Source organism: Bradyrhizobium manausense, from assembly GCF_001440035.1.
Taxonomy (GTDB): Bacteria; Pseudomonadota; Alphaproteobacteria; order Rhizobiales; family Xanthobacteraceae; genus Bradyrhizobium; species Bradyrhizobium manausense.
The window spans coordinates 55469-112346 of record NZ_LJYG01000090.1 but is presented as its reverse complement, the minus strand read 5'-3'; the positions used below and the strand labels follow the sequence as shown (position 1 = coordinate 112346).

Genomic DNA, 56878 nt, shown 5'->3' with positions numbered 1-56878 from the left:
ATCGAGATCGCTTCGCTCGACGCGAATTTCAGTGGTCTCGTCGAGGCGATCGATTACCACGAACAGAGTCTGGTCGGCGCCATAGGGCACGATCGGGGAGGGTACGCCCGCTTCAAGCATTGGATTGCTCACGTCTCGGCTTATCCGATCCCCGTTAACGGGAAAAACCGGAAGAAGGTTCCTGCAGAGTCCGGGATGCGGATAAGACGTTCGTTGCAGGCAGGCAGCGGTGTTCACCTGCGGTTCAGAGAAATTCTCTCAAGCGCGACAGCTCGATGACGTGCTCGGGTGAGAGAATATCGGTCACCAGCGGCGGCTGTGCCGCCGTGCGGATTTCATAGAGATGCCTTGATAGTGCTGGCTTCTGCATGAATGCCGTGATGCAGGCATCGAGCGTGCCCTCGCTGACCTGATAGGGCTCGCGGTCCGGCCGGCGCTGATTTCCGAGGGACGGCCATTTCTGCAGCACGGCGAGCGCGCTGAAATCGACCTTTGTCGCCGAAGATGATGCGTCCCCCATAGCCCCGCCTCACGCAAAAAGAACCCTGACACGCGAGCCTTGCGTGCCAGGGCCCATTACCCATCGCTGCATCTCAATGCCACGCACCGACAACACGGCGGCCGGGAAAAGGTTCCCGGCCGATGGCGGCTCAACTCGCGGCCGCTGCAATTTTGTCCCCTGGGCTCACATGGCCGTGGGTTCTCTCGTCGCTTCTGACCTCCGGCGCAAGCCCTGCAAAGCGCCGCAGGGCTTGCGCCATCTGGACGCGGCCCTGGACGCCTGTGATCACCACGTCCACCATCACAAAGGACGAGTGGAAATGGCCGTGCGCCTTGAGCTGCTCGACCGGGACGCCGGCGGCGGCCATCGCCTCGGCATAGGCGATGCCCTCGTCACGGAGCGGATCGAACTCGCAGGTGACGATGAAGGCCGGCGGCAGGCCTGAAACCCTGCCGCGCAGCGGCGAGACCCGCGGATCGGTGCGATCATCAGGTGAGCAGTACAGGTCCCAGAACCAGTACATCAGCGACCGCGTCAGGAAGTAGCCGGTCGCATTGTCGTTGTAGGAGGGCCGGTCGAAGCTGCTGTCCGTCACCGGACACACCAGCAGCTGACCCGCAATCTGCGGCCCGCCGCGGTCGCGCGCGAGCTGGCAGGTGACGGCGGCGATGTTGCCGCCGGCGCTCCAGCCGGCGACCAGCACCGGGCTCTGGATGCCGCCGAGCTCGGCCAGATGCTCCGAGATCCAGCGCGTCGCGGCATAGCCGTCCTCGGCCGCGGCCGGGAAGCGATGCTCCGGGGCGTGGCGATAGCCGACGCTGACGAACATCATGCCGGTCCGCCGCACCATGTCGCGGCAGAACGGCTCATCCGACTGCTGATCGCCGAGCACCCAGCCGCCGCCGTGGAAATAGACCACGACCTGATGCGGGCCCGGCGTTGCCGGCTTGTAGACGCGATAGGGCAGCGGGCCGTCGGCGGCGGGGAGCGTGCCGTCGACGATGTCGCCGATCGGCCGTCCCGCAGGCCGACCCTTGTTGAATTCGTTGACGAAGGCGCGGGCGCCGGCCGCCCCCATCGACTCGATCGGCGGCAGGTTCAGCGAGGCCAGCAGGTTCAGCACCAGCCGCACGTCCGGCTGCAGCCGCACCACCTCGCCGTCATTGCATTGTGCTGGGACGTTGGGGCCGGTCAGCCTGAAGCCGAGCATGCCGCGGCTGACGACTTCGTCGCAGATGCTGCGATAGGGACCGACGCCGCCGGTATAGGGCATCAGGCCCTGCACCTTGCCGGGCACGTTGGCGCCCGTGTACCAGGTGTTGGCGAGCCGGTGCAGCGTCAGCATCGAGCAGTCGGCCATATGCCTGTTCCAGCCGGCCTGCGCCGTCTCGGTCGGCTCGATCGTGGTGAAGCCGGCTTCGTGCAGCGCCTTGAGCCGATCCACGACCCAGTCGACATGTTGCTCGATCGAAACAGCCATGTTCGACAGCACCGACGGACTGCCGGGCCCGGTGATCATGAAGAAGTTCGGGAAGCCCGCGACCGTGAGCCCCAGATAGCTCTGCGGCCCCTGCGCCCAGACATCGGTCAGCGACTTGCCGTCGCGTCCGGTGATCGGATGCACGGCGCGGATCGCGCCGGTCATGGCGTCGAAGCCGGTCGCGAACACGATGACGTCGACGTCGACATTGCGCTTGGCCGTCGTGATGCCGCCTGCGGTGATCGCCTTGATCGGCTCCTGGCGCAGATTGACCAGCGTGACGTTGGGCCGGTTGTAGGTCGCGTAATAATTGGTCTCGAGGCAGGGGCGTTTGGCGCCAAACGGATGATCGTCCGGCATCAGCGCCGCCGCCGTCTCGGGATCCCTGACGGCGGCGCGGATCTTTTCGCGGATCAGGTCCTGGACGATCTTGTTGCCGTCGACATCGACCGCCTGGTCGGCCCAGAGCTGCGTCAGGATGTGGACGAGGTCGCCGGCGGCCCAGGCCCGCTCGAACCGCTCGCGACGCTCGGCATCGCTGAGCTGCCAGCTGACGACGGTCTGCTGCGGATAGGGCACCCCGGACATCGACTGGCGTGCCTGCGCGCGATAGGCCGCGCGGTCGCTCTGGAACAGGTCCCTGCGATCTGCCGGCGAGGGGCCGTTATGGGCGGGCAGCGCGAAATTCGGCGTGCGCTGGAATACGGTCAGATGTGCGGCCTGCTCGGCGATCACCGGGATCGATTGAATGCCGGACGAGCCGGTGCCGATCACGGCGACGCGCTTTCCCGCGAGGTTGACGCCGTCATGCGGCCAGCGTCCGGTGAAATAGACCTCGCCCCTGAAATCCCTGACGCCGTCGATCTCCGGCGGTTTCGGCGCGGAGAGACAGCCTGTCGCCATGATGTAGAAGCGGCAGGAGACCGCGGCGCCGTTGTTCGTGGTGAGTTGCCAGCGCTCGGCCTTCTCGTCCCATTTGGCTGCGGTGACCTTGGTCCCGAAGCGAATGTCGCGCCTGAGATCGTAGCGATCGGCGACGAAGCCGAGATAGCGCAGGATCTCGGGCTGGGTCGCGTATTTCTCCGACCAGGTCCATGCCTTGTCGAGTTCCGGGTCGAACGTGTAGCCGTAGTCGATGGTCTGGATATCGCAGCGCGCGCCGGGATAACGGTTCCAATACCAGGTGCCGCCGACATCGCCGGCTTCCTCGAGCCCGACGGCCGACAGGCCGGCCTTGCGCAGGCGATGGAGCAGATAGAGGCCGGCAAATCCGGCGCCGACCACGGCAACATCGACTTGCTGGACGGTTCCATCAGCCGCTTCGGACGGACGTGCGGCGACCATTGCTTCCGGCATGGTTATTCCTCCCGTGTCTTTTGTTTGCCCGCAGGCTAGTCCGGCAGGCTCGGCTTGTCACCAGAACAAGTGCAATCTTCGGTAGTCCCATTTGCGGCATCATGGCGGCGCGAACGTTGCCTCGATGCACGCATGCGCTGCACGATGGCCGTGATTGCCCGGGCTAATCATGGACGATCCGCCTGTGTATGCTTGCGGCTACTAGCCACGCGTAGCAGCCGGGCGTCATGACAGATTTGAGTGAGCGAACCAAAGCCAACATGGACGTCGTCCTGGAGCAGACGTGCCGGCAATTGCCGCATGGCGGCAATCACGACAGTCGCAGGTTCATCGCCGAGCGCCTGATCCAGGCTGCACAATCCGGCCATTCCACCCTTGGCGAACTCGGCATCATCGCGCGGCGCGCGCTCGCGGAGATCATCGCCAAGGGCGGTTAGGGCGTGGACTCAGCCTGTCATCGATTTCAGCGGCGGTCCAGCGTCGCTCGCGCGGCTAAGCTCCTCCACTATGGCGGGGAGCCTCTGTTTGAAGCTGTCGAAACTCGGGAAGATGCTCTCCTCGGACAAGAGGTCCGGAATAATGTGCATCGCCTCGAGCTGGTCGATCTGGTCTCGAGCAAGCCCGACGACAAACACCTTCAATCCAGCGGCTTCCAGGTCGACCAGCACGTCCCCGAGTGCATAGATTCCGGATTGGTCCATGTAGGTTACGCGCTCCATGCGCAGCACCAGCATCTTGCCGTCCGTCGCCCGCTCGGCAATGCGCCGAAACGCATAGACAAAACCAAAGAACAACGGCCCGTTGACGTGCTTGATCAGCAGCCGTTGCTTCAGGCCGTCCGGAATCTCGACTTCATCCTGCCACAGCTCGTCCTCGATCAGCGTCAGGGTCGTGCCCTGTTCCATTGCGCGCGCAATCTTAGTCATGAAGATCAGCGAAGCGAGCACGGCGCCGGTGCCGATCGCGGTGATCAGATCGGTGAATACCGTCAGCACAACCACGATCAGCATGATCCAGGTGTCACCGCGCGGGGCGCGGAACAGATGACCGAGGCTGCGATAATCGATGATGCCTAGCCCGGCACTGACCAGAATTCCCGACAGGACGGCATGAGGAATGTACCGCACCACGCTCGACAGACCGAGGAGAACGGCCAGCAGAAAAAGACCATGAATCACGCCCGAGGAGCGATGCCGTCCGCCGGCGCGAACATTGATGGCGGTTCGCATGAAGGCACCGGCGCCTGGAATGCCGCCAAACAGCGCCGCCCCTATGTTGCCGGCGCCTTGCCCGATGAGCTCTCGATTGCTGTCGTGATGCGTCCTCGTCATGTTGTCGGCTGCGAGCGACGTTGTCAGAGCGTCGATCGCGCCCAGGAATGCCAATTGAAAGGCGGTGACAACAGCAAATTTGAGATCGGCTAAGTTGAGCTGGGGCAGGACGAAGTCCGGCAGCCCCTTGGGAATATCTCCGATCGTCGGTGCAGAAAGGCCGAAAGCCACCGCCAGGCTCGTCAGCAAGATCAATGCGACGAGAGACGGTGGCACTGCCGAGAAAAACCTCGGAAGAACGAATGATATCGCAATGGTCGCCGCCGCGAGCAGAAATGCATCGAGACGAGCACCTTGCGTGAGAGCGCCCAGGGATTTCAGGATTTCGGCCGGACTGGACGACGGCGACTGCAGACCCGCGATCGGGAAGATCTGCTGAATGATGATGATGATCCCGATGCCGGTCATCAGGCCGGAGATCGCCGGGTAGGGGAGGAAGCGAATGTAATTGCCGAGCCTTGCGACCCCGAACAGCACCTGCAACGCACCTGCGAGGCAGAACACGCCGACAATCGGCCCAAGCTGCATCTGCCCATTCGATGGCGTGTTTGCCGCGACAATGCTCGCTGCAATGAGCGTCATGGGGGCCGTCGGGCCGGAGATCTGGACGGGCGTGCCGCCCACCACCGCGGCAACGATGCCCAGGATAATTCCGCCGTATAATCCGGCGGCGGGCCCCAAGCCCGAGGCAACGCCGAACGCGAGGCAAAGCGGCAGGGCGACGATGCCGGCAGTGAGGCCGCCGAAAATATCGCCACGCGTGACCGCGAACGCTGACAACATCCCCCCTTTCCAACTCCCCGGACAGAGCCGGCGAGTTCACTCTGGCAGCGGCGTGGGCTCAATCAGGCATCCGGAACGTAGGGCAGCGCGGACTTGTGGGCGCAAAGCCGGAGCTTACCGTCCCGACAGAGGCGAAACACGAATGTCTTGTCGACCATGATCTCGTTGCCCTGATAGTCGACTGCATAGACATTGCCCATCGTGATGGCGATCGTTCCGTGGATCTGAATGCCATTTTCGGCAGCGTTGTTGTCGTACCAGGCGCGTGCCCAGGGCTTTAAGGCAAAACCCTTGTCGTTGGGAAAGTCGGGATCGCCGCCGATGAAGTATGACAGCGCGCCCTTCGCCGTGTTGCGAAAGGTGTGCTTGCCGTGTGCCAATGTCGGTTTGAAGAACACCACACCGTCCCGATAGTCGTAAAGGCCTTCGACCAACGCTGTGGCCGTCGCCCGAACATCTCCCGATGCTCTGTGGACTCTTCCGATCTCGACCAGGCCATCGCACCATGCCTGTTGAGCCGCATTGACGTCAGCCTCCGTGATAGCCATGGATCTCTCCACTGGGGGGCGGTCGATGGGATTGCGCGCGTCATGCTCTCGCGTCCGCCGGACTTTTTCAAGTTTGGATTGCGCCCGATGGGGCGGAAGCCGGCGGGCGCTGGTCACCACGCCCAAGCTGGTTGATGATCCCGCCAAGGTGGCATGCAGCGGACCAGTCGCCCTTGGCAGGCGACTTCCTTTGGGGAAGAATGCAACCTGCCGAAGTTAACTCCCCGCACGGAGCCGGCCATGCTTCGATCGCCCCTGCGATTCCTGATTTGCGCGGCGCTCATGCCAGGCTTGCCGGGCTGCGGTCAGAAAGAGCCGCAGGCCTCCGACCAGCCGGTCCGCGGCCTTCGCGCCTATAAGGTCTCCGCGGCGGCCGAAAGCCGGGTTCGCCGCTTTCCCACCGTCCTGCAGCCAGCAGACGTGAGCAGCCTCTCATTCGAAATCGCGGGCCAATTGAAAGCTCTGACCCTCGCCGTCGGCCAGAAAGTGCAGTTGGGCGAGGTGCTTGCGGAAATCGATCCGCGCTCGCTGCAGACGCAGGTTGAACAGGCCAGCGCCGGCGTGCAACAGGCGCAGGCGCAGGCCGACAATGCGGAGGCGGATTTCCAGCGCAAGGACGAACTGCTCAAGAAAGGCGTCACGACGCAGGCGATCTACGATCAATCCAAGGCCGCCCTGTTGACCTCCAAAGCACAACTCGACCAGGCCAAGCGCCAACTTGAGCTGGCAGACCACAATCTCGATCGAAGCAAGCTCGTGGCGCCGTTCTCAGGCACGGTGGCGCGCGTCGACGTCAAGTCGTTCGCACAGGTCACAGCCGGACAGCCGATCCTGACGCTGTACAGCGACGACCGGTTCGAGATGTCCTTTCTGGCGCCATCGCCGACGTTCCAGAGCCTGAAAGTCGGCCAGCCGGTCTCGGTCAAGGTCGCCGATATGCCCGACGTTTCGCTCAAGGGCGAGATCGAGGAACTTGGTTCGAAAGCGGAGCAGGTCTCGGCATTTCCGGTCGTCGTTCATCTCGATAACAACGCCCCCGGATTGAACGCGGGCATGTCGGTCGAAGTCACTCTCGAAGAGCCGGTCGCCGGTGGATCAAGTGGATTCCTGCTGCCGCTCAGCGTTCTTGCGCCCGAGGGCGGAAAGGAGCTGCAGGGCAAGGCGACCATCTTCCTCTATGACGGCCAGAGTTCGACCGTCAAAAGGCACGATATCACAGTAGGTGGAGTTCGCGACAATCGCCTGATCGTGACCGGGGGTCTTGGCGCGGGCGACATCGTCGCGTCCGCAGGCGTTTCCTATCTGGCTGACGGACAAAAAGTGAAGCTTCTCCCCGTGCAGGAGTAGGCACCGTGAATCTCCTCACGCTATTTGGCCTTGCGCGGTCGCGATTCACCATCGCGGTCATGATCTGCCTTCTGCTTGCCGGCGTTGTTCTCTATCCGAATTTCCCAAAGCGCGAGGACCCCGTCATCGTCATCCGCACCGCCGTGGTGTCGGCGCTGTTTCCGGGCATGGCGCCGGACCGGTTGGAAAACCTCGTTGCAATCCCGATCGAGCGCAAAATCCGCGAGCTTGCCGAGGTCAAGGACATCAGGACGCTCGCAACCGGAGGAGCCCTCACGATTTACGTGGACCTGAAGGATGAGGTTGGCAACGTCAACGCGGCCTGGCAGCGTCTCCGCGACAAGATGGGCGACGTCAAGGTCGAATTGCCGGAGGGCGTTATTGGTCCTTTCGTCAACAGCGACTTTGGCGATGTTTCGATTGCCACGATCGCCATCACCGGCGAGGGCTTCTCCCAGCGCGAAATGAAGGATGTCGCGGAGGAGTTTCGCAAGAAGCTGTATTTGCTCTCCGGAATCTCAAAGATCGACCTGTTGGGCGTTCAGGACGAACGGGTCTGGCTTGAGCTTGACACGCGCAAGCTTGCCGCGGTCGGGGTTCAGGTGAATGCCCTGATCAAGGACCTTCAGGGCCAGAACGTCGTTCTGCCATCCGGCGCCATCAATGCGGATGGTACGCGCCTGCTGCTTGAGACGTCGGGCGACTTTCCGAATGTGCGCGCCATAGAGACAATGCTGACGAAGGTCGGAGCGGGCGACAATCTGGTGCGGCTCGCTGACCTCGTGACCGTTCACCGCGGCTATGCGTCCCCCAAAATCAAGCCGGTTTACTTTGATGAACGGCCCGCCGTCGTCCTGAGTGTGGTCATGCAGCCCGATCAGGACGTCACCCAGCTCGGCCGGAGACTGCGCGCAGCCGCACACGACTACGAGCAGCAGCTTCCGATCGGCTACGCGATCGATTTTGCGACCTATCAGGCCGAGCAGGTCCGTGCATCCGTCAACTCGGCGCTTTCGAACGTGGGGCAGACCTTCATCGTCGTTGCCGCGCTGGTGGTTTTGTTTCTGGGCCTGCGCGCCGGGATCATCGCGGCGATGATCGTCCCGTTCGCCGTGATGTTCTCGCTCATCGGTATGCGCGTCTTCGGGATCGCGCTCGAGCAGGTCTCGATCGCCGCCATCATCATCGCGCTTGGGCTTCTGGTCGACAATGGCGTGGTCATGGTCGAGGACATCGTCAGCCGGATTGATCGGGGAGTGCCGGCTCAAGCCGCGGGTCTCGCGGCCGGCGAGCAGTATGCCCTTCCACTGCTGATATCGTCGATCACGACGATTGCGGCCTTTCTGCCGCTGTTCCTGCTGCCGGGATCTTCCGGCGAATATGCGTTCTCGCTGGCCGCGGTCGTCGCCTTGACACTGGCCGGCTCCTGGATTTCCGCGCTCTACATCCTGCCTGCGCTCACGGCCTGGTTCATCGGCCGCGGGCACGCTCCCCGCAAAGGGGAAACTTCGCCGTCCCGTCTGCAGCGCCTCTATGGTTCGGCACTGCAGATCGCGCTCCGCAATGCGCCTATCGTGTTGATCGGATGCATTGCCTTGGTCGCGCTGTCGTTGACGCAGTTCGGCCGTCTGCCGAAGCAGATGTTTCCGCTGAGCGAGCGCAGTCAGTTCCTCATCTATATGAACATGCCCGATGGAACGGACATTTCGCAAACCGAAGCGCGTGCGCTGGACATTTCGAAATGGCTTGGCGACAAGGCGCAGAATCCCGAGATCGCAAGCCATATCCTCTACGTCGGAGACGGCGGCCCCAGATTCTATCTGACGCTCACGCCGGTCGCGCCTGATCCCGCGTCAGCCTTCTTCCTGATCAACACGGGCGATTATCGGAGCGCCGTCAAAGCAGCGGATCGCGCCTGGAGCCATCTTTATGCCAACCATCCGGAGGCGCGTTTCAAGATCAAGCGGCTGGCGATGGGCTCGGTGGAATCTGGCATTGTCGAAGTAGAGATTTCGGGACCCGACGGCGACCGGCTGCTGGCGCTCAGCCAGAAGGTGAGATCGCTGTTTCAAGCCGCTCCCGGGATTCGCGACAACGAAGACGATTGGGGCAACAAGCTGATCAAGGTGGTGATCGATATCGACCAGGAGCGCGCGCGCCAGCTCGGAATAACCTCGGAGGAAATCACCCAGCTGCTCAATACCTATTTCAGCGGAGCCGCGGTGTCGATCTATCGCGAAGGCGATAACCTCATTCCGATCGTGCTCCGGGCCACCGCCCATACCTCCGAGAGTCTGGAAGGTCTTACCAGCGCAACCTTTGCGAAAAATGGGACCCTCATTCCACTTGCGCAAATCGCGAGGCTGAAACCCGGCTTCGATGTGGCGCGGATCCGCCGCAAGAATCAGGAACGGACGATTACGGTGACGGCGCGGAGCGCGTCATTGACCGCCGGGCAACTGCTGGATTCCATTCGCCCCGCCCTGCAGTCGCTCGACCTCAGCGGCGGATATCACATCGATATCGCCGGCGAGATCCAGAAGAGCGCTGAAACCAACCAGAAGCTCGTTGCGGGATTTCCCGCAGCCCTCGGCGTGATGATTCTTGCGATCATCCTGCAATTCAACTCTTTCCGCCGCACGCTACTGACGTTCATCACCATACCGCTGATCCTGATCGGCATCCCCTTCGGCCTGCTGGCCGCCGGACAGCCGCTCTCGTTCTTCGGCACGCTCGGCATCATCAGCCTTTCCGGCATCATCATCAACAACGCGATCGTGCTCATCGATCAGATCGACATCGAGCGCGAGAAGCTGGATTTGCGCACTGCCATTGTCGCGGCGTCGGAGAAGCGCCTGCGTCCGATCCTGCTGACCTCGGCGACCACGGTCCTGGGGTTGGCGCCAATGGCGATCGCGGGCGGCGCTTTGTGGCAGCCGATGGCGGTGCTCATGATGTCCGGGCTTGCCGTCGCCTCGTTGTTGACTTTGTTTTTCGTGCCAACAGGGTATTTCCTGCTGTTCCGGTTCGACAAGAAGGTCATGGCCAGCGAGCAGCCGTGACCCGCTTGGTGCGGGCCGTCCTTGTCGAAGGTGTGGCCGGTCTGGCAGACCCTTGCCCGAAATTTACGAGTATGCGCTCTGGCTGACACTTCGACGCTTGCCTGACCGCGCCCTGCGGACGTAACCTGCCGGGACCATTTCCGCGCATCGAGATCCCCTGAAGATGCGATCCCTGCTTGCGCTCATTGCAGCCCTTGGATTGCTCTGCGCCGGTCCCGCCGTCGCCCAGCCGGTCGGCCAGTATCCATTTGCGCTGACGCGCGCAGGCCAGATGCTCGGCGCGGTCGAAGGCGAAGTGGCCTCCTTCAAGGGGCTTGCCTATGCGGCGCCGCCGGTCGGCAGCCTGCGCTGGCGGCCGCCGCAGGACCTGCCGGAGAGCTCGGAGATGAGCACGGCCTACGATTATGGCGCGCCCTGTCTGCAGCCGTCGCTGCCGGCCGCGCGCGAGGATTGCCTCACCCTCAACGTATTCAGGCCCTTCGGCGTCGACGGGCCGCTGCCGGTGATGGTGTTCATCCATGGCGGCGGTTTTGTCAGCGGCACCGCCAACGATCCGCTGTTCGACGGTGCAAGATTCGCCCAGGCCGGCCTCATCGTCGTCACCGTGAATTATCGGCTCGGCGCGCTCGGCTGGCTCGAGCCTCCCGCGCTGACGGAGAACGGCTCCGGCAATTTCGGCTTGATGGATCAGATCGCAGCGCTGCGCTGGGTTCACGACAACATCGCGGCCTTCGGCGGCGATGCGAACAACGTCACGCTGTTCGGCAACGGTGCGGGCGCGACGTCGATCGCGCTCTTGATGCTGTGCGCGCAATCCCGCGATCTCTTCCAGAAAGCGATCCTGCAATCGGTGCCCGGCCGCGCGCGTCTGCCATCGTCACAGGAGGCCGAGGCTGCCGGGCGTCAGTTCGTCGCCGCGCTCGGGAAGCCGGCGGATTTGCGCGCCGTCGAACCGGCGCGGCTGCTGGCCGCCGAGAGAAAACTGCTGGAGAAATCGCCGCGCAGATTTGCGCCGGCGATGGACGGAAACCTGGTGACCGAAGATATCGCCGCGGGATTTGCGGCAGGACACGAGAGCCGCATTCCCCTCATCATCGGTTCGAACGATGACGAGACCCGTTTCGACAGCGAGCTGGAAGTCAAGGAGGCGTTGTCATCCTCCATCGCGAGCCTCGATGAGTTGCGCAGGCTCTATCCTGACGCCAGGACGCCGTCTGAAATTGCCGCCAGCTTCTACACCGACAAGGTCTTCTCCGAGCCGGTGCGAATGCTCGCCCGGCTTCATGCCGCAACCGGCGCGCCCACCTTCCGCTATCGCTTCACCTACGTGCCGGAAGCCCGCCGCGCCAATCCCGACGAAGGCCATGGGCGCGAGTTGCAGTTCATCTTCGGCGTCGAGGGCGTGCCAGGCGCGGGCATCTTCTCGCGACGGGATCGCGAGGTCGCAAGCCGCATGCGATCTTACTGGATCAACTTTGCGAAGAACGGCGATCCCAACGGGCCCGAGCTGCCGCGTTGGGATGCGGCCGCCGACCGCGACCGTCTGCTGCTGATCGCAAACGATCGCATTGCGAGCGGCGACGATCCCTCATCGGAGCGTCTGGACCGGCTTGCACGCGAAAGCGAGAAGTGAGTTGATGCTAGGCCGCGAGCTCGACGCGCGGCGCCGGCGTGAGGCGGTCCTCTTCGAGATAGTCCATCGTGCCGTCCTTCTCGACGGCATAGAACTGCTGGCCGTCCTTGGACCGGTAGGCGGCGCGAACGACGCCGCGGCGGCCCTTGTCAGAGTTGACGACGTCCCCCAGCGCAAACTTCTTCATCGTAAACGTCTCGCATGTCTTCTGGCCGATTCCTGCGGCCACATCAGGATTGTGAGCGGCAAATCGTTAACGGCTTGCTAACCATGCCGGTTTGCCTATGCTCGCCCGCGGAGCGCGCGGAGGTCTCATCCGCGCAAGATGTCTTTGAGGCGAGCCTGAAAACATGACGCGATTTCCGACCCTGTTTCTGTCGCATGGCGGCGGCCCCTGGCCTTTCATGGAGGACCGGCGGGTGCAATATGCCAAGACTGCCGCGGAGTTCGGCCGGCTGCCGCAGCTGCTCCCCGAAAGACCGAAGGCGGTGCTGGTCATCACCGGCCATTGGGAGGCCGACGCCTTCACCGTGTCGACCTCGGCACATCCGCCGATGGTGTATGACTACTATGGTTTCCCCGAGCATACCTACCACATCACATATCCGGCGCCGGGCCGGCCCGAGCTCGCAGCAGAGGTGAAGGCGCTGCTTGCGCGCGCCGGTTTCGATTGCCGGGAAGATCCCAGGCAGGGCTTTGATCACGGCACCTTCGTGCCGCTCGGGCTGATGTATCCAAATGCCGACATGCCGATCGTGCTGCTGTCGCTGAAGTCGAGCTATGATGCGGCCGAGCACATCAAGGTCGGGCAGGCGATCACCTCGCTGCGCGACGAGGGCATCCTGATTGTCGGCAGCGGGCTCACCTATCACAACATGCGCGGCTTTGGCCGCGCCGAGTCCAAACCAGTGTCGTATGATTTCGAGGCCTATCTGAACGAGGCGATCAGCAATCCGGACGCGGCGCGCCGCAACGCCATGCTGGTCGATTGGGAGAATGCGCCGAGCGCGCGTCTGGCGCATCCGCGCGAGGATCATCTCTTGCCGCTGATGGTCGCGGCCGGTGCCGCCGGCAGCGACGTCGGCAAGCGGGTTTTCGTCGACGAGGTCGCCAACGTCGCGATGGCGTCGTATGTGTTCGGATAAATACGTAGGGCGGATTAGCGAAGCGTAATCCGCCCTTGAGCCGCGGCAAAGGGGGCGGATTACGCCAGCGGACTGCGCTACGCGCAGCCGCGGGCTAATCCGCCCTACGCATTGCGCGACGCCACCAGGCCCCGATACAGCGCCGCATACTCGCCGGCGCGGTTGCGCCAGGACACGTCGGTGGCAAGGCCGCTCAATTGCAGCCGCCGCCAGCTTGCCTTGTCGTGGAAGGCGGCGTTGGCTTTCCGCAAGCTGCCGGTGAGGGCGTCGGCCGTCACCGGAGCGAACTTGAAGCCTGTGGCGTCGCGGCCGGTCTCGCTGATGTCGACGATGGTGTCCTCCAGACCGCCGACACGGGAGACGATCGGGACCGCGCCATAGCGCAGCGCGCAGAGCTGGGTCAGCCCGCACGGCTCGAACCGCGAGGGCACGAGCAGCGCGTCGGAGCCGGCCTGGATCAGGTGGGCGAGGATCTCGTCATAGCCGATCATCACGCCGATCCGGCCGGGATTGGCGCGCGCTGCGGCCTGATAGCGATCCTGGAGATCGCGGTCGCCGCTGCCGAGCAGTGCAAGCTGCATGCCCTGCTCCAGGATTGTCGGGATCGCCTCGAGCAGCAGGTCCAGGCCCTTCTGCCAGGACAGCCGGCTGATGACGCCGAGCAGCGGCGCCTCGTCGGAGGAATCGAGGTTGAACTGTTGCTGCAGCACCGCCTTGTTCGCGGCCCGGAACGTGAGATCCTCCGCACCGAAACGATAGGCGATATGCGGATCGGTTTGCGGATTCCACACGGCGACGTCGATGCCGTTGAGGATGCCGCTGAGCACGCCGGCGCGTTCGCGCAGCAGGCCGCCCAGTCCCATGCCGCCTTCGTCGCTCTGGATCTCGCGTGCGTAGGTCGGCGACACCGTGGTGATGCGATCGGCCAGTTGCAGCCCGGCTTTCAGGAAGCTGATGCCGCCGAAATATTCGAGGCCATGGATGTCGAGCGAGGCGTCCCAGGGCAGGCCGATCGCACCGGCCACCGCGCGGTCGAACTTGCCCTGATAGGCCATGTTGTGAATCGTCATCACGGTGCCGGGCCGCGCCCCGCCATCGTAGTGCAGATAGGCCGGCGCCAGCCCGGCCTGCCAGTCATGGGCATGGACCACATCGGGGACGAAGCTTGCGACGAGACCGCGGCCGATATCGGCCGCGACGCGCGCCAGTGCCGCGAAGCGCACACCATTGTCCGGCCAGTCGACACCCTCGGCGGTGACGTAGGGGTTGCCCGGCCGCGCATAGAGATGTGGCACGTCGAGCACGAACAGGTCGAGCCCGTCGTGCGAACCGGCAAGCAGGCGTCCCGGCCCGCCGAAATAATCCGGCCAAAGCCGGATCTCATCCGCGCCCGCGAGCCGCCGCATCACCTCAGGATAGCCCGGCATCAAGGTGCGCATCTCGACGCCATGCGCTTTCAGCGCAAGCGGCAGTGCGCCGGCGACATCGGCGAGGCCGCCGGTCTTGACGATGGGATAGACTTCGGAAGCAACCGCCAGGACGCGAACAGGCGTCATGTATTGAGCCTGTCGATCATCGGCTGGGTGATCAGCGAGATGCCCTGCTCGGTGGTGCGGAAGCGCTTGGCGTCGAACTCGGGATCCTCGCCGACCACGAGGCCTTCGGGGATCTCGACGCCGCGGTCAATCACGACATTTTTCAAACGCGCGCCGCGCCCGACATGCACGTAAGGCATGATCACGGCGTTCTCGACATTGGCATAGGAGTTGATGCGCACGCCGGTGAACAGCAGCGAGCGACGCAGCGAGGCGCCGGAAATGATGCAGCCACCCGAGACCAGCGAGCTCACCGCCTGGCCGCGCCGGCTCTCCTCGTCATGGACGAACTTGGCGGGCGGCGTGATCTCCGCATAGGACCAGATCGGCCAGGCACGGTCGAACAGATCGAGCTCCGGCACCACGTCGGTCAAGTCGATATTGGCGGCCCAATAGGCATCTACCGTGCCGGCATCCCGCCAATAGGAGCGGGGGTCGCTGCCCGAGCGAACGCAGGAGGTCGAGAATTGATGCGCGATGGCGCGGCCGTTCTTGACGACATAGGGGATGATATCCTTGCCGAAATCGTGACTGGAGCTCGTATCCTCGGCGTCGCGCTTGAGCTGGTCGAACAGGAATTTCGTGTCGAAGACGTAGATGCCCATGCTGGCGAGCGAGACGTCGGGCTTGCCCGGCATCGGCGGGGGATCCTTGGGCTTTTCCAGGAATTGCTGGATCCAGCCGTTCTCGTCGACATGCATGATGCCGAAGCCGGAGGATTCTGCGCGCGGCATTTCGAGGCAGCCGACCGTGACGTCGGCGCCGCTGTCGACGTGCTGACGCAGCATCACCTCATAGTCCATCTTGTAGATGTGGTCGCCGGCCAGCACCACGATAAAGCGGGCATTGTGCGACTCGATGATGTCGATGTTCTGGTAGATGGCATCCGCCGTGCCGACATACCACATGCTCTCCGAGACGCGCTGGCTCGCGGGCAGGATGTCGAAGCTTTCGTTGCGTTCGGGACGGAAGAAGTTCCAGCCCATCTGGAGATGCCGGATCAGGCTATGCGCCTTGTATTGGGTGGCGACGGCGATGCGGCGGATGCCGGAGTTCACCGCGTTCGAGAGCGCGAAATCGATGATGCGGGATTTGCCGCCGAAATAGACCGCGGGCTTGGCGCGCCGGTCGGTCAATTCCAGCAGCCGGCTGCCGCGGCCGCCCGCCAGGACAAATGCCAAAGCCTGGCGGGCAAGCGGCTCATTTCCGGCAGCACTCATGTCTTCCTCCCACTCATCTGGCGCTGGCCAAATTCTGGCGTAAACCGAAGGCTTCGCGAAGTACCTTGCGGCCGCGCATCATTGGAACCGATAGTAACGGTACGAATAGGTAATCGTGAAGATGCTTGTTGGTTGCGAACGCACGGGAAGCTTAACGCTTTGGCCGCGGCGGCAGCCCTTCGGCGCCCTCGCCCGGCGGTCATAAATCAGGCATGCCGAGCCGTCTTGTGCGCTGCACGCAAATTCGAGGCTTTGACTTCGCGCAAGGATGCAAGATCATGGCATGCGATGCTGTTTCAAACGAAACGTCAGACAGGGAGTAAGACGATGAGTATCTGGAAGATGGCAATCGCCTGCTCGTTGACAGCAGGCGTCATGGCCGGCCAAATCGGGCAGGCATCAGCGGCGCCGATGCCGACCAATGTCGCGACCATGAAGGCCGCGGCCGGCGATGATGTCACCCAGGTTCATTGGCGTGGTGGCGGCTGGGGCTGGGGCCTCGGCGGCTTTGCGGCAGGTGCGCTCATCGGCAGCGCCATCGCCGGCGCGCCCTACGGCTATTATGGCGGGGGACCGTATTACGGCTACGGCTACGGCTATCCGGCTTACGGCTATGGCTATGCGCCGGCCTATTATGGCTACGGCTACGGGCCGGCCTATCCTCGCTACTACCGCCCCTACCGTCCGTATTACGGCTATCGCTACGGCTACTACCGGCCGTACTACCGTCACTACTACCGCCGCTATTGGTGAGCGCGCAGGCGGACGAGATCGTCGATCGCTCGTCCGCATGATTGCAACACCGCGTCTCGCTCGAGATTGGCCCCGGCTCAGCAGCGCACACATCGTGCGTCGAAGATGCGCGGAAACGCGCCTATGGTGATGCGCCGCGTCCCGGGACGAGGCCTCACGAAGCTCTCGAGCTTGTGAAGTCCACGCAGCCTATTCCAACTCAATCGGCTTCCTCGACACTTTCATTCTGCATTTCACACCGGCAACGACATCCGCATTGCTATTCGCGCAGCCTCCCTTGCCTCGGGCTCCACGTCGTCAAAAATCATCCAGACGACCACATCGGGAGACCGGCCATGGGCCTGCAAGAAACAAAAATCGAATCGCTTCCCTTCGTCACCGCTGAACTCAATTACCTCGCGCCTGTGTCAGGCAAGCCGCGCACCTATGCTTTCGATCCACCTCCGGGGGAGCCGAAGAGCACCTCGCTGCCGGAGCCGCATCTGGTGCCGGTCTTCGATGCGCGGCTGATCGCAGAAAATTTCTCGCTCGATCGCGAAGGCTTTGCGCTGGTGCGCCATCCGCATCGAGTGAAGGATTTTTACAACGACGAGGAAATCCGCAGCGTCTATTATCCTGCCGTCGAGGCTTTCCTGCGCGCGACATTGAAGGCCGACCGTGTCTTCATCTTCGACCATACCGTCCGCAAGCGCGTCGAAGGTGCTCCCGACATTCGCGACGGCGGGCCACGCCAGCCTGCGACGCGCGTACATGTCGACCAGACCGTCGTCTCCGGCGCCAATCGCGTGCGCGAGCATCTGCCTGACGAGGCGGAGGAGCTGCTCAAGGGTCGCGTGCAGGTGATCAATCTGTGGCGGCCGATCCGCGGTCCCTTGCGCGATTCACCGCTCGCCATGGCCGATGGCACGACGGTGGCTTCAGAAGATCTCGTCGCTTCGGACCTGATCTATCCCAATCGGCGCGGTGAAACCTATTCGGTGAAATACAATCCTGATCATCGCTGGTTCTATTTTCCCGAGATGACACCGGACGAGGCGCTGCTGCTCAAATGCTATGATTCCGCAACTGACGACCGTACCCGCTTCGCGCCGCACACCGCCTTCGTCGATCCGACCACGCCACCGGATGCTTCGCCGCGCGAAAGCATCGAGGTGCGCACCCTCGTCTTTCACAAACAGTAACAATGTGTGATGGACCCGCCGGGCATGGCCCGGCGGAGTTCCCGGAACCATCTGGAACCGGACAACGTTGCAGCGCCGGGCAGGGCCAACCGTGGAGCGGTGCCGTGCGAGCGCAGCCGACGTTATTGTATTGCCTGACGATTTTCTCGCTTTCTGCATTTTCTGTCGCCCACGCCGAAAGCGGACTTGCCTCATACTATGGATACGGAAAAGCCGCGAGGAGCGGCGAGCTGACTTGCGCGCACCGAACGCGTCCGTTCGGCAGCGTGCTGAAAGTGTCCTATAGCGGACGGACGATTCAGTGCCGCGTCAATGATCGCGGCCCTTTCATCCGCGGCCGTATCGTCGATCTCTCGGTGCCCGCCGCCCGTGCGCTCGGCATGATGAGTGCAGGCGTGGTGCGGGTCTCGGTGGAATAGCTCTGCCTTCGCGCTATAGTGCCGCCCGAGGCAAGGGGGGCGTTATGGCTCGCATCAGGGTGGGACTCGTCGGCTGCGGCTTCGTGTCGGAGCTGCATATGTATGCATTCCGGCGCGTCTATGGCGTGGATGTCGAGGTGGCCGCGGTCGCCGCGCGCGGCGATCATGTCGTCGCATTCGCGGGCCGCCACAACATCCCGCGCGTCTATCGCAGCTTTGCGGAGCTGATCGCGGACCGCGAGCTCGATGTGATCGACATCTGCACGCCGCCCAGTCTCCATGCCGAGATGATCGTCGCCAGCATGCAGGCCGGCAAGCACGTCATCTGCGAAAAGCCGTTTGCCGGCTATTTCGGCCGCGATGGCGACCAGCAGCCGATCGGCAGGCACGTGCCAAAGGCCCTGATGTATGAGCGCCTGATCGAGGAGATGGACGCCACCCGCGCCGCGATCGAGCGCACCGGAAAACTCTTCATGTATGCCGAGGATTGGATCTACGCGCCTGCAGTGACCAAGACCGCCGAGATCCTCAAGGCCACCAAAGACAAGATCCTGTTCATGAAGGGCGAGGAGAGCCATTCCGGCTCGCACGCCGCGCATGCCGCACAATGGGCGATGACCGGCGGCGGCTCGCTGATCCGGATGGGCTGCCATCCGCTCTCGGCGGTGCTCTATCTCAAGCAGGTCGAAGCGCGCACCCGAGCGGAGAAAATCCATGTCGTCAGCGTCACCGGCGATATCGGCAATGTCACCGCCGTCCTCAGGCCGGACGAACGCACCTACATCAAGGCCAAGCCCGTCGACGTCGAGGATTGGGGCACGCTGACCGCGACCTTCTCCGACGGCACCAAGGCCACGATATTCTCCGGTGACATGATCATGGGCGGCGTGCGCAATTTGATCGAGACCTACACGTCGGGCGGATCGCTGTTCGCCAACATCACGCCGAACAATCATCTGATGAGCTACCAGACCTCCGAGGAGAAGCTCGCGAGCGTCTACATCACCGAGAAAGTCGACCGCAAAACCGGCTGGCAATATGTGTGCATTGAGGAGGAATGGACGCGAGGCTATCTCCAGGAGATCCAGGATTTCATGGAATGCGCCGCCACGGGACGACAGCCTTTGTCGGACCTGGCGCTGGCCTACGAGACGATCAAGGTCAACTATGCCGGCTATTGGGCCGCGGAGGAGGGGCGGCGGGTGGTGCTGTAGCTGTCGCCAAGCGACTATTCCCTCGAGCGCTTCAATTCGGCGTCGTGTTGCTCGTCCATCCCATCAGGGTCGGAAGGAGCGTCATCCGGGAGAAACTGCGCTGGATGCTTGCGGGTGAGCAGAAGCTGCTTGCGCATCTCGGCAAGGCGGGCACGGCAGAATTCCTTGTAGAGCAATTCGAATAGGGCGGGCATTGTCACCCCCATCGCTGCAATTCAAGCTCTGAAATATCTGATCCCGCTGCACGGCTTCTGCGAAAATGCGAGCCGGTTGCCTGAGAGGCCAACCCGAGCTGAAATGCCGTTGGCTGTCCCGTTTGTACGTACGAAAATCGAGCGCCGCCAGTCACCCAGTTCACACTCTAGAAGGCTTTTGTTTCAAGGAGACTTCGTCTCACAACCAGCGCGAGTTGCCGGGCGGCCCAAAATCCAACCATAGCGCGCAAACAATGATCGGTGGGTGTAAGTGTTCCTGCTTGCACGCGGTCGGCGCCGACGTGTTGTCGACGCCGCTTTCTTCCCCCTCCGGGCAGGGCAATCACCATTGGAATAGACGACGACCCGCGGGCTTGCTCCGCCTCTCCCGCTTGCCAAGCGGGAGAGGGAGCCCAGTGCCGATGCCGTCGCATCGTGCATCCATCTGCGATAGATCCGCGGAGGGCAAGTCGCCTCTTTCACGCCCCGTAGGTCGATCCCTTCGGCAGCGGAAACACCGGGTCTTGTGTCCTGATGTTGGTCGGCCACACCACGGAAATGTGCTCGCCGGCGTTCTGCATCACCACCGGCGTGGAGCGTTCGTTCTGGCCGGACAACGGCGTGCCCGGCGGGAAGAACTTCACGCCGTAGCCTTGGATGGTGCCGCCGGGCGGGATGTCGACGTCGAGCGCGGCTTTGCGAATGGCTTCCGGCTCGAAGCTGCCGTATTTCTCTTTCGCCACCGGCAGCACGTTGTTGAGCAAAACCCAGGTCTGATTAAAACCCATCGAGCAGTGCGGCGGCACATCAGTGGCATTGGTCTTGGCCTGGTAGCGCGTGACCATGGTCTTGATCAGCTCGCCCATGCCAGGCGCCAGCTTCGACGGATCGAGCAGCTGCGCTGGCACCGGATCGATGTTGCAGAAATTGTCGATGTCGGCGCCGAAGGTTGCGCGCAGCTTGTCGAGCTGGCTGTAGCCGGCGCCGGCGCCGAACAGCATCTTGAACCGAAGTCCGCTCTCGCGCGCCTGGCGCAGGAACAGGGTGATGTCGGGGTTATAGCCGGCATGCGAGATCACATCGACCTTGGCGCGCTTCAGCTTGGTCACGAGCACCGAGAGATCGGGTGCCGAGGCCGAATAGCCTTCGCGCAGCACCACCTGGATGCCGGCCTCCTTGGCATAGGCTTCGTCAGCGGCGGCGACGCCGACGCCATAGGGACCGTCCTCATGGATCAGCGCGACCTTGACGTCCTTGGGCTCTATGCCGAGCTTGCCCTTGGCGTGTTCGGCGAGGAAGCCGGCAAACGCCTGGCCGTATTGATCCGAATGGATCTGCGCGCGAAACACATATTGCAGGTTCTTGTCCTTGAACACGGCGGTCGACACCGCGGTCGTGATCCAGAGGATCTTCTTCTGCTGTTCGACCTTGGCTGCGAGCGGCACGGCATGCGCGCTGGCATAGACGCCGTTGAGGATGTCGATCTTCTCCTGGCTGATCAGGCGCTCGGCCTCGTTGATCGCCACGTCGGGCTTGCTCTGGGAATCCGCGGCGACCGGAACAATCTTGGTCTTGCCGCCAATGCCGCCCTTCTCGTTGACGAGATCGATCGCGATCTGCGCGCCGACCGAGGAGGCGACCGAGCCGCCCGCGGCGAATGGTCCGGTGAGATCGTAGATCAGGCCGATGCGCAGAGTCTCGGCTTGCGCCTGGGCCCGGGTCCAATCGAGGCTGAGCGTGGCGGNCCGCCGTACCCTTCAGCAGCTGCCTGCGTGAAGTCGGCATCCTATCCTCCCTCGGATCAGTCATTTGCGACTGGTCTTATGTTTTCCGGCAAGTATTTGGAGGGCGATTCCGAAAGTCAACATGCGCCGCACTAGGCAATTCGGATGCATGCAGCCGAGCGTGATCGCGTCGGAATTTTTCCCTGAGTCTCATTCTTTTGCGCCGGGCCGTGCTTTGGTTCGCAATCATTCCTCGGCATTGCATCGGGGTGGAGGCGAACATCCGCCTGTCGCGCGTGGGTTTTCAGCTTCGCCGCGACGCGATATCGCTTTCCGCAGATGCGATGGCATCGCTTCACGCGTTGCAGCAGGGCAGGGCCCATGACCGGCATTCGGCTTGTGCGCCTCGGAGGTTGCGTGGCATCCTAGCGCGGTAAATTGCACGGGAAGCCCAATTCCCGGCTTGGCCATTGCGCCGCATTATGGGTGGAAACAAAAGCTCAGGAGAAGAGATATGGTTTGGACGCTTCGTTTTACGGGGCTCGCCTGCGTTGGCCTGTTGCTGTCCTCCGTCAGCGCCCTCGCAGGGCCCAAGGTTGTGTCCGGTCCGGGCGCCGATCCCGGATGTTTCAAGCCCTGGTCATCCGAGACCAAGTTCTTCCAGTGGGACAAGAAGCCCGGTCCCTACAAGATCGCCCTCGTCAACGGCTTCGTCGGCAACACCTGGCGCATCCAGATGGTGAAGACCGCGAAGGCCTTCGCCGCGCAGCCGGGCATCAAGGAGAACATCAAGGAGTTCAAGGTCGTCTCCACCGGCACCGATGTTGCAGCGCAACTCGGCGCGATGGAGGACTTCATCAATCAGGGCTTTGACGCCATCGTCACCATCGCGGTCGCCCCTGACGGCTTCGACCGCATCATCCGTCTCGCCGACAAGAACAACGTGGTCGTGGTGCCCTTCGACAACGTCCTCGACACCGACAAGGTGATGATGGTCAACGAGGACCAGAAGGAAATGGGCCGCATGTCGGCGAAATGGCTGATCGATGAGAGCGGTAAGAAGAGCGGCGACATTCTCGAGGTGCGCGGCCTGCCGGGCAATTCCGTCGACCGCGACCGCCATCTCGGCTTCCGCGAGGTGATGGAAGCGCCGGGCAACAGCTTCAAGATCACTGAAGTGGTCGGCAATTGGGACACCGGCACCTCGCAGAAGGTGACGGCGGATGCGCTCGCGGTGCACGGCCATTTCGACGGCGTGTTCACGCAAGGCGGCTCCGACGGCACCGTGCAGGCGATGATGGCGGCCAAGCACCCCTTCGTGCCGATGTCGGGCGAGGGTGAGAACGAGTTCCGCAAGCAGATCGCCGATCACGCCAAGGACGGGCTCAAGGGCATGTCCTACGGCCAGTCGCCGGCGCTGGTCGCGATCGCCACCAAGGCGGCGATCTCGGCACTGCAGGGCAATGTCATGCCGCAGCTGATCTCGATCCCGATTCCAGTCGCGACCTACAAGGACCTCAAGCCCGGCGAGAACTACTGGCCGGAGCTGAATGCAAACTTCTTCGCGCCGAACCAGTTCACGCCCTGCGGCGTCAACTTCACGGCGCCGGAGATCATGTCGCAGAGCGAAAAGAATACCCAGTGAGCCTGCTGGAGACGTCACGGTTGCGGCCCGGCCTTTGCCGGGCCGCCGCTGCGTGAGCCCGCCATGTCCGATGCCGTTCTGACCCGTCATGCCTTCCTCACGCTGTCCGGAATCTCCAAGCGGTACGCCGGCGTGCGCGCGCTCGAAGGCGTTGATTTCGCCTGCGAGCGCGGCAAGATCCATGCGGTGCTGGGCGAGAACGGCGCCGGCAAGTCGACGCTGATCAAGATCATCTCGGGTGTGGTGCAGCCCGATTCCGGCAGCATGCGGCTTGCCGGCCAGGACGTCAGCTTTGCGACGCCCTCCGCCGCCAATGCCGCCGGCGTCGTCTGCATCTTCCAGGAGCTGTCGCTGATGCCCGACCTCTCGGTCGCGGACAACATCTCGATCTCCTCGCCGCCGCGCCGCTTCGGCCTGATCGACGCGCGGGCGCAGCGCCGCCGGGCCGAACAGCTGCTGGCCGAGATCGGCTGCGAGGACGTCAATCCCCTGATGCGCGTGCGCGACCTGCCGCTGTCGCGCCGCCAGGTGGTGGAGATCGCCAAGGCGCTCGGCAAGAAGCCGCAGCTCCTGATCCTGGATGAGGCCACCTCGGCCCTCACCAGCGCCGACGTCGAGAAGGTGTACGCCATGCTGGCGCGGCTCAAGGCCGAGGGCGTTGCCATTCTCTACATCTCGCACCGCATGCACGAGGTCGAGGCGCTGGCCGACCGCGCCTCCGTGTTCCGCAACGGCCGCCATATCGAGACCTTCGACAAGGGCAAGCGTTCGACCGCTGATATCGTTCAGCTCATGATCGGGCGCGATATCGCGACCCAATATCCGCCGAAGCCGCCGCGCGGATCGCCGCCGCCGGTGCTTGATATCGAGAATTTGAGCTGGGACCGGCGCCTCGATCGCATCTCGCTCCGCGTCGGCGCCGGCGAGATCGTCGGGCTCGGCGGGCTCGATGGCCAGGGCCAGAAATCCCTGCTGCTGGCGCTGTTCGGCGTGCTGCGCGGCGTCACCGGGCAGATCATCGTCGAAGGCCGCGAGGTGCGGCCGGGGTCTCCGGCGGCGGCGAAGTCGGTCGGCATCGCGCTGGTACCGGAGGATCGCAAGACCGAGGGCCTGATGCTGCCGATGTCGATCGCGGACAATCTGGTGATCGCCTCGCTCGATGCGATCTCGACCGGCCCTCTGGTCGACCGCGCGCGCGAGAGCGACATGATCAAGCGCGCCATCGCGCGGCTGCAGATCAAGATCGGCGCGCCGGGCGATGCGGTCTCGACGCTGTCCGGCGGCAACCAGCAGAAGGTCGTTCTCGCCAAATGGCTGATGACCGAGCCAAAGCTCATCCTGCTCAACGATCCCACGCGCGGCATCGACGTCGGCACCAAGCAGGAGCTTTACCGGCTGATGCGCGAGCTCGCCGACCAGGGCGCCGCCATCCTGTTCTACTCGACCGACTATGACGAACTCATCGGCTGCTGCGACCGGGTGGCGATCATGTATGACGGGCGCATCGTGCGCGAGCTCGAAGGTGACGAGCTCACCGAGACCAACATTATCGCAAGCGCGCTGAATATCGACGCGGCGACGCCGGACGCTGCCGGAGCCACCCATGCTTGACGATATCGCCATCCGGGTTCGCCAGAACATCGGCATCGTCACCGCCGTCCTGTTGTTCACCATCCTCTATCTGCTCTACAATCTTGCGCACCCCAAGGGCTTCTCGTCGGCGGTTCTGGTGCAGAACGGCGACGAGATCTTTGCGCTCGCCATGCTGGCGATGGCCCAGACCGTGCCGGTGTTGGCGTCGGGGCTGGATCTCTCCGTGGGCGCCGTCATGACCATGGTGGGGTGTTTTGCGAGCTACCTGCTCACGGGGGCGGGCGGCACGCCGCTGCATCTCGACATTTTCGGCCTGCATCTCGGCCTCGGCACCTTTCCCGGCGGGGTGAGCGGCATCCTGCTCGGGATCGTCGTGTGCCTTGCGATCGGCGCGCTGGCCGGCTTCATCAACGGCTGCATCGTCGTCTATGGACGCATCCAGCCGATCATCGCGACGCTTGCGACCGGCGCTGTTTATATCGGCATCGCGCTGTTCCTGCGGCCGACGCCGGGCGGCAAGATCGACGAGGATCTCAACTGGGCGCTGACCAACTCGCTCGGCGATTTCGCCGCGACGGTCCATATTTTTGGCGATGGCGCAGCGGCCTGGTTTGCGCCGATCGCCTGGATCCCGGTGCCGTTCGTGCTGCTGATCCTGATTGCGCTCCTGGTCTGGGTGCCGTTCCGCCGCTCCGTGCTCGGCCGCGCCGTCTATGCGGTCGGCTCGGCCGAGGGCGCCGCCTACATGTCCGGCCTGCCGATCGACCGCGCCAAGATCGCGGCCTTCACGCTCGCCGGCTTCTTTGCCGGCTGCGGCGGCCTGTTCCTCGCCATCCAGACCTCTTCCGGCAATGCCGACATCCCGCAGGCCGGCGCCTATACGCTCAACTCGATCGCCTCCGTCGTCATTGGCGGCACCTCGCTGTTAGGGGGCACCGGCAGCGCCATCGGCTCGATCTTCGGCGCCATGGTGCTGCGCGTCATCTCGTTCTTCTTCCGCATCTTCGACATCGCGCCGCTGTTGCAGCCGCTGTTCGAGGGCCTGATCCTGCTGGGGGCGGTCTGCATCGGCGCGCTCGGCGTGTTGCGTGTCAAGAATACGCTGGAGCTGTTTCGATGACGACCGCGTCCCTCGGACTCTCCCGCGACGACCGCCCGATCCTGATCGCGGCGCTGTTCATCCTCGTCATCCTGGTGGCGGGCACGGTCTATACCTTTGCCCGTTTCGGCAGCGCGCCGCTGTTGTCGCCGACCTATTTGTTGCAGCAGCTCCAGATCGGCGCCTTCCTCGGCATTGTCGCCGCCGGCATGATGATGGTGATCCTGATCGCGCAGATCGACCTGTCGGTGCCGTGGACGCTCGCCGCGGCCGCGATGATGGCAACATCGATCGGCGGGCCGCTCGCCATTCCGGTCGGGCTCGGCGTCGGCCTCGTGGTCGGTCTCATCAACGGCATCGGGGTCGCTTACTTGCGCGTGCCCTCGATGATCTTCACCCTCGGCGTCAACGCTGTCATGCGCGGCCTGATGGTCGCGCATACCGGCGGCTATGCTCCGCAGACGGCTGCGACAGACCTGATGCGGATGCTGGCCGGCGACCGCACGCTCGGCATTCCCAACGCCCTGTTCGTCTGGGCCGCAGTATCTGTGATCGTCACGATCATCCTCCAGCGCACGGCGCTCGGACGCTACGTCTACGCCATCGGCAACAAGGAGGCGGCCGCGTATCTCGCCGGCGTCGACACCCGACGCGTCACCGTGATCTGCTTCGTCCTTTGCGGCCTTGCCGCCGCGCTCGCCGGTGTTCTGCTGGCCGGCTACTCCACCAAGGCCTATCAGGGTATGGGAGATGCCTATCTGCTGCCGTCGATCGCGGCGGTGGTGATCGGGGGCACCAACATCCTGGGCGGCCGCGGCCGCTATCTCGGCACGCTGATCGGCGTCGTGCTGATCGTGCTGCTCAACAGCGTGCTCTCGATCATGGACATGCCCGAGGCCGGCCGCCAGGTGATCTACGGCCTCGTCATCATCTTCATGCTGCTGGTCTACGGCCGCGGTGAGCGTGTCACGAGCTAGGGCTAGGATCAGCAGCGCGAAGCCGTAGAGCCCGATCGAGCAAGCTGAACGACGGTGTAGATCGCCGCCAACCCGCGCTCTGGTCCTGATCAAGCCACTTTCCAGATGCAACTGGGGCTGCCAAATCGCGCCATGCGCCTTTAGAGGCGCCGTCGCCAGTCAAGCGTCGTTGCATAGCTGGAGTGCCAACGTTGAAAATCGCCGGAATCCTCGTGTCTCTGATTGTGAGTGCAAATTCGTTCTTGATGTCGTCGGCAGGTTTGGCGCAGTCCCGGCCGGACGATGAGATGTTTGATCCAGCTAAAGTCATTGACGGAACGCAGATTTCGCTAGAGGTCTGCAAAGAGATGGAGGCGCGTCAAACCGCTATCTGGGTCAGTGCCGAGAGCAACGGATATTGCCTGCGGTACTTCGCTGCAGGATTGAAGGCAGACGGACAAAATCCACTGGCTGTAGTCTGGATGCCGGGTGACGTGATGGGCGGGCCCAAAGGCGTACGCCACCAAGCAGGGCTCGGCGTCGCAGCGATGGTCGAACAGTCGCAAGGGCAGTTCGAACGATACGGTGTGCCGTTCATTTTCCTGGGGAGGCCAGGTACGTATGGAAGTGCAGGAAAGCACTACGACATCAGGCACACGCCACTCGAGGCGAAGCTGATGGCCTCCGCAATCGATACCCTGAAGTCACGCTATCGCATCGGTCGCTGGGTGCTTGGAGGGCACAGCGGAGGCGGGACGCTTGCGGCAGAGTTCCTTGCTCAGCGCAATGATCTTGATTGCGTTGTTCTTTCTTCTCCGGCTGCGGCGTACCGTGCACGATTGAAGGCCAGGGGATGGGTCAGCCGTCTGAAGACGGAGAGATTTTTCGATCCTTATGACGCCTTGGATCAGATACCGGATCAACCTGCGCGCAGGATATTCCTGATCTCCGATCCGCGTGATTCCAACATCCCGTTTTCAACGCAGCAACTGTATTTCAGCGGGCTGAAGTCGCATGGACATGCCGCCTGGCTCGTCCCACTCATGAAGGCCCGGGGCCCGACATATCATAGCCTCGTCGATTTTGGCCAAGCGGCGGAAGGAATGTGTGCGACTGGCGTGGCAACTGATGTCATGCTGCAAACCTTGCGTGCGATGCCAATGCAGACAGATCGCATTTCAAACTAACCTGACAGTGCGTGCTCGAATAGCATCGTTTGTGCTCAAAGTTGCCTCATCATTTCCTGATCGATCAGAGAAACGGTGACGCCAGGGCCGGCGTTTCGGCCAGCGCGTGAGCGGCGTATTCGAGCGCGCCCCTGATCTGCGTTCGCGTTGACGGGCCGCCGATGCATATCCTCACGGCCTCGGGCGGTGGATCGCCCACGACGAAGGCGTCGCTTGCGACCACGCCGATGCCGGTCTGCCGCATATGCTCCACGAAAGCCGAGCGCCTCCAGGGCGTCGGCAGCTCGACCCAGAGGTTGAAGCTGAGGGGATCGCCGCGATAGGACCCCTTGGGCAGGATCTCGGCGGCGAGCTTCTGCCGTGCCGACGTCTCGGCGCGGATGAACCGCAACATCGTGTCCGCGGTGCCGTCTTCGATCCAGCGCGTCGCGATCGCCACGGTCAGGGGAGATGCCATCACGGTCGCTGACCGCAACGCCGAGGCGAACGGCCAGGCCGAGCGCGTGTCGGGCACGACGACATAGGCGGCGCGCAAGCCCGCTCCGATGCACTTGGCCAGTCCCGCGACGTGCCAGGTCAGATCGGGCGCGATCGCGGCGAAGGGCGCGTGGCCATGGCCGTGCTCGGGAATGAAGCCATAGGCGTCGTCCTCGATAACAGGCAGCTTGAAGCGGCGCGCGATCGCGACGATCTCGCGCCGTCGCGAGTCCGGAATGGTCAGCGTCGTCGGATTCTGCAGCGTCGGATTGAGGTAGATCGCCCTCGGCTTCAGCTTCTTGCAGGCATCGGTCAGCGCCTGCGGCTCGACGCCATCCTGATCCATCGGCAGGCCGACGAGGGTGATGCCGAGCTGCGCGGCGATCGACCGGATCCCGGGATAGGTGATGGCCTCGCACAGCACCACCTCGCCTGCCTTTGCGAGGATCGAGAGGATGCCGAGCAGCGCCGGATGGGCGCCCGGCGAGACGAAAATACGGTTTTGTGCCGGCACCAGCGCGCGGCGGCCGAGCCAGCTCGAGGCGGCGTCCTTGTCGGCTTGCGTGCCGCCAAATCCCTGGTAGCGCAGCAGCGATGCGATGTCGCGCAGCACATGTTCAGCGCCGGCCTGCATGCGCTCGATCAATTCAGGATCGTCGGGCTCGGGCGGCAGGTTCATCGAGAGGTCGACGGGGCGGGGCGGAAAGCTTGTCGCCGAACGCCGCGGCCTCGGCTTGTCGCGAACGAAGGTTCCCTGTCCGACCTTGGATTCAATCAGCCCGCGCTTCTGCGCCTCGACATAGCCGCGCGCGACGGTGGTGAAATCGACGTCGAGGCGCTTGGCCAGTTTCCGCTGTGGCGGCAGGCGGTCGCCGATCACCAGCCGTCCGGCCGCGATGTCGTCGGCAATAGCGTCGGCGATGGCGAGATAGCGCGGCTTGTCGCTGTTCGAGAGATCGGGGCGCCAGTCGGCCATTGCTCGGTTCCGGTCAATTACGTCAGTAGAATTGACTGTATATTGTTGCGAGCGTCGAGGCAATTGTATTGCGCGTTTTGATCGCCTTGGCGAGGCGTTCCGGCTGAGCGCGTTGCACATAGATCGAGCGCGCTGCCCAGTATTTTTCAGGCAGTATTTTTCGATCATCACGCGAGCATAACCAAATCCAGTCAGGTCTCCATTCAACATTGAATGGATAAGTGAATGCATATTGTATGGTTTGATGATTTGTAGTGCAGAACGCTGCTTGGCACATTGATTGCAAACCTGATCTCGATCCGGGAGGGCCGGACGTGAACAGGAGGTGTCTATGCCAGCAGTGAACATGCCCGCACGTCAGAAGGGCGACTTTCTTGTCGACTACGAAGAGAAGGTTTTCGAGGACGTCAAAGCAAAGTCGGGTGAGAAGGCGCTGGTCACCTTCCACACCGTCGCGTTCGAAGGCTCGATCGGCCTCGTCAATATTCTCCAGGCGCTGCGCCTGAAGCGGAAGGGCTTTGAGACCTCGGTTCTGCTTTACGGTCCCGGTGTCACGCTCGGCATTCAGCGCGGCTTTCCCAAGATCGGCGACGAGGCCTTCCCCGGCGCGCAGAACTTCAACAACCAGCTCGCGAAATTCATGGACGAAGGCGGCAAGGTCTATGCCTGCCGGTTCGCGCTGCAGGCGCTCTACGGCCATGGCGAGCCGTCGCTGATTCCGGGCATCCGGCCGATCAACCCGCTCGATGTGCTCGACCTCATCCTGCTTCACCGCAGGGACGACGCGTTCATGCTCCACACCTGGACCGTCTGACCTCGGTCGGCCCACGCGACGGACGAGGGAGGATACAGTGACAGCGAAACGCACGGTCAGGGCTGGCGCGATTCAAATCGCGCCGGATCTGGACACGCCGACCGGAACGGTCGACCGGATCCTGGCGGCCATCGCGGAGGCGGCGGGCAAGGGCGTCCAGTTCGCCGTTTTTCCGGAGACGTTCGTTCCATGGTACCCGTATTTCTCCTTTGTCCGTCCGCCGGTCCTCAGCGGCGCCGAGCACATCCAGCTCTATGACAACGCCGTCGTCGTGCCTGGTCCGGTGGCGGATGCCGTTGCGCAGGCGGCCAAGCGCCACGGCATGGTGGTGGTGCTCGGGGTCAACGAGCGCGATCACGGCTCGCTTTACAATACTCAACTCGTGTTCGACGCGAACGGCGCGCTTCTGCTCAAGCGCCGCAAGATCACGCCGACGTTTCACGAGCGCATGATCTGGGGGCAGGGCGATGGCGCCGGCCTGAAGGTGGTCGAGACCGCGGTCGGTCGTGTCGGCGCGCTGGCCTGCTGGGAGCACTACAATCCGCTCGCCCGCTACGCGTTGATGGCCCAGCATGAAGAGATTCACGCGGCCCAGTTTCCGGGCTCGCTGGTGGGGCAGGTCTTCGCCGACCAGATCGAGGTGACGATCCGGCATCATGCGCTGGAAAGCGGATGCTTCGTCGTCAACGCCACCGGCTGGCTGACCGAGGAGCAGATCGCCAAAATCTCGCCGGAGGAGGGCCTGCGCAAGGGCCTGCGCGGCGGCTGCATGACCGCGATCGTCTCTCCTGAGGGCAATCATCTGGTGCCGCCGCTGACCAGCGGCGAGGGCATCCTTGTCGCCGATCTCGATCTCGCTTTGATCACCAAGCGCAAGCGGATGATGGACTCGGTCGGCCACTACGCCCGGCCCGAGCTGCTGTCGCTGGTGCTGAACGACGCGCCTGCGCGTCCGATGCACGCACTTCACCCCAACCGCCTCGCACCCATTCCGAAAGACCAATCAGATGAGACCGCAGATGCCGCAGCCCAAGGCGATTCCGATGGCGATGCCGACCGAGCAGCTGATCAACGAATTGCAGTCCTTCGGGGTCCGGCTCGCTGATCCCAAGACCGGGGGAACCAGCCGCCGCGGCGGCGCCGGGCCGTCGGATCACACGCCGTTCACGATCGACGGCGCCACCGTGATGATCCCGGTCCACAACGCGCCGGCCTTCGAGAGCCCCTATCTGGTCGAGCGCCCGGACGCGGCCGGGCGCAGCCGCATCTCGCGCGACGGCGTGGTGCTGGCCGACGTCTCGTTTCCGCTGCGGCCGAAATTTTACGACCGCACCACCGAAGACGGCATTCCCTATTGGAAGATCGCGACGCTGCACGGGCGCGACGTGCTCGCCACTACCGTGCTGCAGACCTGCATTCGCTACCAGAGCCGCACCAAGACCTGCCAGTTTTGCGCCATCGGCCAGTCGCTCGCGGCCGGACGCACGGTCGAGCGCAAGACGCCGGCGCAGCTCGCCGAAGTCGCCAAGGTCGCCGTCGAGCTCGACGGCGTCAGGCACATGGTGATGACGACGGGCACACCGCACACGTCCGATCGCGGTGCCGGCATCCTTGCCGAGAGTGCAGAGGCTGTCAAAGCCGCCGTCGACCTGCCGATCCAGGCACAGTGCGAGCCGCCGGACGATTTTGCCTGGTTCGAGCGCATGAAGAGTTCCGGCGTCGACGCGCTCGGCATGCATCTGGAGGTGATCGGGCCCGCCGTGCGGCAAAAGATCATGCCGGGCAAGGCGCAGGTCCAGGTCGCGCAATACATGGACGCGTTTGCCGCGGCCGTTCCGGTGTTCGGCCGCGGTCAGGTCTCGACTTACATCCTCGCGGGACTTGGCGACGAGCCGTCCGATATTCTCGCGCTGTCGCGCCGGCTGATCGATCTCGGCGTCTATCCCTTCGTCGTGCCGTTCGTGCCGATTGCCGGCACGCCGCTGGAGAGTCATCCGACGCCGTCGGCGGCATTCATGCATGACATCCTGCGTCCGCTCGCCGAGATGCTGCGCGCCGGCGGTCTGCGCGCCACCGACATCAAGGCAGGCTGCGGCAAATGCGGCGCCTGCTCGGCCCTGTCCACTTACGAACGCGGAGCAAGCGCATGATGTTCGAGCCGTTCAAGCCGTTCGTCGCGCCGGAATTCCAGGTGAAGTTCGCAACCGAAGCCTGGGAGCGCAACGCGGCCGCAGTCTTGCGGCGCAAGGTGTTCTGCGACGAGCAGGGCGTGTTTGCGGGCGATGATCGCGACGCGATCGACCTTTCAGCCATTCCGCTCGTGGCCGTGTCGCTGCTTGGCGTTGCCGAGGACGAGGTCGTCGGCACCGTTCGCATTCACGCCGATGAGCACGAGGCGGATGTGTGGTGGGGCTCCCGCCTTGCTGTTGCGAAGAGCTACCGGCGTCTCAGCGCAGTCGGTGCCGGCCTGATCCGGCTTGCGGTCTCCTCCGCGCATGCGCGCGGTTGCCGGCGCTTTCTTGCCAATGTGCAAAGCCAGAACGCGCTGCTGTTCCAGCACATGCATTGGCATTCCCTGGGCGAGTTCGAGCTCCATGGCCGGCCGCACCATCGCATGGAGGCCGACCTCGATCACTACCCGCCGTTTCGCACGCCTGAAACCGGCTTCCTGTCACTGGCAAAGCTGGCGGCCTGATCATGCTGACGGGCGCCGCGCTCACTGGCCTCGCCGAAACACTCCGCAAAAGCCGCGGCATCGCCGCCAAGGCTGACATCGCGGCCGTTGCCGCTGCGCTCGACCTGTCGGGCAGCGACGCCATTGCGGTGGGGGACGATTGCGCAGCGATCCCGGAGGGTGACGGCTACACCCTGTTCGCCATCGAAGGTTTCATGAACGAATTCGTCGCTGCCGATCCCTGGTTCGCCGGCTGGTGCGGCGCCATGGTCAACATCTCCGATGTTGCCGCGATGGGTGGACGGCCGACGGCCATCGTCAATGCGATCTGGTCCAATGGCGCGGACAAGGCCGCGCCCATTCTCGACGGATTGAAGGCTGCGGCGAAGACATTCGGCGTGCCTGTCATCGGCGGCCATACCAATGTGCGCAGCAGCCAGAGCCAGTTCGCCGTCGCGATCCTCGGTCGCGCCAGGCGGCTTCTCACCAGCTTCGACGCCAGGCCCGGCGACAAGCTCATCGCGGCGATCGATCTGCGCGGCCGTTACCGCGAGCCGTTCGCCAACTGGGAGGCAGCGACCGACGCGCCGGCGGAGCGCTTGCGGGGCGATCTGGAGATCCTGCCGTCCATTGCCGAGGCGGGGCTCGCGCTTGCCGCCAAGGACATCAGCCAGGGCGGCATCGTCGGGACCGCGGCGATGCTGGCCGAGTGTTCGCAGGTCGCCATCACCCTGGACGTCGAGGCGATTCCGATTCCTGCGAGCGCGCCGCTCGAGCGCTGGCTGCTGACGTTTCCGAGCTTCGGCTATCTGTTGTCAGCCAGGCCCGGAGACGTCGACGAGATCCTGTCGCGCTTCCAGCGGCGCGGCATTGCGGCCGCCGCGATCGGAGAAGTCAGCGCGGGGACATCAGTCGATATCAGCGCCGGTTCCGCTCGGGCAACGGTCTGGGATTTTGCGGCGCAGCCGCTGATCGGCTGTGCGCCAAGGCAGGGCCATCAGCAGCGGAGCGTGGCATGAGCGACGACTTGCCCCGGCTTCGTATCGCGATCCTCGCGCACTCCACCAATCCAAGAGGTGGCGTGGTGCATGCGCTCGCGCTGGCGGACGCCCTTGCCGACCTCGGACATAGGCCGGTCGCGCATGCGCCGGACCCAACAGGCAGAGGCTTCTTCCGCCGCAGCGTCGCCGCGACGCGCTCGGTGCCTGCATCGTCAGTCTCGGGCGACGTCGTCGCGATGGTCGAGGCGCGTATCGCCGACTATGTCAAATATTTTGAGGATCCAGCGCACCGCCAGTTCGACGTCTTCCACGCCCAGGACGGCATCTCCGGCAATGCGCTCGCGACGCTGAAGCAGCGCGGCCTGATCCAGCGCTATGTCCGCACCGTTCATCACATCGATACATTCGCCGACGAGCGGCTCGGCGAGCTCGACCGTCGCTCGATCGTCCACGCCGACGGCCTGTTCGTCGTCAGCCGGTTCTGGCAGGTGCAGCTGCAGGCGGAGATGTCGCGCGCGGCGACGCTGGTCGGCAATGGCGTCGACACGGCGCGCTATTCGCCCGCTGTCGCTCCTGGCGATGAGGTGTTGCGTGCCCGGCTCGGCCTTCGCGCAGGCCCGATCCTGCTTTCCATCGGCGGTGTCGAGCAGCGCAAGAATACGCTCGGCATTTTTGAGGCTTTCCGCCAGGTGCATGCCGTGCACCGGTCCGCGCAGCTCGTCATCGCCGGCGGGGCTTCTCTGCTGGATCATGGCGCGTATCGAGAGCAGTTCAATTCGCGGCTGCGCGATGCGGGGTTGCCTGTTGATACCGTCATCGAAACCGGTCCGCTGGCGGATGCCGAGATGCCATCGCTGTTTCGTCTGGCCGATGTGCTGCTGTTCCCGTCGTTGCGCGAAGGCTTTGGCCTGGCCGTGCTGGAGGCGATGGCGAGCAACGTGCCCGCGGTGGTCTCGCATCTCGCGCCGTTCACGGAATATCTCGGCGCGGACGATGTTGCCTGGTGCGATCCGCATCATCCCGGCTCGATCGCGGATGCCGCCCTGAGCGCGCTCACTGAGCCGCTGCGCTCGCGCCTGATTGCGAATGGCGCCAGGGTTGCCCGGCTTCATGACTGGCGCCGCACTGCCAAGGCCCACATGACGACCTATCAGGACATGCGCGAGGTGCATTATGCCTGAGATGCACTTTCGCGTGCGCTGGCCCGATGAGCGGATCGAGGCCTGCTATTCGCCCTCGGTCGTCATCAAGGACCACTTCGTCGCCGGCACGACCTATGCGCTCGACGATTTCCGCGAGCGCAGCCGCATCGCGCTGACGATCGCGGCTGAGCGCGTCCGCGAGAAGTACGGTTTCCTCTGCTCGCGTGCCCTCGGTCAGCTCGCCCGGATCGAGGCGGCGGCCGCGCAGTTCGAGGCCACGCCTGGCGCTTCCGTCACCATCGTCTCGTTTGAAGACTAGCAGGAGCTGATCATGTCCGACCTTCACACCCATTATCCGGTCGTCGTGATCGGCGGCGGCCAGGCTGGCCTTGCGATGAGCGCGCAGCTCAAGGCGCGCGGCATCGCGCATATTGTGCTGGAGAAAAACACCATCGCGCATTCCTGGAAGACGCAGCGGTGGGACGCGTTCTGCCTGGTGACGCCGAACTGGCAATGCAAGCTGCCGGGATTTTTGTATGCCGGCAGCGATCCGCACGGCTTCATGCTGCGCGACGAGATCGTCAGATACATCGAGGATTTCGCCAGGCACATCGATGCGCCAGTCCGCGAGGGCGTCGCCGTGACGCGTCTGCGGCGATCCGGTCGCGGCTTCATGCTCGAGACCACCGCCGGCGAGATCGCCGCCGACAATGTCGTGCTCGCCGTCAGCGGATATCACGTTCCAAAAGTGCTGCCGTTTGCCGACCGGCTCGATGCCTCGATCATGCAGATCCACTCCTCTGCCTACCGCAATCCGGATCAGCTGCCGCCGGGCGAGATCCTCGTGGTGGGAAGCGGGCAATCGGGCTGCCAGATCGCGGAGGATCTGCACCTGGCGGGCCGCAAGGTGCATCTCGCCGTCGGCAGCGCGCCGCGGTGCCCGCGTTTCTATCGCGGCCGCGACGCCGTCGACTGGCTCGACGATCTCGGCCAGTACGACCTGCCGGTCGACAAGCATTCGCTGAAGGAGGGGGTCCGCAAGAACGCCAACCATTACCTGACCGGACGGGACGGCGGCCGTGACATCGATCTGCGCAAATTCGCGCTCGAGGGCACGAAGCTCTACGGTCGCCTCAAGGACGGTCGTGGAACGCGCCTGCAGCTTGGCGATGATCTCCAGGTCAATCTCGACAATGCCGATCGCGTCTATAACGGCATCTGCCGGATGATCGACGAGCACATCGCTAGGAACAGGATCGCCGCGCCCGAGACGCCTCACTACGAGCCCGTGTGGACCCCCGCCGCGGTGCCCACGGAGCTCGATCTCGCAGCGAGCGGCATCACGAGCATCATCTGGACGACCGGCTTCCGCTCCGACTGGTCCTGGGTCGACCTGCCGATGTTCGACGGCACCGGTTATCCAACCCACAAGCGGGGCGTCACGTCGGTCGACGGCGCCTATGTGATCGGCCTGCCCTGGCTCTACACCTGGGGCTCCGGCCGGTTCGTCGGCATCGGGCGTGATGCAGAGTTTGTGGCAGACCACATCGAGGCCCGATCGAGTGCGTCGCACGCTGGCACGTATCAGGCAGCCCCACGCGAGCAATATGCAGCGAGAGAAGCGGTGTAGCCTCGCACGCCCTACACCGCCGCCCGCGTGTTGAGATAGATCGAATACAGCGAGGTCTGTCCGCAGATATAGAGGCGGTTGCGGCGCGGGCCGCCGAAGCAGACATTGGCGACGATCTCGCCGATCGGGACCGTGCCGATGTGGGTGCCGTCAGGCGCGTAGCAGAACACGCTGCGGCCCGCCGAGGTCCAGATGTTGCCATGGATGTCGACACGGAAACCGTCATAGAGCCCGTCCGGGCAGGTCGCGAACAGCGAGGCTTCGCCGACCGTCTGTCCCTTGACCTCGTAGGACCAGATCGTCGGCGGCAGCCCGCGCACATGCGTCGCGCCGGTGTCGGCGACGTAGAGCCGCGTCTCGTCCGGCGAGAAGGCGAGGCCATTCGGCTGCACCCGGTCGGACACGACGCGTGTGATGGCCTTGGTGTTGGCATCGATCCGATACACGTTGGAGGCGCCGATCTCCGATGGGCTTTGCTGGCCCTCATAGTCGCTGTCGATACCGTAGGTCGGGTCGGAGAACCAGATCGAATGGTCCGACTTGACCACGACATCGTTGGGCGAATTCAGCCGGTGACCCTCGAACACGTCAGCCAGTACCGTGATCGAGCCGTCATGCTCGGTCCTGCTAACGCGCCGCATGAAATGCTCGCAGCTCACCAGCCGCCCCTGGCGGTCGGTGGTGTTGCCGTTGGAATTGAAGCTCGGCGCGCGGAACACCGACACCGATCCGTCGGTCTCGTCAAAGCGCATCATCCGGTTGTTCGGAATGTCGGACCAGATCAGGTAGCGTCCGGCCGGAAAATAGGCGGGACCTTCGGCCCAGCGGCAGCCGGTGAAGAGCTTTTCGAGATTGACATGGCCGATGACCAGCTTCTCGAAGCGAGGGTCGTGAACGACATAGGGAAGCATGCGTCCTCCGTGATGGCCGCAGATTCTTGAAGTGGCCTGCGTGCGGTCGTTACTTTGATCGACCCTGACAATTTTGCAAGCGTGGTTCGCTTCAAGGGTCGAAAACGAAATGCCCGGGAGGGCCCGGGCATCGCGCATGTGATCTGGCGTTTAGGCCTGTTACTGCGACAGCTTCACGAAGTTCGGAAACTTCAGCTTGCCTTCCGCGATCTTCTCCGGCCAGACCACGACCTGCTTTTCGTCCTGCCACTGGAAGACCAGGCCGGTCACCGCGCCCGGGCCGGACTTGATGCCGTGGGTGAATTCGTCATCCTTGCCGTAGAACTGAATCTTGCCGATCGTGCCTTCGTAGTCGGTCTTCTCGAGTTCGGCGACCATCTTGTCCGGGTCGGTCGATCCCGCGCGCTTGATTGCGTCGGTGATGATGTAGACCTCGTCATAGGCGGTGTAGCCGGTATAGGCCGGCGGCGCGCCGAACTTGGCCTTGAACGCGGCCGCGAACGGCTTGGTCTTCGAGGTCACGGCGACGTCGGGCGTCGCGACCGCAAGCGAGGGCACGCCGTCGGCTGCGCCGTTGGTGTCCTTCCAGAAGGTCGGGCTCAGCGCCTGCGCGCTGATGCCGAACATCGGCACCGGCACCTGCTGGTTCTTCCACTGCACCGTCGGTTGCACGCCGACATGGGAGATGCCTGTCACGATCACATCAGGCTTCTTGCCTTCGATGTTGTTGAAGATCGGTGTGAAGTCGGTGGTGTCAGGCGAGAAGCGCACATGCTCGACGACCTTCAACCCGGCCTTGGGCAGGCAGGCCTCGTAGCCGACGTCGAGCGGCTTGGTCCAGGCGGCGTCCTCGCTCATGATCGCGACGGTCTTGAACTTGAGCTTGTCGACCAGCAGGTCCTTGGCGGCATCGCAGACGAGCTGGGCCTGCGCGGCTGACGTCAGGTAGCCGTGGAAGGTGTACTTGTTCTTCTCGTAGTCGTTATGGATCGCCTTGGTGATCTCGTTCGAGGCGGCGCCTGGCGTGATCAGCGGCATCTTCAGCCGCGCGGCCCAGGGCTCCAGCGCCAGCACGACCTCGGAGATGTAGCTCGCGATCACGGCCGAGACCTTGTCCTCGCTCACCGCGCGCTGGAACGCGCGCACCGAGTCGGCCGAGGAGCTCTTGTTGTCATAGGTGACGATCTCGACCTTGCGGCCGAGAATGCCGCCCTTCGCGTTGATCTCGTCGGCAGCGATCTGCGCGCCGCCGGGTGTCGCCGCGCCTGCGATCGCCTGCACCTCGGCGATGACGCCGATCTTGATCGGGTCGTTCGACTGCGCGTAGGCGGGAGCTGCGAGGCATAGCGCCAGAGCGGAGCTGAGGAGGGCGGCACCCAAAACCGTCGATGATCGCATGGTCGTTTCCCTTTCGTTGTTTTCTTTGGTGATACGCGCGACTTAGAGAAAATCGGCACCGGCTTCCGCGGCGAAGCGGCCGGGATCGCCCTCCCAGACGATCCTGGCGTGCTCCAGCACATAGACGCGGTCGGCATGGGGCAGCGCGAAGGTCACGTTCTGCTCGCCGAGCAGCACGGTGATCGATGTGGTCTGCCGCAACTTCTCCAGCGCCTTGGAGAGCAGCTCGAGGATGACGGGCGCAAGGCCGAGTGTCGGCTCGTCCAGGATCAGGATCTGCGGCTGCATCATCAGCGCGCGGCCGATTGCCAGCATCTGCTGCTCGCCGCCTGACAGCGTTTGCGCCATCTGCCCCTGGCGCTCCTTCAGGATCGGAAACAGCTCGAACAGCCAGGCGAGCTGCTTCGCCCTTGCTTCGTCGTCCAGGTGCTGGCCGCCGAGATCGAGATTTTCCCGCACGGTCATCTCGCCGAACAGCTCGCGGGACTCAGGGCATTGCACGAGGCCGCTGCGCGCGATCCTGGCGGGGCTGGTGCCGCGCAGCTTCTCGCCGCCGCGGACGATCTCGCCGGTGTAGGGCAGGAAGCCGGAGATGGTGTTGAACAGCGTGGTCTTGCCGGCGCCGTTGAGGCCGACGATGGAGACGAACTCGCCTTCGTGGATGTGGATGGAGACATTCTCCAGCGCCTGCGCCTTGCCGTAATGGACGCTGACATTCTCGACCTGGAGCAGCGGCACCTTGTCCTTGAAGCTCGTCTCGGGCCGCGCATGGGTCTCGATGGCGCCGCCGAGATAGACCCGCCGCACCGTCTCGTTCCGCATGACGTCGTCGGCCCTGCCGGTGACGATCTCCTCGCCGAGATACATCGCCAGCACGCGGTCGACGAGGGCCGCGACGCTCTTGACGTTGTGGTCGACCAGCATCACCGCGCGGCCGTCGTCGCGGAAGCTGCGGATCAGGTCGGAGAACACGTCCACCTCGGCGCGGGTGAGACCGGCGAAGGGCTCGTCGACCAGCACCACTTTTGGGTCGCGCGCGATCGCTTTCGCAAGCTCGAGCCGGCGCAGATCGGCGAAGGGCAGCGTCGGCGGGCGGCGGTTCATCACGGAGCCCAAGCCGACGCGGTCGGCGATCCATTTGGCGCGCTCGACCAGCGCCTTGTCCGGAAACAGCATGAACAGGCTGTCCGGCAGCAGCGCCACCATGATGTTCTCCAGCACCGTCTGCCGGTTCAGCGGCCGCGAGTGCTGGAACACCATGCCAAAGCCTTTGCGCGCGATCTTGTGTGCGGGCAGGCCGGCGACATTCTCGCCTTCGAACACGACGTCGCCTGCGGTCGGGCGCTCGATGCCCATCACGCTCTTCATCGCGGTCGACTTGCCCGAGCCGTTCGGCCCGATCAGGCCAAAGATCTCGCCGCTGTTGACGTCGAAGTTGAGGTTCTTCACCGCGGTCAGGCCGCCAAAGCGTTTGGTGAGGCCGCGGACTTCGAGCACGGGCCGGTTGGAAAGCCTCTGATCCATTACGAGCGAGCCTCGCGCGAGAGGGCCGCTCCTAGGAAGCCGCCGGGGAAGAACAGGACGACGAGCAGCGCCACCGCCGAGACGATGAAGGTCGCAAGCTCGCCCGTCGGGCGCAGAAACTCGCCGGCGACGATCAGGAAGATCGCGCCCAGCGCCGCGCCGAGCACGGTGCGCCTTCCGCCGAGGACGGCCGAGACGATCACGTTGACGCCGACCGCGACGTCGACGACGGTGCCGACCGAGGCGGTGCCGAAGTAGAACACCAGCAGCGCGCCCGAGAGCCCCGAGAAGAACGCGCTGACGATGAAGGCGGCGAGCTTGTGCTTGACGATGTTGAAGCCGAGCGCGCCGGCCTGCACCGGATCCTGGCCGCTCGCTTGCAGCACGAGACCGACAGGGGATTGCGATAGGCCGTAGAGGATCGCCGCCGAGATCGTCATGAAGCCGAGCGCGATCCAGTAATTGGCGCCGGCATTGATGGTGATGACGTCAGGGATGGTGAGACCGATTTCGCCGCCGGTAAGGTCGGCGAACACGACGACGAAGTTTTGCAGCATCAGCACCGCTACCAGCGTGGTCAGGCCGAAATACGGTCCGCGCACGCGTAGCGCCGGCAGCGCCAGCACGAGGCCCGCGATGACCGAGGCAAGCGCGCCGAGCACGATGCAGAGATAGACCGACCAGCCAAACTGGGCATTGAGGATGCCAGCCGTGTAGGCGCCGACGCCGATCAGGAAGGTCGGGCCGAAATTGACCTCGCCCGCAAAGCCGAACAGCAGATCCCATGCCATCGCGAATACGCCGAAATAGAACGCGACCGTGAGCAGCCCGAGCACGTAGCCGGAGACGTAGAGCGGCAGCGTCGCCGCGATGATGACGAGCGCCAGCGAGACGAAGAACAGGCGCGAGGTCAAGAAGCCGGCCATCTCAGCGCCTCCCCAGCAGGCCCTGGGGCCGGATGTACATCACGAACACGAGCAGCAGCAGCGCCGGAATGGTGCGATAGGCCGGCGAGACCAGATAGGCCGTGAGCGTTTCGAGATAGCCGACCACGAAGGCCGCGATCAGCGAGCCGGAGACGCTGCCGAGGCCGCCGAGCACCACGATCGAGAACGCGCTCGCGGTCAACGGTCCGACGCTGTAGGAGCTGACGCCGAGGAACATGCCGAGCAGCACGCCGGCGATGCCGGCGAGGATGCCGTAGATCGCCCACACCACGATATAGATGTTGGTGAGCTCGAGCCCGAGCAGGGTGACGCCGCGCGGGTTCATCGAGGCCGCCAGCACCGCCTTGCCGGTGCGGGTGCGGTTCACCAGGAGCCACAACAGAGCGATGACGAGGCAGCACACGATCGCGGTGAAGATCTCGTTCGTGGGCGTACGGACGCCGAGGATATCGACCACGCCTTCGACGATCGGCAGCACGGTCTTGGCGTTGTTGGTGAAGAAATAGGCGATCAGCTCCTGGATCATGATGCCCCAGAGCAGGGTGCCGGTGAGGACGAAAATCTCCTTTTCCTCATTCGGGATGCGCCGGGAATCCTGGATCGGCTTCACGACGGCGAAGTAGGTGAGGAAAGCGGTGAGGAGGGCGACGCCGACGCCAATAAGTGCGCCGGCATAGGTGCCGACGCCCAGAATGCTCGCGGCAGCCCATGCCGCCACCGCAGCCGCCACCATGATGGCGCCGTGGGAGAGGTTGAGCACGCCGGAGACGCCGAAGATCAGTGTGAAGCCGGTGGCGCCGAGAGCGTAGAGAGCGCTGATGGCAAAGCCATCGATCAGAATCTGGAAAGCTCGCATTGAAGATTGGCAATCCGGTCTATGGGCTGGCAGTCAGGCTGCGGCGTTGAGGAAAGGTGCAGCGCCGCAAGTGGAAGCTCCCGGGCGATGGCCCCGGGAGCTGTTCCGATCAGTTGCTGAGCTTGATGAAGCTCGGGAACTTGATGTCGACCTTGGCGACCTCCTTGGGCCAGACCGCGCTCTGCTTGCCGTCCTGCCATTGCAGCATCAGCCCGGTGATCAGGCCCCTGCCGTACTTGATCGAGTGCGTGAACGGATCGTCCTTGCCATAGAACTGGACGCGGCCGATCGTGCCTTCCCAGTCGGTCTTCTCCAGCGCATCGACCAGCTTGTCGGCATCAGTCGAGCCCGCGCGCTTCACCGCATCCGCGATGTAATAGACCTCGTCATAGGCGGTGTAGCCGGCATAGGACGGGTAGTTGCCGTACTTCTTCTTGAAGTTTTCCGCGAACGGCACCGACTTCGGCGTCACGGCGACGCCGGGCCCGGAGACGCCTTGATAGAGCACGCCTTCGGCGGCCTGATTGGTGTCCTTGCCGAAGGTTTCGTTGGTCGCCTGCGAGGAGATGCCGAACATCGGGATCGGCACCTGCTGGTTCTTCCACTGCACCGTCGGCTGCACGCCGACATGGGAGATGCCGGTGATGATCACGTCGGGCTTGGCGCCCTCGATCTTGTTGAAGATCGGGGTGAAGTCGGTGGTATCAGGCGAGAAGCGGATGTGGTCGAGCACCTTCAGTCCGACCTTGGGCAGGCACTCCTCGTAGCCGACGTCGAGCGGCTTGGTCCAGGCGGCGTCCTCGCTCATGATGACCGCCGTCTTCATGTGCATCTTGTCGACGAGCAGGTCCTTGGCGCCGTCGCACACAGAAAGCGCCAGTGCCGCCGAGGTCAGGTAGCCGTGGAACGTGTACTTGTTCTTCTCGTAATCGGCGTGGACGCTCTTGCTGATCTCGTTGGAGGCAGCACCCGGCGTCACGAACGGCGTCTTCAGCCGCGAGGCCCAGGGCTCCAGCGCCAGCACCACTTCGCTGATATAGCTGGCGATGACGACGTTGACCTTGTCCTCGTTCACCGCGCGCTGGAACGCGCGCACCGAATCTGCCGAGGAGGAGTGATTGTCGTAGCCGATGATCTCGATCTTGCGGCCATCGACGCCGCCGCCGGCGTTGATCTCGTCGGCGGCGAGCTGCGCCGCCTGCGGGATCGATGCGCCGGCAATGGCCTGCGCCTCCGCGATCACGCCGATCTTGATCGGATCGGCTGCAAAGGCCGCATTTGAGGCCGCTAACACGACGCCCGCCGCGGCGGCACCAAACGCACATCGCAATGCACCAGAGAGTGCTTTATTCATATTGTTCTCTCCCTTTGAACCAAGCTTCTTTTGCTATTGGCGCGCGACTATAACGGCGAGAGAATCCTCGGCAAGTGGAACTGTATTCAGGAGTGTACGAAGGGGACTAAAGTCTAGCTGCGTAAATATCGGGCAGGACGGAGCGTTATTCCGCACGCAGGCATGCAGATTTCGTCGGCTGGCATGCGAGCGCAGCGCGGCGCGCAAGCGTATCAGGGCCATCGCCGCCGCGGCAGATCGAGTGGCTTGAGCCGGGCAGGATCGAACGGCGCGAGGTCGACATTGCGCGTTGCGCCCTCGACGATCAACTCCGCCAAGGCTTCACCGGTTGCAGGAGCATTCAGGATACCCCAGACACTGTGTCCGGTCGCAACATAGAGCCCTTCATCCTGCGGCACGCGGCCAATCAGCGGCAAGCCGTCCGCCGTCACTGGACGAAAGCAAGCCTGTTTCGCGATGATCTTCTCCGGCCGGAACAGCGGCGATAGTCGCTCCGATATCTGTTGCAGCCATCGGGTGGTGTTCGGCCCCGGCTCCACGTCGGCCGGATCAGTGGGGAAGGCAGAGGTGTCGGGGAAGCCGGTGACATAGGTGCTGCCGTCCGGGCGAGGAAACACCTCGATGCTGGTGGCGTGGCCGTGGATCTCCGTATCCAGAAACAAGGCGTCTGCCGAGACCTTTGTGCCTGTGTCGTACAAAATGCTCGGGCTGTCTTGGGCATAGAGGGCTGGCAGACTCATCCAGCTTGCAGCGAGAAGCGACCAGGGCCCCATTGCGATCACGACGGCATCCGCTTCGATGACATCGTCTTCCACCCCGACGCCCTTGACAGCGCCGCGATCTGCGTCGCGCGCGATGCCAGTAAAGCGGCCATGGCGAAGCTCGGCGCCTTGCGCGATCGCCGCATTCATCACGGCCGACGTGAACTTTCTGGGATGAACGATCGCGGTCGTCTCGGTCGTGCCGATGCGTTGCGTGAGGACGACACAATCGCTCAGCCAGTCGAGCTCGGACGACGTAGTCCGACGCGGATCGTCATCGGTCGCGACATAGCCGCTATACGCACTCATCGGGCGATAGCCCCAATCGCCGGCGATCTCGCCGGGCAGTTGTGCGTGAAGGGCAAAGCTGCGCCGCGCCAACGTGTCGAGCGGCGTGCCCGCACACCAGTCGCGCGCCAGAAAGCCGCCGGCCTTGCCGGAGGCCGCCGCCGCGACTTCGGTCCGCTCCACGACGATAACTTCGGCGCCGTGGCGGCGGAGGAAGTAGGCGGTGCAGGCCCCGATCACGCCGCCGCCGCAGATCACAACGCGCATGGCTTATCCCTGACGTGGCGCCTATTGTTGCGGAGACAACCTAGCTCGAATAGCCGCGATCCAACGCATGACGCTGCTGATGGCGGTCCAGCGCCAGATGGACGAGGCGCGTCAGCAACTCGCGATACGGCACGCCGGAGGCCTCCATCATCTTCGGATACATGCTGATCGAGGTGAAGCCGGGCAGCGTGTTGATCTCGTTGAAGCAGAATTCGCCGGTTTGCCGATCGAGGAAGAAATCGACGCGCGCAAGGCCGCTGCATTCGAGCGCCGCGAACACCTGCACCGCGAGCGCGCGCACGCGCGCCATCTGGGCGGCATCGAGCCTGGCCGGAAGATCGACGCGCGCGCCGTCGGGATCCAGATATTTGGCCTCGTAGGAATAGAATTCGTGCTGAGCGTTGGGATTGAGCTCGCTGGCAACGCTCGCAAACAGCGTCTCGCCCTCGAGCACGGCAACCTCGATCTCGCGGGCGTCGATGCCCTGTTCGACCAGCACCTTGAGATCGTAGCGAAATGCATCATCGAGCGCGGGCCCAAGCGCATCCAGCGTCTTCACCTTGTGGATGCCGACACTGGAGCCCATGTTGCACGGCTTGACGAACACCGGCAGGCTCAGGCCCTCGATCGCCCTGGCGAGAGAGGCGGGGCGATCGGCGGCGAAGGCTTTACGCGTCAGCACGCGATAGGGCGCGACCGGAACGCCGGCGAATTCAGCCAGCCGCTTGGCGACGTCCTTGTCCATGCTGATGGCGGAGGCGAGAACGCCCGATCCGACATAGGCGACTTCGGCCAGCTCCAAAAGGCCCTGCACGGTGCCATCCTCGCACAGGGGACCGTGCATGACTGGAAACACGACGTCGATCTCGATCGGGCCAACTGCGCCTGCGGAAACAGGCATGAGAACGCCGCGTCCGTCAGTGCCTCTGGCGAGCCGCATCTCGGGTGCATCGAGCAGGATCGGCAAGGACGGCTGCGCCGGGTCGATCGCCGCCAGATCGTTCCACTGCCACCGCCCCGTCTTGTCGATGGAAACGGGGATCACCTCGAAGCGCGCACGATCCAGATGCCGAAGCACGGAAGCGGCCGATTTCAGCGAGACCTCGTGCTCGCCGGACCTGCCGCCATAGAGAACAACAACGCGAATTTTGTCTGCCATGCTTCAACTATCACGCGCTTCGCGCGGAAGTCACCTCTTTTGCCTCTATGTTCACCCGTCGATGATGAACATTCGAAACAAGTCGGCGCCGGCGGGGCACGCCGGCGCCTCGTCGCAATTCAGCCTACACCCCCTCAGCCCGGCCCCGCGCCTTGCGTCGCCGTGTACACCGCATAGAGCGACTGGCTCGCGGCCATGAACAGGCGGTTGCGCTTCGGTCCGCCGAAGCAGACGTTGCCGCAGACTTCGGGCAGGCGAATGCGGCCGAGCAGCTTGCCCTCCGGCGACCACACCGTCACGCCGCTATAGCCGACCGCGCGGCCGGCATTGCTGGAGGCCCAGACATTGCCGTTGACGTCGCAGCGCACGCCGTCCGGCCCGCACTTCACGCCGTCGATCATGAAGTCGCTGAATCTCTTCTGGTTCGAGAGCTTGTTGTCGCTGCCGACATCGAACACGAAGACTTCGCCCTTGCCGCCGGCGCCGGTGTCGCCGGGGCCCTTGCCGGTCGAGACCACGTAGAGCTTCTTGTAGTCGGGCGAGAAGCAGAGGCCGTTCGGGTCGGGCACCTGATCTTCGGTGACGACGAGATCGACGCGGCCTGAGGGGTCGATGCGATAGCAGTTGGTCGGCAGCTCGCGCTTGCCGGGTGCGAAGCCGGCCGGCTGCCCGATCTTCGGATTGAGCTTGCCGGCCGCATTGCTCGGTCCGCCCGGACCGTCGGGCTCGCCCTCGTAAAGCTGGCCGCCATAGGGCGGATCGGTGAACCAGTAGCTGCCGTCAGGATGGGCGACGACATCGTTCGGTGAGTTCAGCTTCTTGCCGTTGTAATTGTCGGCGAGCACGGTGGCGGTGCCGTCATGCTCGTAGCGCGTCACCCGCCGGGTCAGGTGTTCGCAGGACAGCTGGCGCCCCTGGAAATCGAACGAGTTGCCGTTGGAATTGTTGGAGGGCATGCGGAATACGCTGACATGGCCGTCATCCTCGCTCCAGCGCATCTGCCTGTTGTTGGGAATGTCGCTCCAGAGCAGATAGCGTCCTTGCGCGCTCCACGCCGGGCCTTCCGCCCACAACAGACCGGTATAGAGCCGCTTGATCGCGGTGTTGGGCTGCGCGAGGTCCTCGAAGGAGGGATCGACCGCGATGATATCGGGGTCCCAGAAATAAGTGGTCGGCGCGCCGCGGGGGCTGAAGTCGCGCGGCGGCGTGGTGATCGTCGTCGGCGGGGCGGCAGGGCCGTTCTGGGCGAGCGCTGTGCCCGTGCCGGCCATCGTGGCCGCGGCACCAAGCGCAAGGCCCTGAACCAGCGTTCGTCGTGAAAGCGCAGCATCCTGCTCACGCGGCTGTTGGCGTGTCATTCGCGTCCTCCCGGATCATATTGGCTGGCCGGTTGATCCGGCCGAGCGGGTGCGAGGTTAGTCTGGTCCGCGCCTGGTTGCGAGAGAAAGGTTCGCATCCTCTGCGAGACAATCTGGCGTGTCGAGGTCGAAACATGGCCGCATTGCGGCCGCGTTTGGGCGGCTGGCAGTTCGTTCTGTCTCTGCAGTTCGCGGGAAGCGAGCTTCGTTCATGTCAAGCCTTGACCTCGCACGCGATGCTTCGCAAAAACTGTTTGGGGCGAAAGGTCGGAGTTGGTTGTGGAAGTTGTCATATTGAGCGTGCTGCTCGGGATTGCGTTTGCGGCGGGCTATTTCCTGCGCGATCAGCAGTCTCGTAAACGTCGTGCGGAAGCCCGCCGTTGGAGCGGCTACGCGCAACCGGATTGGCTGAACGCCAATGCGCCCGCCAACACGAACGACGCGACCGCCGCCAATCAGATTGCACATGCGGCTACCGGCGAGCTTGGTCAACTCGGTCTGATGCTGGATCGCTGGGAGAGCAGGGCCCGCGCGCGCCGGGTGGGATAGGCTCGGCTCGCACATTGGTTGGTTCGTAGCCCGGATGGAGCGCAGCGCAATCCGGGGGCGTGCCACAAACACGAGCTGTCCCGGATTGCGCTGCGCTTCATCCGGGCTACAAGCAAAACATCCCATAGTTCGGTAAACCACCCCTTGAGATATTCCGCTTTGCCGAAATTCGGATTTGTCGTGTATGCTGCTCTGCGGTCTCTTTGCGCTACATCTTCGCGCAGCAGGCCGCGGGTGCCTGCCGGCACCCGGCCTTCCCTGCGCCCTTTGATTGCGGAGGGCGTGACGCGAACAGCAAAGCTCGGGCGGAATGCGCCGCGAGAAGGCGAGGGTGTGTCTACATATTGAAATGCGCATTGGACGATCGCGATGCCGCCTCACACTCCGTCATTGCGAGCGCAGCGAAGCATTCCAGAGTCTTTCCGCGGAGGGATTCTGGATTGCTTCGTCGCAAGGGCTCCTCGCAATGACGAGTGGAGAGAGTATGGCAGCGTTGGACGCTGCAGCGCGTCCGGGGCACGGAGAGCGCCCCCAATAAGGTCAGTCCCCCTGACCATCTTTTGGCGTTGCAGTTGCTGCCATTTGTCGTCTAGAAACGGTGCACCGAGCCTCCCGGCAACCAACCGTCAACGGTTTTGACCGAGGATTTGGGGCTCGAAAGGGTCTGGCAATGCTGATTCGCGGCCAAATCGATGGGATTTCTGGGGAGGTGGCTCTGGCCGCCGCCGCGATCCCGGCCGCGCTGCCCACCCTGCTTCTTGGCGGGCTTCTTCTTAGCTGCCCCTGAGGGCCGGCTGGGCGCTGCGCGCCTGGGCACTCAGGGGTTGGTCGAGATCACCGGACACCTCAGGCGCCCTTGAGACTGACGGCGCGAAAACTCAAAAGGAATTTAGAATGGCCTCCGTGAACAAGTCCGACAAGGACCGCGTCATCATTTTCGACACCACCTTGCGCGACGGCGAGCAATGCCCCGGCGCCACCATGACCTTCGAGGAGAAGCTCGAGGTTGCCGAACTGCTGGATGATATGGGCGTCGATGTCATCGAGGCCGGCTTCCCGATCACCTCCGAGGGCGACTTCCAGGCGGTGAGCGAGATCGCCCGCCGCTCCAAGAATGCCGTCATCGCCGGCCTGTCCCGTGCGCACCCGGCCGACATCGACCGTTGCGCCGAGGCCGTGAAGTTTGCAAAACGCGGCCGCGTCCACACCGTGATCGCGACCTCGCCGCTGCATATGCGGGTGAAGCTGAACAAGACCCCGGAAGAGGTGATCGAGACCTCGGTCGCGATGGTCGCGCGCGCCCGCAACCAGATCGACGACGTCGAATGGTCGGCCGAAGACGGCACCCGCAGCGAGATGGATTATCTGTGCCGCATCGTCGAGGCCGTCATCAAGGCCGGCGCGACCACGGTGAACATCCCCGACACCGTCGGCTACACGGTGCCGGAGGAATACACCCACTTCATGAAGACGCTGATCGAGCGCGTGCCGAACTCCGACAAGGCCGTGTTCTCGGTCCACTGCCATAACGACCTCGGCATGGCGGTGGCGAATTCGCTGGCCGGCGTCGTCGGCGGCGCCCGCCAGGTCGAATGCACCATCAACGGCATCGGCGAGCGTGCCGGCAATGCCGCGCTCGAAGAGATCGTGATGGCGATCAATGTGCGCAACGACAAATTCCCCTACTGGAACAAGATCGACACCACGCAGCTGACCCGCGCCTCGAAGGTGGTGTCGGCCGCAACCTCGTTCCCCGTCCAGTACAACAAGGCGATCGTCGGCCGCAATGCGTTCGCGCATGAGAGCGGCATCCATCAGGACGGCGTGCTGAAGGATGCCTCGACCTACGAGATCATGCGGCCCGAGATGGTCGGCCTGAAGCAGTCCTCGCTGGTGCTGGGCAAGCATTCCGGCCGTCATGCCTTCGTGCACAAGCTGGAGGAGATGGGATACAAGCTCGGCCCGAACCAGCTGGAAGATGCGTTCACGCGGATGAAGGCGCTCGCCGACCGCAAGAAGGACATCTATGACGAGGACATCGAGGCGCTGGTCGATGAGGAGATGGCCGCCTCGCACGACCGCATCAAGCTGACCTCGCTGACCGTGATCGCCGGCACTCATGGCCCGCAGCGCGCGACCATGAAGCTCGATGTCGACGGCCAGATCAAGATCGAGGAAGCCGAGGGCAACGGTCCTGTTGACGCGGTATTCAACTGCATCAAGCGCCTGGTGCCGCACGAGGCCAAGCTCGAACTGTATCAGGTCCACGCCGTGACCGAAGGCACCGATGCGCAGGCGGAAGTGTCGGTGCGGCTGTCGCAGGAGGGGCGCTCGATGACGGCCCGCGCGGCGGATCCGGACACGCTGGTGGCGTCCGCCAAAGCCTATCTCGGCGCCCTCAACAAGATCGTCATGAAGCGCCAGCGCGACACCGTGACGACGGCCGCGGCGAGCTGACAAGCAAAGCTTGTCATTCCGGGGCTCGCGCAGCGAGAACCCGGAATCTCGAGATTCCGGGTTCGATGCTGACGCATCGCCCCGGAATGACGGCTCGCATTCATCACGAATAGCTGCCCTGCGAACGGCCAATAGCGGCTCTATGCGCGAGCCGCTATTGGTGCTGTCGGCATAAAGATCGGCCGTCCGCGCACGGGCGGCCCAAACAACAACAGGGAGAGATTATGCGCAGCTTCGCGATCGCGGCGTCCGTCGCGGCACTGGCACTTGGCCTTGCCGGCCAGGCCAGCGCCGACCCGATCATCATCAAGTTCAGCCACGTGGTTGCGACCGACACGCCGAAGGGCAAGGCGTCGGAAAAATTCAAGGAGCTCGCCGAGAAGTACACGAACGGCAAGGTCAAGGTCGAGGTCTACCCGAACTCGACGCTGTACAAGGACAAGGAGGAGCTCGAAGCGCTGCAGCTCGGCAGCGTGCAGATGCTGGCGCCGTCCAACTCCAAGTTCGGGCCGCTCGGCATCCGCGAGTTCGAGGTGTTCGACCTGCCCTATATCCTTCCTGATCTGAAGACGCTGCGGAAGGTGACGGAAGGCCCGCTCGGTGCAAAGCTGCTCAAGCTGCTCGAGCCGAAGGGCATCACCGGCCTTGCCTATTGGGACAACGGCTTCAAGCAGATGAGCGCCAACAAGAAGCTCATCGCGCCGGCTGACTACCAGGGCGTCAAGTTCCGCATCCAGTCCTCGCGTGTGCTGCAGGCCCAGTTCAAGGCGCTCGGCTCGCTGCCGCAGGTGATGGCGTTCGGCGAGGTCTATCAGGCGCTGCAGACCGGCGTGGTCGATGGGCAGGAGAACACCTGGTCGAACATCTATACCCAGAAGATGCACGAGGTGCAGAAGTACATCACCGAGACCAATCACGGCTATATCGGCTATGTGGTGATCGTGAACAAGAAGTTCTGGGACGACCTGCCGGCCGACATCCGCGACCAGCTCGCGAAGGCGATGAAGGAAGCGACCGATTTCAACAACGCGCAGTCGCAGAAGGAAAACGACGACGCGCTCGCCGAGATCAAAAAGAGCGGCAAGAGCGAAATCATCAAGCTGACGAGCGAGCAGGACGAAGCGATGCGCAAGGCGATGGAGCCGGTCTACAAGGACGCCGCGAGCCGCGTCGGCCAGCCGCTGATCGACGAATTCCAGAAGGAAGCCAAGAGCACTACTAATTAACAGCACGACAAACTAGTCTGGATGAACGACGGATGAGGCTTCCGTGCGAGCCGCACGGAAGCTCTTTGTTGCGAATGATTTCCGGTTGCGGCTGAACCAAGATTAATAGGCGTTAGATCCCGTAAGAACGGGCCTTCCTGTCCAAGTTGTAAGTTGCGCACGGGCCTTCCGACGCTCATCTTCAGCGCATCCTTCCAGAGGAGGTTCGGATGAGGAAGTTTACCATCGCCGCCATCGCCGTGCTCAGCATCGCCGGTTCGGGCGCGGTCTATGCCCAATTTCATCGCCCGTGGATGGAGCATTTCCACCACATCCGCATGAACCCGGAAGACCGCGCGGCCCTGGTCGACGCGCGCATTGCTGCCGTCCATGCCGGCTTGAGGCTCAACGCCGATCAGGAGAAGCTGTGGCCGCCGGTCGAGGCCGCGGTGCGCGACTTCGCCAAGCTGCGGCTCGACCGCGCCAATGCGCGGATGAATGGTCCCGGCGACCCCGACAAGCCGGATGACCCCGTCGCCCGCCTGCGCCAGCGCGCCGAAGACATGGGCGCGAGCTCGGCAGCCCTGAAGAAGATCGCCGATGCCGCCGATCCGCTCTACAAGAGCCTCGATGACGGCCAGAAGCGTCGCCTTGCCCTGCTGACCCGCCATCGCGGCCCGTTCGGCGGCGGCGAAGACGGCCCGCCCCACCGTTTCAGGGAGCGCATGGACCGCATGATGGATCACGGCATGGACCACATGCGCGGCGGCGACCGGGACGAGGGCGCCGACCGGGAAGGCCGGCTCTGAGCGGACCGGGATTTCCGGGGCACTAACCTCTGCGAAGCCGCTGGAATCCAGCGGCTTTTCGCCTTTCCGGGGGCTGTGGAAGAACCTTGGAAAACATGCCTCGCATCGCTTGCCAGACCCGGATCGCTTTGCTAAACGACCGGCCTCGCAAGGCATTGACCGCCTTTCGGGCGCATAGCTCAGTTGGTAGAGCAGCTGACTCTTAATCAGCGGGTCCCAGGTTCGAGCCCTGGTGCGCCCACCACTCTCAAGAGATTGGCCCTGCGGGGCTTTTTTCATTTTCGCTACACACTCTCCTCGGCAAACGGAAATGGCGTGGCACCGATTTGGCACCGCCAAACGGCCGCTGCCCCGCGCCAAAAATATTTTTCGGCCTTGCGTCTTTGTTCCTCTTTTGTTCTTATAAACAAAGAGGGCGAGGCCATGGATCTTGAGTTCATTCGAGGGGACATCGAGCAGCGCCGCCGGCAGATAGCGCGGCAGCGAAAGGAAATCCTCGATCTTCAACGCGCGGGCATCAGCACCAAGTCTGCGGAAGAGTTGTTGGCGCGAATGCTGGGCAAACTTGATGAGCTGTGCAGCGAGCGCGACCGGCTCGTCGGGGAATCGCGCCGCAAGTACGAAGGCAAGGACAAGTTCATCCTCGGGCCGCAGATCCGTATCGGCGCGAAGCGGAGCTGACACGGTGGGCTCGCCTGATTTGCTCAAGTGGTACGACGAGAAGGCGGACAATCCTCCTTGGATAAGGGCGCTCGCGGAAGTGCGTCACCGCGCGACTAGGGAAGGGTACTGCTATCAGCACGTCCAGGCGATCATCGTCGCGATAGACCAGTACGCAGAGAAGGCGCTTGGCAATCGAGAGTATTTCTTGAACCGGCCATATGGCATTGGGGGACGCAAGGGCGATCCGGTATCCTAGTGCGCCGTCGAAGCCCAATCCTCTGGACGAATACTCATCAGGTTGTACACTATCTACACGTCAACCTCGGTCCGGCCGAGGCGAGCACGTCCCGCCAAATTACTTTCACCAATATTGTGGTCGTATGCCGCTCGATTTTGATCTAACAAAAACTCTCGATGAGCACCTCGTAGAATTTCGGAAATACTTGGAATCGATTGATCCCGAGTGCACAAAGATCCTCTTCGACAATCTGGGAACGCTCAAAGGAGATGGTAATCCGACAAGAGCCCGCGCCAATCGCGCGACATTCAACGCGGCTGTCCTTAGCCAATTGAAGGCGCTGACTCCGAAGAAGGCGGGCAGCTAATCATGACCCGCTACTATCTTTCGAAAATTTCGATCGAGGGATTTCGAGGCATCAACAATGATGGAGATCCCCTGGTTATAAAGTTCAAGCCGAACGCCGTTAATTCGATCCACGCTCACAACGGCGTTGGCAAGACTTCGATTTTCGAGGCGATTCATTTTGCAATTTTCGGCGACGTGCCTCGGCTTAAGAGATTGCAAGGTGCGGAGCACCCTGAGTCATACGTTGCAAACAAATTTCATCCTAGCGGAGAGGCCCTGGTAGAGCTGTGTTTCGAGCCCGACGACGGCTCGGCTGCGGTCGAAATCGCCATCAAGCGCGATGCGGCAGGGAGACGACTGGCTACATCAAGGCACCCTGATCCCGAGAAGTTCTTACGGGAGTTGCGCCAGGACTTTGTGCTCGTCGACTACACGAAGTTTTCCGATTTTGTTGATGCGTCCGCGCTTGAGCGTGGGCGCTCATTTTCCTCGCTAGTAGGCCTAAGTGCCTACTCCGAGCTTCGTCAACTTCTTGAGGGCGCAAGCGATACTCGCACGTTAAACACCGATTTTGATCTGCGGGCGCTTCAAACGGATAAGACGGCGCGCGAACGTGAAGTTTCGGAGGGCACCGCGAGAGCTCTGGCTGCTTACGCCGAGATAACAGGCCAATCCGCTACCGATTTGTCGGATATCGAATCGCTGTGCAGGATCGTATCGAAAGCACTTCAAAACCTAGAAATCCTGAAGCCGGTTGTTGGGACAAGTGATGTCCGTAATGTTGACATAGCTGCGGCGGAAAAACTGGTCGAAAAGGAGGAAGGCGGGCCGATGCGCGCACGCCACGCCAAGGTTTTAAAGTCGATCACAGATTTGCAAGCGTTGGCAGCCGCAGGGGACGAAGCAGAAGAAAGAAGAAATATTCTGCAGTTGGCAACCGATCGCGATACGGCAATGACAAAAGCCGGAAGCGCGGCTCTACGGGTGTTGTACGAGAATGCAAAAGAAGTCGTTAGCGATAGCTTGTGGGATCGCAAGTTGTGCCCGGTGTGTGACTCCAAATTGGATCGCGACCTCTTAGATCACCTTAAGGACAGAATTTCGCAGTACGCCGCTGCGGACGCCGCGAACGACAAGCTCGGAATGGAAATCAGGCGGGTCTCGAGTGTCGTCCGTTTTGGAAATCTTGAGGCCGCTCCGGAAATGGGAATTGCCTTGGCCGATAGAGGTCATAGCGCAATATTGCAGGCGGCCGATGACCAAACACTCTCCACCGTTGACCTGCAAGCGGTCTTTGCTCGGCTAGACTCATACGAGCAAACCCGCGCCGCGAAGTTGAGCGAGCTTGAGAAGGAGAGAGTTGAGATTGAAGGAAAGCTGCCGCCGTCCCTGGTTGCAGTCAGCAAGATGCTTGCAGCGGTGAAGGAATTCTGTGGTGCTCTTTCTGCTCGGGAAAAAGCAGCGAAGGCACTTGCGGACGTTGCACAAAACCTGGCTGTTAGTTTGCGCTGGCAGGATTTTATTACACAAGCAAAGAACGTTTTTAGTGGAGCCGAGAATGCGCTGGCAAACCAACGCATCGGTGAGATCGAGGCAGAATATCAAACGCTGTTTGCTGCTTTGGTACGGGGTGGTCCGGACGTCAGGCCCACTTTGGAGCGTGCCGCTGGTAGCGAGAATATCGATCTCAAGTTGGCCGACTTCCACGGATTGGCCGGAGTGAATGCGAGGGCGGTGCTCTCGGAAAGCTATCGAAATGCAGTTGCCGCATCGATCTTTTTGGCGGCGGCGAGCAAGTACAACGGGACGCCTCGGTTCGTTATTCTCGATGATGTGACATCAAGTTTCGATGCCGGGCACCAGTTCAGCCTAATGGAGGCGATCCGAACCAAGTTGCAGCAGCCTGCAAATGCCAATGGTCTGCAGTTCATCATCTTGAGCCACGACAGCGCGCTTGAAAAGTATTTTGACAAGCAAAACGGCACTGCGGATTGGAGCCACCAAAAGTTACAGGGTATGCCGCCGATCGGCAGAGTGATGGTATCTGCGCAAGAGGCAGATCGCTTGAAGGTGCAGGCTCAAAACTTGCTGAATGCTGGGCAGGTTGATCTAGGCGCTCCTTTCGTTCGGCAGTACCTCGAATACAAGCTCGGCCACATTATCTCGAAGCTGGAGATACCATGCCCGCCTGACTACGCGACGCGCGGAGACAAGAGAACATTATCAACTTATCTGGACGCAATTGTAGATGCGGTGGACCTCTATCAGGCGGCCGGACGGTGCGTTTTGAGCGCACAACAGATGGCAGACATCAAGAACACTCATGTGCCGTCAATCGTTGGAAACTTCGTCAGTCATTACGAGACTGGCAGCGGAACGCCATTTGGGGCGTACGCGCTGCTTGGTGTCTTGCAGAGCATTGACGCGCTGGCTGATTGCTTCACGTGGACGGATTCCTCGCAAAGCCCACCAATCAAGAGATTCTACAAGCGTCTGAATCGCCAATAACAGATAGCTCTAGCAAACAGCCCTCAGGAGACACGCGGTGGAAATTTGGCCCCAAATTTTGTTTGGCGGAGTTGTCGCCGGCATTTTGGCGCAAGTGATCAGCGGGCGGCTTTCTCGCTCCGTGAAGATCTCGGAATTTCGTCAAAAATGGATTGATTCGCTGCGCGACGATGTCGCCGCTTACATAGGCGCCACCCACAAGTGGGTTCGAAAATACGAAGAGATCAACGCGATCGTTGCGTTCGAAGAGAAGAGTAAGAAAGAGAGGGAAGAGTTTCTTCCGCTGCAAAACGACGCGCTGGTGATCCTATCGAGAATCAAGTTGCGCATTAACCCGCTTAAAAATCGTTACAAGAAAGAAGACGATGCATTCTTGCGAGCTCTCGACAAGCTGCTCGATCTGGGGAAACTCGAACCGTCAGAGACCCCGACCATTGAGGTGGGATGGCGCAAGGGAGCAGACGACGCAATTGAGCTGGCGCGAAAGATACTGAAGCGGGAATGGGAAGTTACGAAGCAGCCGGGGCAATGGTTGTGAAGGTGGGGCACGCGATGAAAAAACTTGGTATCGGATTTCTCTGGGCTATTGCAGCGATC

General features: G+C 63.0%; 49 protein-coding genes, 1 tRNA gene and 1 pseudogene (2 of these 51 cut by a window edge). 31 read left to right on the top strand and 20 right to left on the bottom strand.

What is annotated here, in order from left to right:
* The 3 genes from AOQ71_RS21445 to AOQ71_RS21435 all read right to left on the bottom strand — a co-directional run.
* On the bottom strand, nt 1-120 hold the 5' portion of the coding sequence (locus tag AOQ71_RS21445; protein ID WP_057750574.1) for a hypothetical protein. The gene continues 186 nt to the left of window position 1, outside the view; only the first 120 of its 306 coding nucleotides appear in the window; the start codon lies at nt 118-120; its stop codon lies off the left edge, out of view.
* Between the two features lie 124 nt (nt 121-244).
* Nucleotides 245-520, bottom strand: coding sequence for a hypothetical protein (locus tag AOQ71_RS21440; RefSeq protein WP_057750570.1), 276 nt, complete (start codon nt 518-520; stop codon nt 245-247).
* Between the two features lie 130 nt (nt 521-650).
* A complete protein-coding gene (locus AOQ71_RS21435; RefSeq protein ID WP_057750568.1) occupies nt 651-3338 on the bottom strand; it encodes a flavin-containing monooxygenase in 2688 nt (895 codons plus the stop codon).
* 227 nt (nt 3339-3565) lie between these two features.
* Here AOQ71_RS21435 and AOQ71_RS21430 point away from each other — a divergent pair, with 227 nt between their 5' ends.
* Complete coding sequence (locus tag AOQ71_RS21430) at nt 3566-3775, top strand: hypothetical protein (protein ID WP_057750566.1); 210 nt, start codon at nt 3566-3568, stop codon at nt 3773-3775.
* 9 nt (nt 3776-3784) lie between these two features.
* On the opposite strand, the gene AOQ71_RS21425 is transcribed toward AOQ71_RS21430, so the two are convergent.
* Together AOQ71_RS21425 and AOQ71_RS21420 are read right to left on the bottom strand one after the other, a co-directional pair.
* Nucleotides 3785-5452, bottom strand: coding sequence for a SulP family inorganic anion transporter (locus AOQ71_RS21425; protein WP_057750559.1), 1668 nt, complete (start codon nt 5450-5452; stop codon nt 3785-3787).
* Between the two features lie 62 nt (nt 5453-5514).
* Nucleotides 5515-6000, bottom strand: coding sequence for a hypothetical protein (locus tag AOQ71_RS21420; RefSeq protein ID WP_057750557.1), 486 nt, complete (start codon nt 5998-6000; stop codon nt 5515-5517).
* 153 nt (nt 6001-6153) lie between these two features.
* Here AOQ71_RS21420 and AOQ71_RS21415 point away from each other — a divergent pair, with 153 nt between their 5' ends.
* From AOQ71_RS21415 to AOQ71_RS21405, 3 genes are all read left to right on the top strand, one after another.
* Nucleotides 6154-7347 (top strand): efflux RND transporter periplasmic adaptor subunit, encoded by a 1194-nt coding sequence (locus AOQ71_RS21415; protein WP_083514384.1) that lies wholly within the window; start codon nt 6154-6156, stop codon nt 7345-7347.
* Between the two features lie 5 nt (nt 7348-7352).
* Nucleotides 7353-10409, top strand: a complete 3057-nt coding sequence (locus AOQ71_RS21410; RefSeq protein ID WP_063958277.1) for an efflux RND transporter permease subunit — start codon at nt 7353-7355, stop codon at nt 10407-10409.
* 163 nt (nt 10410-10572) lie between these two features.
* Nucleotides 10573-12042 (top strand): carboxylesterase/lipase family protein, encoded by a 1470-nt coding sequence (locus AOQ71_RS21405; RefSeq protein WP_057750551.1) that lies wholly within the window; start codon nt 10573-10575, stop codon nt 12040-12042.
* Between the two features lie 7 nt (nt 12043-12049).
* On the opposite strand, the gene AOQ71_RS21400 is transcribed toward AOQ71_RS21405, so the two are convergent.
* A complete protein-coding gene (locus AOQ71_RS21400; protein WP_057750604.1) occupies nt 12050-12229 on the bottom strand; it encodes a hypothetical protein in 180 nt (59 codons plus the stop codon).
* A gap of 163 nt (nt 12230-12392) precedes the next feature.
* On the opposite strand from AOQ71_RS21400, the gene AOQ71_RS21395 reads away from it, so the two are divergent.
* Complete coding sequence (locus tag AOQ71_RS21395; RefSeq protein WP_057750548.1) at nt 12393-13187, top strand: DODA-type extradiol aromatic ring-opening family dioxygenase; 795 nt, start codon at nt 12393-12395, stop codon at nt 13185-13187.
* 104 nt (nt 13188-13291) lie between these two features.
* Here AOQ71_RS21395 and glgA read toward each other — a convergent pair whose 3' ends face one another.
* Nucleotides 13292-14743, bottom strand: a complete 1452-nt coding sequence (gene glgA, locus AOQ71_RS21390) for a glycogen synthase GlgA (protein WP_057750545.1) — start codon at nt 14741-14743, stop codon at nt 13292-13294.
* Nucleotides 14740-16002: a glucose-1-phosphate adenylyltransferase gene (gene glgC / locus AOQ71_RS21385; protein ID WP_057750542.1), complete on the bottom strand. Its 1263-nt coding sequence runs from the start codon at nt 16000-16002 to the stop codon at nt 14740-14742. Before glgC ends, glgA begins: the two co-directional genes overlap by 4 nt.
* A gap of 327 nt (nt 16003-16329) precedes the next feature.
* Between glgC and AOQ71_RS21380 the strand changes: the two genes are divergently transcribed.
* From AOQ71_RS21380 to AOQ71_RS21365, 4 genes are all read left to right on the top strand, one after another.
* A complete protein-coding gene (locus AOQ71_RS21380) occupies nt 16330-16755 on the top strand; it encodes a hypothetical protein (protein WP_057750539.1) in 426 nt (141 codons plus the stop codon).
* Nucleotides 16756-17090: 335 nt separating this feature from the next.
* Entirely contained in the window at nt 17091-17936 is an 846-nt protein-coding gene (locus tag AOQ71_RS21375; RefSeq protein ID WP_057750536.1) for a CmcJ/NvfI family oxidoreductase, read from the top strand.
* Between the two features lie 104 nt (nt 17937-18040).
* Entirely contained in the window at nt 18041-18355 is a 315-nt protein-coding gene (locus AOQ71_RS21370) for a septal ring lytic transglycosylase RlpA family protein (protein WP_057750533.1), read from the top strand.
* 44 nt (nt 18356-18399) lie between these two features.
* Complete coding sequence (locus AOQ71_RS21365; RefSeq protein ID WP_057750530.1) at nt 18400-19569, top strand: Gfo/Idh/MocA family protein; 1170 nt, start codon at nt 18400-18402, stop codon at nt 19567-19569.
* A 14-nt stretch (nt 19570-19583) separates the two neighbouring features.
* Here AOQ71_RS21365 and AOQ71_RS21360 read toward each other — a convergent pair whose 3' ends face one another.
* Together AOQ71_RS21360 and AOQ71_RS21355 are read right to left on the bottom strand one after the other, a co-directional pair.
* Nucleotides 19584-19763 carry a hypothetical protein gene (locus AOQ71_RS21360; protein WP_162268389.1) on the bottom strand — a complete coding sequence of 60 codons (180 nt, stop codon included), beginning with the start codon at nt 19761-19763 and terminating at the stop codon, nt 19584-19586.
* A gap of 479 nt (nt 19764-20242) precedes the next feature.
* A pseudogene (locus AOQ71_RS21355) lies at nt 20243-21507 on the bottom strand (ABC transporter substrate-binding protein); the annotation flags it as partial.
* 494 nt (nt 21508-22001) lie between these two features.
* Here AOQ71_RS21355 and AOQ71_RS21350 point away from each other — a divergent pair.
* The 5 genes from AOQ71_RS21350 (at nt 22002) to AOQ71_RS21330 (ending at nt 27967) form a co-directional block, all read left to right on the top strand.
* Entirely contained in the window at nt 22002-23132 is a 1131-nt protein-coding gene (locus AOQ71_RS21350; protein WP_057750525.1) for a sugar ABC transporter substrate-binding protein, read from the top strand.
* Nucleotides 23133-23195: 63 nt separating this feature from the next.
* Nucleotides 23196-24743, top strand: coding sequence for a sugar ABC transporter ATP-binding protein (locus tag AOQ71_RS21345; RefSeq protein ID WP_057750522.1), 1548 nt, complete (start codon nt 23196-23198; stop codon nt 24741-24743).
* Complete coding sequence (locus tag AOQ71_RS21340; protein WP_057750519.1) at nt 24736-25845, top strand: ABC transporter permease; 1110 nt, start codon at nt 24736-24738, stop codon at nt 25843-25845. Before AOQ71_RS21345 ends, AOQ71_RS21340 begins: the two co-directional genes overlap by 8 nt.
* A complete protein-coding gene (locus AOQ71_RS21335; protein ID WP_057750517.1) occupies nt 25842-26801 on the top strand; it encodes an ABC transporter permease in 960 nt (319 codons plus the stop codon). Before AOQ71_RS21340 ends, AOQ71_RS21335 begins: the two co-directional genes overlap by 4 nt.
* 191 nt (nt 26802-26992) lie before the next feature.
* Nucleotides 26993-27967 carry an alpha/beta hydrolase family protein gene (locus tag AOQ71_RS21330; RefSeq protein ID WP_430648640.1) on the top strand — a complete coding sequence of 325 codons (975 nt, stop codon included), beginning with the start codon at nt 26993-26995 and terminating at the stop codon, nt 27965-27967.
* A gap of 64 nt (nt 27968-28031) precedes the next feature.
* Here the strand turns inward: AOQ71_RS21330 and AOQ71_RS21325 are convergent, their stop codons facing one another.
* The gene (locus AOQ71_RS21325) at nt 28032-29420 is read right to left on the bottom strand and encodes an aminotransferase-like domain-containing protein (protein WP_057750504.1); all 1389 of its coding nucleotides are present in this window, start codon (nt 29418-29420) and stop codon (nt 28032-28034) included.
* A gap of 331 nt (nt 29421-29751) precedes the next feature.
* Between AOQ71_RS21325 and AOQ71_RS21320 the strand changes: the two genes are divergently transcribed.
* From AOQ71_RS21320 to AOQ71_RS21285, 8 genes are read left to right on the top strand one after another with little or no spacing between them, the layout of a single operon-like run.
* Complete coding sequence (locus tag AOQ71_RS21320) at nt 29752-30234, top strand: MSMEG_0572/Sll0783 family nitrogen starvation response protein (RefSeq protein ID WP_057750501.1); 483 nt, start codon at nt 29752-29754, stop codon at nt 30232-30234.
* A 37-nt stretch (nt 30235-30271) separates the two neighbouring features.
* Entirely contained in the window at nt 30272-31339 is a 1068-nt protein-coding gene (locus tag AOQ71_RS21315) for a Nit6803 family nitrilase (RefSeq protein ID WP_057750497.1), read from the top strand.
* Nucleotides 31254-32384: an MSMEG_0568 family radical SAM protein gene (locus tag AOQ71_RS21310; RefSeq protein WP_205668248.1), complete on the top strand. Its 1131-nt coding sequence runs from the start codon at nt 31254-31256 to the stop codon at nt 32382-32384. Before AOQ71_RS21315 ends, AOQ71_RS21310 begins: the two co-directional genes overlap by 86 nt.
* A complete protein-coding gene (locus tag AOQ71_RS21305) occupies nt 32381-32929 on the top strand; it encodes an MSMEG_0567/Sll0786 family nitrogen starvation N-acetyltransferase (RefSeq protein ID WP_057750493.1) in 549 nt (182 codons plus the stop codon). The genes AOQ71_RS21310 and AOQ71_RS21305 overlap by 4 nt, the downstream gene beginning before the upstream one ends.
* A gap of 2 nt (nt 32930-32931) precedes the next feature.
* The gene (locus AOQ71_RS21300; protein ID WP_057750490.1) at nt 32932-33927 is read left to right on the top strand and encodes a sll0787 family AIR synthase-like protein; all 996 of its coding nucleotides are present in this window, start codon (nt 32932-32934) and stop codon (nt 33925-33927) included.
* The gene (locus tag AOQ71_RS21295; RefSeq protein ID WP_057750486.1) at nt 33924-35090 is read left to right on the top strand and encodes an MSMEG_0565 family glycosyltransferase; all 1167 of its coding nucleotides are present in this window, start codon (nt 33924-33926) and stop codon (nt 35088-35090) included. Before AOQ71_RS21300 ends, AOQ71_RS21295 begins: the two co-directional genes overlap by 4 nt.
* Entirely contained in the window at nt 35083-35370 is a 288-nt protein-coding gene (locus AOQ71_RS21290) for an MSMEG_0570 family nitrogen starvation response protein (protein ID WP_057750483.1), read from the top strand. The genes AOQ71_RS21295 and AOQ71_RS21290 overlap by 8 nt, the downstream gene beginning before the upstream one ends.
* Nucleotides 35371-35382: 12 nt before the next feature.
* The gene (locus AOQ71_RS21285) at nt 35383-36681 is read left to right on the top strand and encodes an MSMEG_0569 family flavin-dependent oxidoreductase (protein ID WP_057750480.1); all 1299 of its coding nucleotides are present in this window, start codon (nt 35383-35385) and stop codon (nt 36679-36681) included.
* Between the two features lie 11 nt (nt 36682-36692).
* On the opposite strand, the gene AOQ71_RS21280 is transcribed toward AOQ71_RS21285, so the two are convergent.
* From AOQ71_RS21280 to AOQ71_RS21240, 9 genes are all read right to left on the bottom strand, one after another.
* Nucleotides 36693-37592, bottom strand: a complete 900-nt coding sequence (locus tag AOQ71_RS21280) for an SMP-30/gluconolactonase/LRE family protein (protein ID WP_057750477.1) — start codon at nt 37590-37592, stop codon at nt 36693-36695.
* Between the two features lie 159 nt (nt 37593-37751).
* The gene (locus tag AOQ71_RS21275; RefSeq protein ID WP_057750474.1) at nt 37752-38990 is read right to left on the bottom strand and encodes an ABC transporter substrate-binding protein; all 1239 of its coding nucleotides are present in this window, start codon (nt 38988-38990) and stop codon (nt 37752-37754) included.
* Nucleotides 38991-39032: 42 nt separating this feature from the next.
* Nucleotides 39033-40514, bottom strand: a complete 1482-nt coding sequence (locus AOQ71_RS21270) for an ATP-binding cassette domain-containing protein (protein WP_057750471.1) — start codon at nt 40512-40514, stop codon at nt 39033-39035.
* On the bottom strand, nt 40514-41440 hold the full coding sequence (locus AOQ71_RS21265) for a branched-chain amino acid ABC transporter permease (protein ID WP_057750466.1): 927 nt from the start codon (nt 41438-41440) through the stop codon (nt 40514-40516). Before AOQ71_RS21265 ends, AOQ71_RS21270 begins: the two co-directional genes overlap by 1 nt.
* A gap of 1 nt (nt 41441) precedes the next feature.
* Nucleotides 41442-42317 carry a branched-chain amino acid ABC transporter permease gene (locus AOQ71_RS21260; protein WP_057750463.1) on the bottom strand — a complete coding sequence of 292 codons (876 nt, stop codon included), beginning with the start codon at nt 42315-42317 and terminating at the stop codon, nt 41442-41444.
* Nucleotides 42318-42426: 109 nt separating this feature from the next.
* Nucleotides 42427-43671, bottom strand: coding sequence for an ABC transporter substrate-binding protein (locus tag AOQ71_RS21255; protein ID WP_057750459.1), 1245 nt, complete (start codon nt 43669-43671; stop codon nt 42427-42429).
* A 212-nt stretch (nt 43672-43883) separates the two neighbouring features.
* Nucleotides 43884-44987, bottom strand: coding sequence for an NAD(P)/FAD-dependent oxidoreductase (locus AOQ71_RS21250; protein ID WP_057750456.1), 1104 nt, complete (start codon nt 44985-44987; stop codon nt 43884-43886).
* 40 nt (nt 44988-45027) lie between these two features.
* Nucleotides 45028-46146, bottom strand: a complete 1119-nt coding sequence (locus tag AOQ71_RS21245) for a D-alanine--D-alanine ligase family protein (RefSeq protein ID WP_057750452.1) — start codon at nt 46144-46146, stop codon at nt 45028-45030.
* Nucleotides 46147-46280: 134 nt separating this feature from the next.
* Entirely contained in the window at nt 46281-47504 is a 1224-nt protein-coding gene (locus AOQ71_RS21240) for an SMP-30/gluconolactonase/LRE family protein (RefSeq protein WP_057750449.1), read from the bottom strand.
* A gap of 294 nt (nt 47505-47798) precedes the next feature.
* Here AOQ71_RS21240 and AOQ71_RS21235 point away from each other — a divergent pair, with 294 nt between their 5' ends.
* The 9 genes from AOQ71_RS21235 to AOQ71_RS21185 form a co-directional block, all read left to right on the top strand.
* Nucleotides 47799-48053 (top strand): hypothetical protein, encoded by a 255-nt coding sequence (locus tag AOQ71_RS21235; RefSeq protein WP_245317047.1) that lies wholly within the window; start codon nt 47799-47801, stop codon nt 48051-48053.
* Between the two features lie 894 nt (nt 48054-48947).
* Entirely contained in the window at nt 48948-50510 is a 1563-nt protein-coding gene (locus AOQ71_RS21230) for a 2-isopropylmalate synthase (protein WP_057750443.1), read from the top strand.
* Between the two features lie 224 nt (nt 50511-50734).
* Nucleotides 50735-51736 carry a TRAP transporter substrate-binding protein gene (locus AOQ71_RS21225; RefSeq protein ID WP_057750440.1) on the top strand — a complete coding sequence of 334 codons (1002 nt, stop codon included), beginning with the start codon at nt 50735-50737 and terminating at the stop codon, nt 51734-51736.
* A gap of 209 nt (nt 51737-51945) precedes the next feature.
* Nucleotides 51946-52524, top strand: coding sequence for a Spy/CpxP family protein refolding chaperone (locus AOQ71_RS21220; protein WP_057750437.1), 579 nt, complete (start codon nt 51946-51948; stop codon nt 52522-52524).
* A gap of 168 nt (nt 52525-52692) precedes the next feature.
* Nucleotides 52693-52768 (top strand) — tRNA-Lys (locus tag AOQ71_RS21215).
* A 179-nt stretch (nt 52769-52947) separates the two neighbouring features.
* Nucleotides 52948-53205: a hypothetical protein gene (locus tag AOQ71_RS21210; protein ID WP_057750434.1), complete on the top strand. Its 258-nt coding sequence runs from the start codon at nt 52948-52950 to the stop codon at nt 53203-53205.
* Nucleotides 53206-53794: 589 nt separating this feature from the next.
* Complete coding sequence (locus AOQ71_RS21195; RefSeq protein WP_057750427.1) at nt 53795-56281, top strand: AAA family ATPase; 2487 nt, start codon at nt 53795-53797, stop codon at nt 56279-56281.
* Nucleotides 56282-56318: 37 nt separating this feature from the next.
* Entirely contained in the window at nt 56319-56819 is a 501-nt protein-coding gene (locus AOQ71_RS21190; RefSeq protein WP_157083611.1) for a hypothetical protein, read from the top strand.
* On the top strand, nt 56810-56878 hold the 5' portion of the coding sequence (locus tag AOQ71_RS21185; RefSeq protein ID WP_057750421.1) for a hypothetical protein. It continues 321 nt past the right edge of the window; 69 of the gene's 390 nt are visible here — the first part of the coding sequence; it begins with the start codon at nt 56810-56812; the stop codon falls past the right edge of the window. Before AOQ71_RS21190 ends, AOQ71_RS21185 begins: the two co-directional genes overlap by 10 nt.

What these genes read in the sequence shown, in the direction of transcription:
- AOQ71_RS21245 (WP_057750452.1), bottom strand. Translation starts at nt 46,146, where the DNA reads ATGGCAGACAAAATTCGCGTTGTTGTTCTCTATGGCGGCAGGTCCGGC.
- AOQ71_RS21440 (WP_057750570.1), bottom strand. Translation starts at nt 520, where the DNA reads ATGGGGGACGCATCATCTTCGGCGACAAAGGTCGATTTCAGCGCGCTC.
- glgC (WP_057750542.1), bottom strand. Translation starts at nt 16,002, where the DNA reads ATGAGTGCTGCCGGAAATGAGCCGCTTGCCCGCCAGGCTTTGGCATTT.
- AOQ71_RS21320 (WP_057750501.1), top strand. Translation starts at nt 29,752, where the DNA reads ATGCCAGCAGTGAACATGCCCGCACGTCAGAAGGGCGACTTTCTTGTC.
- AOQ71_RS21365 (WP_057750530.1), top strand. Translation starts at nt 18,400, where the DNA reads ATGGCTCGCATCAGGGTGGGACTCGTCGGCTGCGGCTTCGTGTCGGAG.
- AOQ71_RS21260 (WP_057750463.1), bottom strand. Translation starts at nt 42,317, where the DNA reads ATGCGAGCTTTCCAGATTCTGATCGATGGCTTTGCCATCAGCGCTCTC.
- AOQ71_RS21255 (WP_057750459.1), bottom strand. Translation starts at nt 43,671, where the DNA reads ATGAATAAAGCACTCTCTGGTGCATTGCGATGTGCGTTTGGTGCCGCC.
- AOQ71_RS21250 (WP_057750456.1), bottom strand. Translation starts at nt 44,987, where the DNA reads ATGCGCGTTGTGATCTGCGGCGGCGGCGTGATCGGGGCCTGCACCGCC.
- AOQ71_RS21380 (WP_057750539.1), top strand. Translation starts at nt 16,330, where the DNA reads ATGAGTATCTGGAAGATGGCAATCGCCTGCTCGTTGACAGCAGGCGTC.
- AOQ71_RS21325 (WP_057750504.1), bottom strand. Translation starts at nt 29,420, where the DNA reads ATGGCCGACTGGCGCCCCGATCTCTCGAACAGCGACAAGCCGCGCTAT.
- AOQ71_RS21395 (WP_057750548.1), top strand. Translation starts at nt 12,393, where the DNA reads ATGACGCGATTTCCGACCCTGTTTCTGTCGCATGGCGGCGGCCCCTGG.
- AOQ71_RS21430 (WP_057750566.1), top strand. Translation starts at nt 3,566, where the DNA reads ATGACAGATTTGAGTGAGCGAACCAAAGCCAACATGGACGTCGTCCTG.
- AOQ71_RS21230 (WP_057750443.1), top strand. Translation starts at nt 48,948, where the DNA reads ATGGCCTCCGTGAACAAGTCCGACAAGGACCGCGTCATCATTTTCGAC.
- AOQ71_RS21375 (WP_057750536.1), top strand. Translation starts at nt 17,091, where the DNA reads ATGGGCCTGCAAGAAACAAAAATCGAATCGCTTCCCTTCGTCACCGCT.
- AOQ71_RS21195 (WP_057750427.1), top strand. Translation starts at nt 53,795, where the DNA reads ATGACCCGCTACTATCTTTCGAAAATTTCGATCGAGGGATTTCGAGGC.
- AOQ71_RS21360 (WP_162268389.1), bottom strand. Translation starts at nt 19,763, where the DNA reads ATGCCCGCCCTATTCGAATTGCTCTACAAGGAATTCTGCCGTGCCCGC.
- AOQ71_RS21270 (WP_057750471.1), bottom strand. Translation starts at nt 40,514, where the DNA reads ATGGATCAGAGGCTTTCCAACCGGCCCGTGCTCGAAGTCCGCGGCCTC.
- AOQ71_RS21265 (WP_057750466.1), bottom strand. Translation starts at nt 41,440, where the DNA reads ATGGCCGGCTTCTTGACCTCGCGCCTGTTCTTCGTCTCGCTGGCGCTC.
- AOQ71_RS21280 (WP_057750477.1), bottom strand. Translation starts at nt 37,592, where the DNA reads ATGCTTCCCTATGTCGTTCACGACCCTCGCTTCGAGAAGCTGGTCATC.
- glgA (WP_057750545.1), bottom strand. Translation starts at nt 14,743, where the DNA reads ATGACGCCTGTTCGCGTCCTGGCGGTTGCTTCCGAAGTCTATCCCATC.
- AOQ71_RS21220 (WP_057750437.1), top strand. Translation starts at nt 51,946, where the DNA reads ATGAGGAAGTTTACCATCGCCGCCATCGCCGTGCTCAGCATCGCCGGT.
- AOQ71_RS21210 (WP_057750434.1), top strand. Translation starts at nt 52,948, where the DNA reads ATGGATCTTGAGTTCATTCGAGGGGACATCGAGCAGCGCCGCCGGCAG.
- AOQ71_RS21305 (WP_057750493.1), top strand. Translation starts at nt 32,381, where the DNA reads ATGATGTTCGAGCCGTTCAAGCCGTTCGTCGCGCCGGAATTCCAGGTG.
- AOQ71_RS21240 (WP_057750449.1), bottom strand. Translation starts at nt 47,504, where the DNA reads ATGACACGCCAACAGCCGCGTGAGCAGGATGCTGCGCTTTCACGACGA.
- AOQ71_RS21350 (WP_057750525.1), top strand. Translation starts at nt 22,002, where the DNA reads ATGGTTTGGACGCTTCGTTTTACGGGGCTCGCCTGCGTTGGCCTGTTG.
- AOQ71_RS21285 (WP_057750480.1), top strand. Translation starts at nt 35,383, where the DNA reads ATGTCCGACCTTCACACCCATTATCCGGTCGTCGTGATCGGCGGCGGC.
- AOQ71_RS21405 (WP_057750551.1), top strand. Translation starts at nt 10,573, where the DNA reads ATGCGATCCCTGCTTGCGCTCATTGCAGCCCTTGGATTGCTCTGCGCC.
- AOQ71_RS21290 (WP_057750483.1), top strand. Translation starts at nt 35,083, where the DNA reads ATGCCTGAGATGCACTTTCGCGTGCGCTGGCCCGATGAGCGGATCGAG.
- AOQ71_RS21275 (WP_057750474.1), bottom strand. Translation starts at nt 38,990, where the DNA reads ATGCGATCATCGACGGTTTTGGGTGCCGCCCTCCTCAGCTCCGCTCTG.
- AOQ71_RS21295 (WP_057750486.1), top strand. Translation starts at nt 33,924, where the DNA reads ATGAGCGACGACTTGCCCCGGCTTCGTATCGCGATCCTCGCGCACTCC.
- AOQ71_RS21400 (WP_057750604.1), bottom strand. Translation starts at nt 12,229, where the DNA reads ATGAAGAAGTTTGCGCTGGGGGACGTCGTCAACTCTGACAAGGGCCGC.
- AOQ71_RS21335 (WP_057750517.1), top strand. Translation starts at nt 25,842, where the DNA reads ATGACGACCGCGTCCCTCGGACTCTCCCGCGACGACCGCCCGATCCTG.
- AOQ71_RS21425 (WP_057750559.1), bottom strand. Translation starts at nt 5,452, where the DNA reads ATGTTGTCAGCGTTCGCGGTCACGCGTGGCGATATTTTCGGCGGCCTC.
- AOQ71_RS21225 (WP_057750440.1), top strand. Translation starts at nt 50,735, where the DNA reads ATGCGCAGCTTCGCGATCGCGGCGTCCGTCGCGGCACTGGCACTTGGC.
- AOQ71_RS21345 (WP_057750522.1), top strand. Translation starts at nt 23,196, where the DNA reads ATGTCCGATGCCGTTCTGACCCGTCATGCCTTCCTCACGCTGTCCGGA.
- AOQ71_RS21340 (WP_057750519.1), top strand. Translation starts at nt 24,736, where the DNA reads ATGCTTGACGATATCGCCATCCGGGTTCGCCAGAACATCGGCATCGTC.
- AOQ71_RS21300 (WP_057750490.1), top strand. Translation starts at nt 32,932, where the DNA reads ATGCTGACGGGCGCCGCGCTCACTGGCCTCGCCGAAACACTCCGCAAA.
- AOQ71_RS21310 (WP_205668248.1), top strand. Translation starts at nt 31,254, where the DNA reads ATGCCGCAGCCCAAGGCGATTCCGATGGCGATGCCGACCGAGCAGCTG.
- AOQ71_RS21420 (WP_057750557.1), bottom strand. Translation starts at nt 6,000, where the DNA reads ATGGCTATCACGGAGGCTGACGTCAATGCGGCTCAACAGGCATGGTGC.
- AOQ71_RS21415 (WP_083514384.1), top strand. Translation starts at nt 6,154, where the DNA reads ATGCAGCGGACCAGTCGCCCTTGGCAGGCGACTTCCTTTGGGGAAGAA.
- AOQ71_RS21435 (WP_057750568.1), bottom strand. Translation starts at nt 3,338, where the DNA reads ATGCCGGAAGCAATGGTCGCCGCACGTCCGTCCGAAGCGGCTGATGGA.